This window comes from Brevibacillus choshinensis (assembly GCF_001420695.1).
Classification (GTDB): Bacteria; Bacillota; Bacilli; order Brevibacillales; family Brevibacillaceae; genus Brevibacillus; species Brevibacillus choshinensis.
Genome location: NZ_LJJB01000007.1, coordinates 1,051,406 through 1,108,799, shown reverse-complemented (window position 1 = coordinate 1,108,799; position 57,394 = coordinate 1,051,406). Strand labels below are relative to the sequence as shown.

61 protein-coding genes and 2 riboswitches (2 of these 63 cut by a window edge) are annotated in these 57,394 nt (G+C 49.0%); of the genes, 13 read left to right on the top strand and 48 right to left on the bottom strand.

What is annotated here, in order from left to right:
• Positions 1–805, bottom strand: partial view of a metallophosphoesterase gene (locus AN963_RS05325; RefSeq protein ID WP_055743490.1) — the 5' portion only. The gene continues 59 nt to the left of window position 1, outside the view; 805 of the gene's 864 nt are visible here — the first part of the coding sequence; it begins with the start codon at positions 803–805; its stop codon lies off the left edge, out of view.
• Positions 806–808: 3 nt separating this feature from the next.
• Positions 809–1,375: a beta-class carbonic anhydrase gene (locus AN963_RS05320; RefSeq protein ID WP_055743489.1), complete on the bottom strand. Its 567-nt coding sequence runs from the start codon at positions 1,373–1,375 to the stop codon at positions 809–811.
• Positions 1,376–1,817: 442 nt separating this feature from the next.
• Here AN963_RS05320 and AN963_RS05315 point away from each other — a divergent pair, with 442 nt between their 5' ends.
• Positions 1,818–2,459, top strand: a complete 642-nt coding sequence (locus AN963_RS05315; RefSeq protein WP_055743488.1) for a hypothetical protein — start codon at positions 1,818–1,820, stop codon at positions 2,457–2,459.
• Between the two features lie 315 nt (positions 2,460–2,774).
• Here AN963_RS05315 and spo0A read toward each other — a convergent pair whose 3' ends face one another.
• From spo0A to dxs, 7 genes are all read right to left on the bottom strand, one after another.
• The gene (gene spo0A / locus AN963_RS05310) at positions 2,775–3,563 is read right to left on the bottom strand and encodes a sporulation transcription factor Spo0A (protein WP_055743487.1); all 789 of its coding nucleotides are present in this window, start codon (positions 3,561–3,563) and stop codon (positions 2,775–2,777) included.
• A 269-nt stretch (positions 3,564–3,832) separates the two neighbouring features.
• Positions 3,833–5,173, bottom strand: coding sequence for a SpoIVB peptidase (gene spoIVB, locus AN963_RS05305; RefSeq protein ID WP_055743486.1), 1,341 nt, complete (start codon positions 5,171–5,173; stop codon positions 3,833–3,835).
• Positions 5,174–5,290: 117 nt separating this feature from the next.
• Positions 5,291–7,015, bottom strand: a complete 1,725-nt coding sequence (recN, locus tag AN963_RS05300; RefSeq protein ID WP_055743485.1) for a DNA repair protein RecN — start codon at positions 7,013–7,015, stop codon at positions 5,291–5,293.
• Between the two features lie 15 nt (positions 7,016–7,030).
• Positions 7,031–7,480 carry a transcriptional regulator AhrC/ArgR gene (gene ahrC / locus AN963_RS05295; RefSeq protein WP_055743484.1) on the bottom strand — a complete coding sequence of 150 codons (450 nt, stop codon included), beginning with the start codon at positions 7,478–7,480 and terminating at the stop codon, positions 7,031–7,033.
• 5 nt (positions 7,481–7,485) lie between these two features.
• On the bottom strand, positions 7,486–8,343 hold the full coding sequence (locus tag AN963_RS05290; protein ID WP_055743483.1) for an NAD(+)/NADH kinase: 858 nt from the start codon (positions 8,341–8,343) through the stop codon (positions 7,486–7,488).
• A gap of 112 nt (positions 8,344–8,455) precedes the next feature.
• Complete coding sequence (locus AN963_RS05285; RefSeq protein WP_055743482.1) at positions 8,456–9,274, bottom strand: TlyA family RNA methyltransferase; 819 nt, start codon at positions 9,272–9,274, stop codon at positions 8,456–8,458.
• Entirely contained in the window at positions 9,271–11,154 is a 1,884-nt protein-coding gene (gene dxs, locus AN963_RS05280; protein ID WP_055743481.1) for a 1-deoxy-D-xylulose-5-phosphate synthase, read from the bottom strand. The genes AN963_RS05285 and dxs overlap by 4 nt, the downstream gene beginning before the upstream one ends.
• A gap of 250 nt (positions 11,155–11,404) precedes the next feature.
• Here dxs and AN963_RS05275 point away from each other — a divergent pair, with 250 nt between their 5' ends.
• Complete coding sequence (locus AN963_RS05275) at positions 11,405–13,099, top strand: M3 family oligoendopeptidase (RefSeq protein ID WP_055743480.1); 1,695 nt, start codon at positions 11,405–11,407, stop codon at positions 13,097–13,099.
• Between the two features lie 204 nt (positions 13,100–13,303).
• The gene (locus tag AN963_RS05270; protein ID WP_055744457.1) at positions 13,304–14,896 is read left to right on the top strand and encodes a sensor domain-containing diguanylate cyclase; all 1,593 of its coding nucleotides are present in this window, start codon (positions 13,304–13,306) and stop codon (positions 14,894–14,896) included.
• A gap of 43 nt (positions 14,897–14,939) precedes the next feature.
• On the opposite strand, the gene AN963_RS05265 is transcribed toward AN963_RS05270, so the two are convergent.
• From AN963_RS05265 to AN963_RS05165, 21 genes are all read right to left on the bottom strand, one after another.
• A complete protein-coding gene (locus AN963_RS05265) occupies positions 14,940–15,839 on the bottom strand; it encodes a polyprenyl synthetase family protein (RefSeq protein WP_055743479.1) in 900 nt (299 codons plus the stop codon).
• Positions 15,839–16,090, bottom strand: coding sequence for an exodeoxyribonuclease VII small subunit (xseB, locus tag AN963_RS05260; protein ID WP_055743478.1), 252 nt, complete (start codon positions 16,088–16,090; stop codon positions 15,839–15,841). Before xseB ends, AN963_RS05265 begins: the two co-directional genes overlap by 1 nt.
• Positions 16,062–17,438: an exodeoxyribonuclease VII large subunit gene (gene xseA, locus AN963_RS05255; RefSeq protein WP_055743477.1), complete on the bottom strand. Its 1,377-nt coding sequence runs from the start codon at positions 17,436–17,438 to the stop codon at positions 16,062–16,064. Before xseA ends, xseB begins: the two co-directional genes overlap by 29 nt.
• A gap of 165 nt (positions 17,439–17,603) precedes the next feature.
• Positions 17,604–18,458, bottom strand: a complete 855-nt coding sequence (folD, locus tag AN963_RS05250; RefSeq protein ID WP_055743476.1) for a bifunctional methylenetetrahydrofolate dehydrogenase/methenyltetrahydrofolate cyclohydrolase FolD — start codon at positions 18,456–18,458, stop codon at positions 17,604–17,606.
• Between the two features lie 87 nt (positions 18,459–18,545).
• Positions 18,546–19,508, bottom strand: coding sequence for a tRNA (adenosine(37)-N6)-threonylcarbamoyltransferase complex transferase subunit TsaD (locus AN963_RS05245; protein WP_055743475.1), 963 nt, complete (start codon positions 19,506–19,508; stop codon positions 18,546–18,548).
• A 19-nt stretch (positions 19,509–19,527) separates the two neighbouring features.
• On the bottom strand, positions 19,528–19,932 hold the full coding sequence (gene nusB, locus AN963_RS05240) for a transcription antitermination factor NusB (RefSeq protein WP_055743474.1): 405 nt from the start codon (positions 19,930–19,932) through the stop codon (positions 19,528–19,530).
• 68 nt (positions 19,933–20,000) lie between these two features.
• A complete protein-coding gene (locus AN963_RS05235) occupies positions 20,001–20,213 on the bottom strand; it encodes a DUF2273 domain-containing protein (RefSeq protein WP_055743473.1) in 213 nt (70 codons plus the stop codon).
• 12 nt (positions 20,214–20,225) lie between these two features.
• A complete protein-coding gene (amaP, locus tag AN963_RS05230; protein WP_201783705.1) occupies positions 20,226–20,789 on the bottom strand; it encodes an alkaline shock response membrane anchor protein AmaP in 564 nt (187 codons plus the stop codon).
• A 122-nt stretch (positions 20,790–20,911) separates the two neighbouring features.
• On the bottom strand, positions 20,912–21,334 hold the full coding sequence (locus AN963_RS05225; protein WP_055743471.1) for an Asp23/Gls24 family envelope stress response protein: 423 nt from the start codon (positions 21,332–21,334) through the stop codon (positions 20,912–20,914).
• Positions 21,335–21,402: 68 nt separating this feature from the next.
• Positions 21,403–22,758 (bottom strand): acetyl-CoA carboxylase biotin carboxylase subunit, encoded by a 1,356-nt coding sequence (accC, locus tag AN963_RS05220; RefSeq protein WP_055743470.1) that lies wholly within the window; start codon positions 22,756–22,758, stop codon positions 21,403–21,405.
• Positions 22,759–22,774: 16 nt separating this feature from the next.
• Positions 22,775–23,269 carry an acetyl-CoA carboxylase biotin carboxyl carrier protein gene (gene accB / locus AN963_RS05215; protein WP_055743469.1) on the bottom strand — a complete coding sequence of 165 codons (495 nt, stop codon included), beginning with the start codon at positions 23,267–23,269 and terminating at the stop codon, positions 22,775–22,777.
• A gap of 214 nt (positions 23,270–23,483) precedes the next feature.
• Positions 23,484–24,161, bottom strand: coding sequence for a SpoIIIAH-like family protein (locus AN963_RS05210; protein WP_055743468.1), 678 nt, complete (start codon positions 24,159–24,161; stop codon positions 23,484–23,486).
• Positions 24,162–24,174: 13 nt separating this feature from the next.
• Entirely contained in the window at positions 24,175–24,849 is a 675-nt protein-coding gene (spoIIIAG, locus tag AN963_RS05205) for a stage III sporulation protein AG (protein WP_055743467.1), read from the bottom strand.
• Between the two features lie 31 nt (positions 24,850–24,880).
• Entirely contained in the window at positions 24,881–25,546 is a 666-nt protein-coding gene (spoIIIAF, locus tag AN963_RS05200; protein ID WP_055743466.1) for a stage III sporulation protein AF, read from the bottom strand.
• An 8-nt stretch (positions 25,547–25,554) separates the two neighbouring features.
• Positions 25,555–26,745 carry a stage III sporulation protein AE gene (gene spoIIIAE, locus AN963_RS05195; protein WP_407922529.1) on the bottom strand — a complete coding sequence of 397 codons (1,191 nt, stop codon included), beginning with the start codon at positions 26,743–26,745 and terminating at the stop codon, positions 25,555–25,557.
• 11 nt (positions 26,746–26,756) lie between these two features.
• Entirely contained in the window at positions 26,757–27,146 is a 390-nt protein-coding gene (gene spoIIIAD / locus AN963_RS05190; protein WP_005827266.1) for a stage III sporulation protein AD, read from the bottom strand.
• A gap of 13 nt (positions 27,147–27,159) precedes the next feature.
• Entirely contained in the window at positions 27,160–27,363 is a 204-nt protein-coding gene (gene spoIIIAC / locus AN963_RS05185) for a stage III sporulation protein AC (protein WP_055743465.1), read from the bottom strand.
• Between the two features lie 16 nt (positions 27,364–27,379).
• Positions 27,380–27,898, bottom strand: coding sequence for a stage III sporulation protein SpoIIIAB (gene spoIIIAB, locus AN963_RS05180; protein ID WP_055743464.1), 519 nt, complete (start codon positions 27,896–27,898; stop codon positions 27,380–27,382).
• On the bottom strand, positions 27,886–28,848 hold the full coding sequence (gene spoIIIAA, locus AN963_RS05175) for a stage III sporulation protein AA (protein WP_055743463.1): 963 nt from the start codon (positions 28,846–28,848) through the stop codon (positions 27,886–27,888). The genes spoIIIAB and spoIIIAA overlap by 13 nt, the downstream gene beginning before the upstream one ends.
• A gap of 199 nt (positions 28,849–29,047) precedes the next feature.
• The gene (locus tag AN963_RS05170) at positions 29,048–29,548 is read right to left on the bottom strand and encodes a CD1247 N-terminal domain-containing protein (protein ID WP_330218815.1); all 501 of its coding nucleotides are present in this window, start codon (positions 29,546–29,548) and stop codon (positions 29,048–29,050) included.
• 79 nt (positions 29,549–29,627) lie between these two features.
• Positions 29,628–29,891, bottom strand: a complete 264-nt coding sequence (locus tag AN963_RS05165; RefSeq protein ID WP_055743461.1) for a YqhV family protein — start codon at positions 29,889–29,891, stop codon at positions 29,628–29,630.
• Between the two features lie 152 nt (positions 29,892–30,043).
• On the opposite strand from AN963_RS05165, the gene comA reads away from it, so the two are divergent.
• From comA to AN963_RS05150, 3 genes are read left to right on the top strand one after another with little or no spacing between them, the layout of a single operon-like run.
• Positions 30,044–30,865, top strand: coding sequence for a phosphosulfolactate synthase (comA, locus tag AN963_RS05160; RefSeq protein WP_055743460.1), 822 nt, complete (start codon positions 30,044–30,046; stop codon positions 30,863–30,865).
• Positions 30,856–31,572, top strand: coding sequence for a 2-phosphosulfolactate phosphatase (locus tag AN963_RS05155; protein ID WP_055743459.1), 717 nt, complete (start codon positions 30,856–30,858; stop codon positions 31,570–31,572). Before comA ends, AN963_RS05155 begins: the two co-directional genes overlap by 10 nt.
• Before the next feature lie 39 nt (positions 31,573–31,611).
• Positions 31,612–32,073, top strand: a complete 462-nt coding sequence (locus AN963_RS05150; protein ID WP_055744455.1) for a DUF441 domain-containing protein — start codon at positions 31,612–31,614, stop codon at positions 32,071–32,073.
• Positions 32,074–32,139: 66 nt separating this feature from the next.
• Here the strand turns inward: AN963_RS05150 and efp are convergent, their stop codons facing one another.
• The 4 genes from efp to AN963_RS05130 all read right to left on the bottom strand — a co-directional run bounded on the left by efp (position 32,140) and on the right by AN963_RS05130 (position 34,955).
• On the bottom strand, positions 32,140–32,697 hold the full coding sequence (gene efp / locus AN963_RS05145; protein WP_055743458.1) for an elongation factor P: 558 nt from the start codon (positions 32,695–32,697) through the stop codon (positions 32,140–32,142).
• A 41-nt stretch (positions 32,698–32,738) separates the two neighbouring features.
• Positions 32,739–33,809: a M24 family metallopeptidase gene (locus tag AN963_RS05140; protein ID WP_055743457.1), complete on the bottom strand. Its 1,071-nt coding sequence runs from the start codon at positions 33,807–33,809 to the stop codon at positions 32,739–32,741.
• 37 nt (positions 33,810–33,846) lie between these two features.
• Entirely contained in the window at positions 33,847–34,287 is a 441-nt protein-coding gene (aroQ, locus tag AN963_RS05135; protein ID WP_055743456.1) for a type II 3-dehydroquinate dehydratase, read from the bottom strand.
• A gap of 176 nt (positions 34,288–34,463) precedes the next feature.
• Positions 34,464–34,955 (bottom strand): YqhR family membrane protein, encoded by a 492-nt coding sequence (locus AN963_RS05130; RefSeq protein WP_055743455.1) that lies wholly within the window; start codon positions 34,953–34,955, stop codon positions 34,464–34,466.
• Between the two features lie 139 nt (positions 34,956–35,094).
• On the opposite strand from AN963_RS05130, the gene AN963_RS05125 reads away from it, so the two are divergent.
• Together AN963_RS05125 and AN963_RS05120 are read left to right on the top strand one after the other, a co-directional pair.
• Complete coding sequence (locus AN963_RS05125; protein ID WP_055743454.1) at positions 35,095–36,030, top strand: DUF1385 domain-containing protein; 936 nt, start codon at positions 35,095–35,097, stop codon at positions 36,028–36,030.
• A 45-nt stretch (positions 36,031–36,075) separates the two neighbouring features.
• A complete protein-coding gene (locus AN963_RS05120; RefSeq protein ID WP_055743453.1) occupies positions 36,076–36,429 on the top strand; it encodes a hypothetical protein in 354 nt (117 codons plus the stop codon).
• A gap of 61 nt (positions 36,430–36,490) precedes the next feature.
• Here the strand turns inward: AN963_RS05120 and AN963_RS05115 are convergent, their stop codons facing one another.
• The 3 genes from AN963_RS05115 to AN963_RS05105 all read right to left on the bottom strand — a co-directional run bounded on the left by AN963_RS05115 (position 36,491) and on the right by AN963_RS05105 (position 38,723).
• Positions 36,491–37,420: a patatin-like phospholipase family protein gene (locus tag AN963_RS05115; RefSeq protein WP_055743452.1), complete on the bottom strand. Its 930-nt coding sequence runs from the start codon at positions 37,418–37,420 to the stop codon at positions 36,491–36,493.
• 118 nt (positions 37,421–37,538) lie between these two features.
• A complete protein-coding gene (gene mntR, locus AN963_RS05110; protein ID WP_055743451.1) occupies positions 37,539–37,967 on the bottom strand; it encodes a transcriptional regulator MntR in 429 nt (142 codons plus the stop codon).
• 192 nt (positions 37,968–38,159) lie between these two features.
• On the bottom strand, positions 38,160–38,723 hold the full coding sequence (locus AN963_RS05105) for an NADPH-dependent FMN reductase (protein WP_055743450.1): 564 nt from the start codon (positions 38,721–38,723) through the stop codon (positions 38,160–38,162).
• Positions 38,724–38,880: 157 nt separating this feature from the next.
• On the opposite strand from AN963_RS05105, the gene AN963_RS05100 reads away from it, so the two are divergent.
• Complete coding sequence (locus AN963_RS05100) at positions 38,881–39,894, top strand: V-type ATP synthase subunit I domain-containing protein (RefSeq protein ID WP_055743449.1); 1,014 nt, start codon at positions 38,881–38,883, stop codon at positions 39,892–39,894.
• 53 nt (positions 39,895–39,947) lie between these two features.
• Here the strand turns inward: AN963_RS05100 and AN963_RS05095 are convergent, their stop codons facing one another.
• Both AN963_RS05095 and AN963_RS05090 read right to left on the bottom strand, forming a co-directional pair.
• Complete coding sequence (locus AN963_RS05095) at positions 39,948–41,507, bottom strand: PAS domain-containing sensor histidine kinase (protein WP_055743448.1); 1,560 nt, start codon at positions 41,505–41,507, stop codon at positions 39,948–39,950.
• Positions 41,508–41,759: 252 nt separating this feature from the next.
• A complete protein-coding gene (locus tag AN963_RS05090; protein WP_055743447.1) occupies positions 41,760–43,109 on the bottom strand; it encodes a M28 family peptidase in 1,350 nt (449 codons plus the stop codon).
• A gap of 425 nt (positions 43,110–43,534) precedes the next feature.
• Between AN963_RS05090 and dat the strand changes: the two genes are divergently transcribed.
• The gene (dat, locus tag AN963_RS05085) at positions 43,535–44,386 is read left to right on the top strand and encodes a D-amino-acid transaminase (protein WP_055743446.1); all 852 of its coding nucleotides are present in this window, start codon (positions 43,535–43,537) and stop codon (positions 44,384–44,386) included.
• Between the two features lie 73 nt (positions 44,387–44,459).
• Here dat and AN963_RS05080 read toward each other — a convergent pair whose 3' ends face one another.
• From AN963_RS05080 to gcvT, 5 genes are all read right to left on the bottom strand, one after another.
• Complete coding sequence (locus AN963_RS05080; protein ID WP_055743445.1) at positions 44,460–45,290, bottom strand: lipoate--protein ligase family protein; 831 nt, start codon at positions 45,288–45,290, stop codon at positions 44,460–44,462.
• A gap of 80 nt (positions 45,291–45,370) precedes the next feature.
• Positions 45,371–46,438, bottom strand: a complete 1,068-nt coding sequence (locus tag AN963_RS05075; RefSeq protein ID WP_055743444.1) for an undecaprenyldiphospho-muramoylpentapeptide beta-N-acetylglucosaminyltransferase — start codon at positions 46,436–46,438, stop codon at positions 45,371–45,373.
• Positions 46,439–46,526: 88 nt separating this feature from the next.
• Entirely contained in the window at positions 46,527–47,996 is a 1,470-nt protein-coding gene (gene gcvPB / locus AN963_RS05070) for an aminomethyl-transferring glycine dehydrogenase subunit GcvPB (protein ID WP_083496789.1), read from the bottom strand.
• Entirely contained in the window at positions 47,989–49,341 is a 1,353-nt protein-coding gene (gcvPA, locus tag AN963_RS05065) for an aminomethyl-transferring glycine dehydrogenase subunit GcvPA (RefSeq protein WP_055743443.1), read from the bottom strand. Before gcvPA ends, gcvPB begins: the two co-directional genes overlap by 8 nt.
• A 40-nt stretch (positions 49,342–49,381) precedes the next feature.
• On the bottom strand, positions 49,382–50,485 hold the full coding sequence (gene gcvT, locus AN963_RS05060; protein WP_055743442.1) for a glycine cleavage system aminomethyltransferase GcvT: 1,104 nt from the start codon (positions 50,483–50,485) through the stop codon (positions 49,382–49,384).
• A gap of 141 nt (positions 50,486–50,626) precedes the next feature.
• Positions 50,627–50,741, bottom strand: a riboswitch (glycine riboswitch).
• Positions 50,742–50,836: riboswitch (glycine riboswitch) on the bottom strand. It abuts the riboswitch before it with no gap.
• A 219-nt stretch (positions 50,837–51,055) separates the two neighbouring features.
• On the opposite strand from gcvT, the gene AN963_RS05050 reads away from it, so the two are divergent.
• The 3 genes from AN963_RS05050 (at position 51,056) to AN963_RS05040 (ending at position 54,883) form a co-directional block, all read left to right on the top strand.
• Positions 51,056–52,771, top strand: coding sequence for a DEAD/DEAH box helicase (locus tag AN963_RS05050; RefSeq protein ID WP_055743440.1), 1,716 nt, complete (start codon positions 51,056–51,058; stop codon positions 52,769–52,771).
• A gap of 20 nt (positions 52,772–52,791) precedes the next feature.
• Positions 52,792–53,919, top strand: a complete 1,128-nt coding sequence (locus AN963_RS05045) for a YqhG family protein (RefSeq protein ID WP_055743439.1) — start codon at positions 52,792–52,794, stop codon at positions 53,917–53,919.
• A gap of 109 nt (positions 53,920–54,028) precedes the next feature.
• Positions 54,029–54,883, top strand: a complete 855-nt coding sequence (locus AN963_RS05040) for a hypothetical protein (protein ID WP_055743438.1) — start codon at positions 54,029–54,031, stop codon at positions 54,881–54,883.
• Between the two features lie 37 nt (positions 54,884–54,920).
• On the opposite strand, the gene AN963_RS05035 is transcribed toward AN963_RS05040, so the two are convergent.
• The 4 genes from AN963_RS05035 to AN963_RS05025 all read right to left on the bottom strand — a co-directional run.
• Entirely contained in the window at positions 54,921–55,175 is a 255-nt protein-coding gene (locus AN963_RS05035) for a YkuS family protein (RefSeq protein ID WP_055743437.1), read from the bottom strand.
• A 32-nt stretch (positions 55,176–55,207) separates the two neighbouring features.
• Positions 55,208–55,369, bottom strand: a complete 162-nt coding sequence (locus AN963_RS30100; RefSeq protein WP_083496788.1) for a YqzE family protein — start codon at positions 55,367–55,369, stop codon at positions 55,208–55,210.
• A gap of 63 nt (positions 55,370–55,432) precedes the next feature.
• A complete protein-coding gene (locus AN963_RS05030; protein ID WP_055743436.1) occupies positions 55,433–55,954 on the bottom strand; it encodes a shikimate kinase in 522 nt (173 codons plus the stop codon).
• Positions 55,955–55,957: 3 nt separating this feature from the next.
• Positions 55,958–57,394, bottom strand: partial view of a stalk domain-containing protein gene (locus AN963_RS05025; protein WP_055743435.1) — the 3' portion only. The gene runs 432 nt beyond the window's last position; the window shows 1,437 of its 1,869 coding nt (coding positions 433–1,869); the start codon falls outside the window, past its right edge; it ends in the stop codon at positions 55,958–55,960.

The window sequence follows — 57,394 nt, the reverse complement described above, 5'->3', positions numbered from 1 at the left end:
TCGTCCCAATTCCTCTCGTCGTATAAACCTGCAGTTGACTATTGTTCACTCCATACAACCCTTGCACGTACTTCTGTGACAGCTTGGGAGTCAAAACAGGGCCCATCAGAGGAATTCGGACTTGCCCTCCATGGCTGTGCCCGGACAATTGCAGATGAACAGGAAAGGCGGCTGCTTCATCTGCGAAATCCGGCTCGTGTGCCAGAAGAATCACAGTCTCACCTGCTGGAATCTCAGAGACAGCCCGTGACACGTCAGGTACACCGAACAAAGCATCATCGATTCCCGCTATGTACAACGAGCTCCCTTGTTTGTCCAGACGGAGGTGCCGGTTGTCCATGACCTCAAAACCACTACTGGTTAACTTGCTTCGCACAACATTTTGCTCCTGTAGGCGGTAGTCATGGTTTCCCAGCACCGCGAATTTACCGAGTGGAGCTTGCAATTGTTGAAGTATTGGGACGATGGCAGATAAGTAGCGGGTGCTCTCGTCCACTAGATCACCCGTAAAGCAGATCAGATCAGGCCGTTCCAGCATAATCAGATTAACGACATGCTGGACGTCCTTGGGCTCACAGTAATGCCCCAGATGCAGGTCACTGAAATGGACGAGTTTCGTTCCGCGAAAAGCTTCGGGCATGCCCGGCAGATTAATAGGGACACGCGTCACTTCTATCCACTGTCGTTCCCAACCATAGCTATACAAGCCGCCAACCACACCAAGACCGACCAGTCGGCCTGCTATTTTCAACATTTTATGAAGAAATGACTTGCGAGAGATCGTCGTAATTTTTGGATCTCCCATCGATTACCTATTTTCGTATCCGTTGACTACAACATCGAGTTTGCCCGTTACCGGATCGATCAACAAACCATGTACGGCTACACTTTCAGGCAGGAGAGGATGATTTTTGATCGTCTCCACGCTGTTCTTTACACTATCGTCTACGCAATCAAATCCACGCAGCCATTGGTTCAGATTGATTCCCGCATGCTGTAGCGTCGAGAACGTTTGTGCGGATACACCCTGCTCCATCATTTTCGTCATCGTACGGCTGCTATCCATGGCACTCATCCCACAGTCGTAGTGTCCGACGACCATGACTTCTGCCGCATTGAGCTCATAGATGGCCACCAAAATACTGCGCATGATACTACCAAATGGATGAGAAACAATGGCTCCTGCACTTTTCACGTGCTTGATGTCGCCATTTCTCATATTCATCGCTTTCGGAAGGAGCTCTTCTAAGCGCGTATCCATGCAAGAGAGTACAACCAAGCGTTTATCTGGAAATTTGGTTGTGTGGTATTTTTCGTATTCTTTATTGGCAACAAATTGACGGTTATAGGCGAGAATCTCATCAAGGTTATGCATCCATTACACACCTGCCTCACTTAGATTAGTTTCTCCTCTATTTTACATGGTTATCCGGATGGTTCAACTGTTTGAAAAACATTTAGCCAGAATCCCCTATCCCTTTTCATGCAATAACACCCGTTCTCTGCCAAGGAATCAACCGTGCACGATACATGATTAAACCTAGGTGAGTGCAGCTGGTTGCATAGATGATTGTCCAAAACAATGAGATCCAGATATATGGAATAACGGTAGATTTCTTAAAATTCCATATCGTCGTGAACAACCATCTGAGTAAAACACATTGACGATCAACAAGTAGAAAAACCAGCCAAAACGATTGAACAACCAGAAGAACAGAATCGGGATGAGCTCCAATATGCGTCCTAAACGTTTTATGTAACCACAAATGAACTGTCGCATAGACTGTTCACATCAAAATGTGAGGGAGTGCTTTCGTATGATAAATAGTATCCCACCAAGTTGTATGAATACGTGGGCAATAGCAACTACAACTTACAGAGTTCGACATAGTATTAAAATTACTGATGCGACACAGTTAAGCCAGAAAAGGTTATATGTATATATTAAAACTAGTGAAATAAATTCTACTGAATTTGTTAAAACTGGTGAAACTAGCTTAACTACTTGTGGACCTCAACTTTTCCCTACGCAGTGTTTAAATAAATGGGTCTCTGTTACTTTTAAAAGTGGTGGGGCCATCTGGTTTTGGCCAACAGGAATTCAGAATGATCCGGTAGTAGGAACAATTGCAGGAGGTTGGATTAACACGGAATATTATGATTATATTGACTATGTAGAATGTCCAAAGCCATTAACAGGTACGTGGAAGACAGATTTTGGCACAATGACCTTATCTCAGTCAGGGTACCTTGTTACAGGGACCTATACTTATCACAACGGCACACTCAAGGGCATTCTTAGTCATAACACATTGACTGGAAGATGGAATGATACTTCAGTTGAAGGTAAGTTCATATTTGAGTTTTCCCCTGATAGAAATTCTTTTACAGGAATGTACGGTAAAGGAGAAAGTGAACCAAGCAATAGCAATCCATGGAGAGGTACTCGAGTTAGTTAGTACAAACTTGCTGACGTTTTATCAATCCCCTATTAAGCCTCGTAATTGATCAAAATACTTCAAATTACATATTTTCTTAATTTTACTTTAATCTGGTTATTCTCCTGCAAATACTTCCCAAACAGCTTCAAGATCCAGTTGAAATTCAAAATCGGTCAAAAAATACCACTCCTTCATTGGTCTTGTGGAACCAATAAACAAGCGGTATTAGTTGGATTGCTATTCAAAAGTTTTTCAACATGAAAACGGTATTTTCGTATGATAATAGCCATAAATGTTTTGGCTCGTATCCGCTTCCACTTCCCGAAGCCCCATTTAACTAATCTTCGCCTCAATCCGCAGCTTGTCCGCCACCATGGCGATGAACTCGCTGTTGGTCGGCTTCGCCTTGGTATTCGAAATCGTATACCCAAACAAACTAGAGATGGAGTCCAGATTACCGCGGGACCAGGCTACCTCGATGGCATGGCGAATGGCACGTTCTACGCGGCTGGCTGTCGTATTGAACTTTTTCGCGATATCTGGGTACAGGACTTTTGTAATTGAGCCAAGCAGCTCCACGTCGTTGTACACCATCGTAATGGCCTCACGCAAATACAAATAACCCTTGATATGAGCTGGAACACCAATCTCATGAATGATGCTGGTAATGCTGGCATCCAGATTGCGTCCTCTCACTGCCAGAGGAGCTTGTTGCTTTACCGAAGTGACAAAATTAGAAGATGCTTTGGTCGTAATCATTTGGCGAATACGTTGTGCCAGCACTTCCATGTCAAACGGTTTGAGGATGTAGTAGGCAGCACCCAGTTCAACCGCTTTTTTTGTGATTTCTTCCTGTCCAAACGCAGTCAACATAATAATTTTGGGTTGTGGAGATAGACGCATTGCCTGAATCTGTTCCAATACAGCCAATCCATCTAAATGAGGCATAATAATATCCAAAATCAGAACATCGGGCACACGTTCTTGGAGCAGTCTGACTACCTCGTTACCGTTGTACGCCACGCCGATGACATTCATGTCATACTGGCTACTAATGTACTCTTCTAACAGGTTTACAAATTCGCGGTTATCATCTGCCAACAACACTTCAATCTTGCTCAAAGTCGTTCCTCCTAACAATGGACGGTCTTTTGGAAAGAAGGTGGCATCTTAGAGGTCTATAATCTAAAAGGATCAGTCCAAGCCATTCTTTTCACTTCTAAACTAATTCGACAAACCGAAATCCTTTCCTGCCTATGACGAAAGATTGAATGATATAACTGATATTTCGACAAAGAATACGCGCATTTGCCATAGTGTCGGTACCATCTCGACTCGAATAAAGAAAAAAGCCGTCTCGCTTCGTTGCGTGACGGCTCGTCTCTTTGTAATTAAGCTGCTTTGTCCGTAGGAGATTGCGTTTGCGATTCGGGAGCATTGCGGATATTCACCCCGGCATCCTGTAGCATCCATTCAATATAACAACCATAACCGGATGTTGGGTCGTTGACGAATACATGTGTGACGGCCCCAACGATCTTCCCTTTTTGAATGATGGGGCTACCGCTCATTCCCTGAACAATCCCTCCCGTTTTTTCCAGGAGACGTTTGTCCGTCACTTTAATAATCATGCCTTTTGTGGCAGGAAAGTGTTGCTTGATGACATTGGCGATCTCAATATCGAATTCCTCAACTTTTTGCCCATTCACCACAGTCAATATTTTGGCGGGTCCTTCTTCTACTTGTTCGGCCAGCGCTACTGGCAATGGCTCTTCATAAAAGCTACGCTTGGGCTCGTCCTTCATTTTGCCAAAAATGCCGAATGGCGTGTTTTTCGTGATGTTCCCCAGCACTTCGCTCTCGTTGTAAAAGCGAGCAAACTTTTCTCCCGGGTTTCCACTCTGGCCTTTCTCAATGGAAGTCACGCTGGCTTGTACGATCTGCCCATCTCCGACGACAATCGCCTGACCCGTATCGACGTCGGAAATCACGTGTCCCAATGCACCATATGCTTTGGAATGGGGATCATAAAAGGTGAGTGTGCCTACCCCTGCTGCAGAATCACGAATGTACAAACCCATTCGGTACTCGTTGTCTTTTTTGTCCTTTGCGGGTTGCAACGTGAGATTCAGCTTTTCTTTTCCGCGTACTACGAGGAGTTGAACCGGATGATTTTTCTTTCCGGCCTCATTAATCATGCGTTTTACATCATTCATGTCGTTAATGTACAGATCATTCATTTTGACAATCATGTCTCCCACGTGTACCCCAGATTGCTCGCCAGGCGAGAACTTGGTCTTACCATCGTCCACCAGATGATGACCGACAACGAGCACACCAGCTGTTTGCAGCTTGACGCCAATGGATTGACCACCTGGATATAGACGCAGGTCGGGCAAAACATTTACTTTGACAGCCGTCAGCGGGATGTTTCGCCATTTCACCTGCAGTTGGGCTTCACCTGCCCGTCGTGGCTCGACAGACATTGGCTTGCTCAAATCAACGGACACTTCACGCGCCTCTGTCCCATTGACGTGCAAAATGTCGGGGTTGCTGTTGACAAGAGTGCCCATTACTGGCACGGAGACGCGCAACTGTTCGAGGGACCCTTCCATCATGCGCAATTCATGGGGAAAGGATGACAGACCGCGGAACGGGGTGGAACTCACGACAAGGGCCGTGATGAGGAGAAGGAAACTTCCCATCCATTTTCTTTTGTTCTGTCGGATCACCAGCAATCACTCCTACCGTTCCCTACCTACACCTATGTGACACCTCCACCTTCTGTACCTTTAATGTTGCCTCCGAGGAAGCGGATTATGTCAGGAAAAAAAGACTGTCAACTTGGGTTAGTTGACAGTCTTTCTCTCGCGCCCGAGCAGGATCATTTCTCTGGCATGTTCTTCTGTTTTCGCTGTGACTTCTGCGCCACTCAGCATGCGAGCAAGCTCGATGACACGTTCATCATCCGATAGCCTGTTTACCAGTGTCATCGTCTCATGCTCGCTCATTTCTTTTTTGATGAGGAAATGAGCATCAGCCATCGACGCCACCTGAGGCAAATGGGTGATACACAAGACTTGCCGCTGTCCAGCTACACGAGCCAGCTTTTCCGCGATGGCTTGTGCCGCCCTGCCGCTCACTCCTGTATCCACTTCGTCAAAAATCAACGTCTCGACTTGATCGGTCCCCGCAAGAATCGTCTTGATGGCGAGCATCACACGGGAGAGCTCACCGCCGGACGCGATCTTCGCTAGTGGACGCAGTGGTTCACCAGGGTTGGGAGAGATGAGAAACTCGATCTGATCCATCCCGTTGGCATCTACCTGCCGCTTGATGCCTTCGATCTCGACACCGTCATCATCTGGCGTTTGTCGCACATCTATAGCAAAACGAGCCCGCTCCATATGTAGTTCTTTTAGCTGCTGTTCAATTTCCACCGCTAGCTTTTGCGCACATTCCTGACGGATCACAGACAGTTCGAGTGCTTCCACTGCCAAATCAGCCGCGAGCTCTGTCAAACGCTCCTGAACCTGCTGCAAACGGTCCTCGTAATGATGCATGTCATCCAGTTCATCCTGAATGGTCGCTGCATATTCAAGGATATCGTCTACGCTTTTCCCATATTTGCGCTTCAGAGACTGGATTTGATCCAGACGGCTCTCGACCTCCGTCAGCTGAGTTGGTTCAAAATCCATCTGATACGATAGCTGCCGCAGCTGATGAACGACATCCTCGATCTGGTAGTACGCGCTTTGCACCGTTTCTAAAATAGGCGTCAGCTGTTCCTCGTAGCCAGCCACACGCTCCAGTTCGCCCATGGCGTGACCCAGCCAGTCCATGCCTTTCTGATCACCGTACAACGAACGATATGCATCCTGGATCGATGAATAAACCTTCTCAATGTTCATCCACTTTTTGCGTTGCTGCTGCAGCTTTTCGTCTTCACCCGGAGCTAGACCCGCCGATTCAATCTCATTTAACTGATATTGTAATAGATCGATTCGCTGCACCAGCTCTCGCTCATTGCGCGCCATTCGTTCTAAATCCTGCTTGGTTTTACGAAAAGCCGTATATAGATTCGTGTACTCTGCCTTGGCTCCGCCGAGCGCTGATTCCCCGTATGCATCCAGCCAGTTGATATGCTTGTCCGACTGCATCAGCATATGGGTATCGTGCTGTCCATGTACCGTCACTAACCAAGGTCCCAGTTCACGCAGCATGGCCAGGGTAACCAACTGTCCGTTCAAGCGAATAATGCTTTTCCCCTGATTAGATATATCCCTTCGCACAACCAACATGCCATCCTGCTCGATTTGGACGCCGACGCTCTCACATACTGCCAACGCCGGATGACCCGCGGGCAGTTCGAACAGCCCTTCGACTTCGGCACGCGACTCTCCGTAACGGACAAAGTCAGCGGAGGCTCTACCTCCTAAGAGCAAGCCAAGTGCATCGATAATAATGGATTTACCTGCTCCTGTTTCACCCGTGAGGATATTCAATCCTTTTTGAAAGGAAACCGTAACAGATTTGATGATGGCAAAATTTCGAATGGAGAGTTCCACTAACATGGCAAGCGACCACCTTTACAGCATTTCCATTAAGCGCTTTGTCACTTCATCGGTATTTTCCTTGGAACGACAAATGATCAAGATCGTATTGTCACCGCTGATTGTGCCCATGATTTCTTCCCATGGCAGGTTATCAATCAATTCGGCTACGGCATTTGCATGTCCCGAAAGTGTTTTTAATACAATAAAGTGATCTGCCTGGTCGATGCTCATGAATGAATCGACGAGCATGCGTTTCAACTTTTGCAGAGGATTAAACTTTTGCTCGGTTGGAATAGAGTACTTGTACCGGCCATCTGGCAGCGGCACTTTTACGAGATGCAACTCCTTGATGTCACGGGACACCGTTGCTTGCGTCACATTAAATCCAGCCGCACGCAAACGTTCCACCAGCTCATCCTGGGTTTCCACCTCAACATTGCTGATGATGTCCCTGATCCGGATATGTCGTTGCCCTTTGTTCATATGATTTACTCCCATTCCCCTTGTAATTTCGTGCGGATTGCCTCGAAAAAGCCACCTGTTTTCCACTTAATCAGTGGTGTCACATACGGCGACTTTTTAATGTAAATTTGATCGCCTCCCTCAAGCCTGTAACCAAACTGGCCGTCGATCGACAAGCCCATTTCCTGATGGATCGCATCGACTTCGACACGGATCACCTCATTGCCAGAGAGCACCATCGGCCGCGCAGTGAGGGAATGCGGGGCAACCGGTGTCAGTAATAGCATGTCCACATTGGGCGCTACAATCGGGCCTCCTGCAGACAATGAGTAGGCCGTAGAGCCTGTTGGTGTCGATACAATGACGCCATCACCACTAAACGTGGCGACATAGGCATTGTCTAAATAAACGGCACATTGAATGATGCGGCAAAACGAACCTTTCGCAATTCCGATATCATTCATCGCCGTATAATTACCCAAGCTCACGCCTTTTCGAATAAGTGTGGCTTCGAGCATCGTACGTTCCTCAATATCATATTTACCCAAAAGGAGATTGTCGACCGCATGAGGCAAATCCTCTGGCTCTGCTTCAGACAAAAAGCCCAGCGTCCCCAGGTTGATCCCCAAAATAGGTAACGAGCGTCCCGCTAGCTGGCGGGCTATACCCAGGAGTGTGCCATCTCCTCCGAGGACACATACCAGATCCGCTTGTTTTCCGATATCTTCCACTGTCGCTCCGAGTTCGGCACGTCCCAAGTCAGATGCGATGTTTTCATCCAGAAAAACCTGAGCACCACGAGCCTCGATCAAATACAGCAGCTCCCGTGCAACGATGCGTGCTTCCGGTTTCCCTTTATTTGCTATGATCCCAATTTTCTTCACATGGTCCACCCCAAACTGGTTGGTTGGAAATCCTTATACAAGTATACAACTTCTCTTGCATAAATAAAAAGCCTCGATTCGGACAAAACTCCCGAGGCTTTGTTCACTTTCCTTATTTTAACACGGCATGGGCAGAAGCGACTACCTCTGTTACCAGTTTCAGCCACTCTTCTGAATCCAGACCCGTATCACTTTTTGTAGCGTGTAATACAAACTCGATGTTGCCTTCACCCCCGGTGATCGGCGAAAAGTCTAGTGCCTTGAGCGCAAAGCCAAGGCTGCGGGCAAATTCACCGATGTCCGTCAGCACAGCTTCATGAGTCTGGGGATCGCGCACAATACCGTTCTTCCCAACTTTTTCTTTGCCAGCCTCGAACTGGGGTTTGACTAGTGCGACCACATCTCCGCCTTCTTTGAGAAAACGGTACAGTACCGGCAAAATCAAACGTAAGGAAATGAAAGATACATCGATGGATGCGGCATCAGGCATTTCGTGATGAAATGCATCCGGATCTAGATGACGGAAATTGGTCCGTTCCATAACGACGACCCGCTCATCCTGACGTAGGCTCCATGCCAATTGGCCGTATCCCACATCAATCGCATACACGAGACGAGCGCCGTGCTGCAGAGCACAATCCGTAAAACCACCGGTAGATGCACCGATGTCCATCATCACGCGTCCAGTCATGTCGATCTCAAAAACCCGCAACGCTTTTTCCAGCTTCAGTCCACCACGACCTACATACGGATGGATTTCGCCTTTGACAGTGATGGCGACGTCTTCCGGGAATTTGGTACCCGGTTTATCACATCTCTCGCCTGCTACTTGCACGAGTCCAGCCATCACGGCCGCTTTAGCTTTTTCTCTCGTTTCGTACATGCCACGCTCCACGAGCAGGACATCTACGCGTTCTTTTCTTATACTCATGCTTCCACTACGCCCTTCGTAGGCATCAAAGCACGCACGCGGGACGCAATGTTCTCTGCCGTTAGTCCTACTTCTAGCCGTTGTTCTTTGACACTGCCATGCTCAACAAAATAGTCAGGTACCGCTACCATCTGCACATGCACATCATGATAACCGGCACGGTTGTAGCACTCCAGCACTGCGCTGCCGAAGCCACCGATTTCGGAGCCTTCTTCTACTGTAATAATGCGGTAGCCTTCCTTTGCCAAACGGAGCAACAGCTCTTCGTCCAATGGCTTGCAAAAGCGCGCGTTGACGAGCATAGGCTCGAGGCCTTCCGTCCGCAGCTGATTTACAGCCTGTTCGGCTACCTCGAATACATGGCCAAATGACACGATGGCGACGTGCTTGCCTGCCTGGACAATCTCCGCCTTCCCGATCGGGAGGACTTTCAGTTCTTCGTCCATCTGCACTCCCCGTACTGGCAAACGTGGATAACGATAAGAAATCGGTCCATCGTTGTATACAGCAGCGGTCTTCATCATATGGCGCAGCTCGTTCTCGTCTTTCGGTGCCATGATCACCATATTAGGAATGATCCGCATAAAGGCAGTATCGTACATCCCTTGGTGCGTTTCACCATCCGCACCCACGAGTCCGGCACGGTCTACTGCAAACACGACATTGAGCTTTTGACGGGCTACATCGTGAATCAGCTGGTCGTAAGCCCTTTGTAGGAACGTGGAGTAAATGGCCAGAACCGGCTTCAATCCTTGAGTTGCCAGACCAGCTGCAAAGGTACAAGCATGCTGCTCTGCAATCCCTACGTCAAATAGTCGATCCGGGAACTTCTGACCAAACGGAATCAGACCGGAACCAGCTGGCATAGCTGGCGTAACTGCCACGATCTTTTGATTCTCGCTCGCCAATGTCATCATAGTATCCGCAAAAATGGATGTATACGTTGGGGCCGACTTTGGTGTATCGCCGGACTCAATCTTGTAGGTGCCAATCCCATGCCACTTGACGGAATCCGCTTCAGCTGGGGCATACCCTTTTCCTTTTTTCGTAATCGCGTGGATCAGGACAGGTCCCTTGGTTTGCTTCGCTGTCTTCATCGTATCCAGCAAAAGCCCCATGTCATGACCGTCGATCGGACCAATGTACGTAAACCCTAGCTCCTCGAATAGAACACCGGAAACCAGCAAATACTTCATGCTGTCCTTGAATCTCTCAGCCATATTTGCCAATTTCCCGCCAACTGCGGGGATCGATTTGAGGAGGCCTTCCACTTCATCCTTGGCCCATTGGTAATTCTCTGTGGAACGCAATTTGCCCAAATAGTTGTGCAAAGCTCCTACGTTTGGAGCAATCGACATTTCGTTGTCGTTGAGTACCACGATCACGTTTTTACGCTCGTGCCCGATGTGATTGAGCGCCTCCAGCGCCATCCCACCAGTCAGGGCGCCATCACCAATCACGGCAACCACGTGGTTCTTTTCCTTTTTCAGATCGCGCGCTGTCGCCATCCCCATCGCCGCAGACAACGAAGTGCTGCTATGTCCGGTTTCCCAGACGTCATGAGGACTTTCGATCATTTTCGGGAATCCGCACAATCCTTTGTATTGACGCAGGGTAGGAAACATTTCTCTACGACCCGTCAACATTTTATGTACATAGGCTTGATGGCCCACATCCCAGATCAACTTGTCCCGAGGGCTATCGAAGACATAGTGCAAAGCCAGCGTCAGCTCGACTACACCGAGATTTGGAGCCAGATGGCCACCGGTTTTAGACAGATTCTCTACGAGAAACTGCCGGATTTCTGATGCCAACGTATATAGCTGCGGCTGTGTGCACTTTTTCAAGTCTTGAGGATCATTTATGGTAGTAAGCAGCATGGGTATTCCTCACTTTCCACTGTTCGTTCTCCGGCGATTGTGCGTGCTGCAATCCAATCCAACCCATGGAAAACTTGGCTCCCCCTTTGGGCAGAGCCTACATATTACGCTTCTTTTACGCTTGCTTCATTATAACGGTTTCTATACAAAAACACCACTTTTCATCAACATCAGCTAATGACGTCACGATATGGCCTAACTTCTGTTAAAATAAAATGGATCGAAAATTCGAGAGTGAGGTGTGGCCTCCATGAAATTTTCTCAAATTACATATCAGCGCATTGATATGGGGCAGACAGAGCAGCGGTTTGACGAGCTGTTACAAGCATTTCAAGATGCAACAAGCTTTGATGCCCAAGACAAAGTGATGGGACAACTCATCGAACTACGTCAAGAAGTCGAATCCTCAAGGGAAGTCGCACAAATTCGTCATACCATTAATACCGAGGATTCCACCTACAAAGAAGAACAGGACTATTGGGATGAAGTAGATCCATTGTACCAAGGACTCATTTCCCGTTACTACGCAGCGATCGTTCACTCCCGGTTTCGTCCCGAGCTTGAGAAAAAATGGGGGGCTCAGCTGTTTCGGATTGCGGAAACGACGCTCCGTACCTTTTCTCCTGACGTCGTAGGTGACCTCCAGGAAGAGAACAAACTGGTCAGCCGCTATGTCGCCCTAATCGCTTCGGCAAAGATTCCGTTTGAGGGGGAAGAACGGACGATACCTCAGTTGACTCCCTACCAGAGCTCTACGAACAGGGATACTCGCAAGCGTTCAAACGAGGCCAAGTACACATTTTTCCAAGAGCACTCTGAAGAATTAGACCGCATTTATGATGATTTGGTCAAAGTACGCTCCCGCATTGCGGAAAAGCTCGGGTTTTCAAGCTTTGTTGAACTGGCGTACGCCCGGCTAAATCGGACAGATTATAACGCTGAACAAGTAGCTAATTTCCGTAAGCAGGTATACGAGTACATCGTTCCCGTTGCCACCAAGCTGGCAGAGCGGCAGCGCGAACGAATAGGTGTAGATGTTATGAAGTACTACGATTTAGCTTTTGATTTCGCTACAGGAAATCCAACTCCAAAAGGATCACCCGAGTGGATCGTCGAGAACGGTAAAAAGATGTATGCCGAGTTGTCGCCGCAAACCGATGAATTTTTCACATTCATGCTCGAAAACGATTGCTTGGACCTGCTCAGTAAAAAAGGGAAAGCGAACGGCGGTTACTGCACGTACATCAGTCAATACGAACTCCCTTACATATTTGCGAACTTCAATGGTACTTCCGGGGACATTGATGTTTTGACTCACGAAGCAGGGCACGCGTTTCAGGTATATGTAAGCCGCAGCTTTGAAGTACCCGAATACCATTTTCCGACCTATGAGGCTTGCGAAATTCATTCGATGAGTATGGAATTTTTGACTTGGCCTTGGATGGAGCTGTTCTTTGAGGAGGACACGGAGAAGTACAAATTCTCACACCTGGAAAGCGGGCTTACCTTTATTCCTTACGGGGTCGCCGTGGACGAATTCCAGCATGCTATTTATGAAAATCCGGAAATGACTCCTGCCGAGCGGAAACGCACATGGCGTCAGATCGAACGAAAATACCTCCCGCATCGCAATTACGACGAAAATGAATTCCTCGAGGAAGGCGGCTTCTGGCAGCAGCAAAGCCACATCTACCGCAATCCTTTCTATTACATCGACTACACGCTTGCACAAATTTGTGCCTTCCAGTTCTGGAAGCGCGCTCAGGAAAATCGGGAACAGGCTTGGGACGATTACCTGACCTTGTGCAAAGAAGGCGGCAGCAAATCATTTACTGAATTGGTGCAAGTAGCGAAGCTGTATTCCCCGTTTGAGGATGGCTGCGTCAAGTCGGTGATTGATGACATCGACAGCTGGCTCGACACCGTAAACGACAAAGCGTTATAAACTCTCTGCAAACAAAAATCATTCCTAGAGCAACCAGTGTGCTACGGTATTCATCCGTCGTACACTGGTTTTTTTCATTAATCTCATGAAAATTACGGCATTTTCATATAGCCCATATGGAATGAATGGATTAAAATGATAGAATTATGCAAGTCTGATCCGATTTTGTAAACATTGCATTTTGGAACTCAAGGGGGTCACTCGATACCTGTGCTACCAAGAAGGAAAGCTGAGCAATGGCAAAAAATAAGCTTGACCACCCTTTTAACAGGACTGGTCTCCCTATCCGTTTTACTTACATTAACCATTCTTCTTTTTGCATCGTACCAATCGAAAAAAAAATCACTGATCGACACTACACTCACCTTGAATTATTCAAGCGCTGTTAAAATGAGTCAGACCATCGACTCTTTGTTTATATCCATGCAAAACAGCTTGCATTATTCCGCAATCATCCTATCTAACATGAACTCCATGAATCCAGACGAGGTTTATCCTCACTTAGAACTACTGCGTCATAGCAGCAATTACTTCAATTCCATTGCTGTGGTAGATGAAACAGGACTGATACGAAGCACGTCTCCAAAATCACTCGGGACAGTTGGAAAGTACATTATTACGGAAGAAGCGAAGGCAGCAATGGCATCGAAAAAGCCTTACGTCTCCAAACCTTACATTTCTGCAACATCAAAACGTCTGATCGTATTTATGAGCGAGCCGATATACGATAAGAACGGTATTTATCGTGGATATATAGGAGGTTCTCTTTACCTTCAGGAAAAAAACATATTGAACATGATCTTTGCAAACAACCCTTCGGATAAGTTAGGGTCCTATTTTTACATAGTGGGATCAAACGGGCATGTGTTGTTCCACCGCGACAAGAGTCGTATAGGCGAGGATATTAGCGCGAATCAAGTAGTCCAAAAGCTTATGCTAAATCAAAATGGTCGTGAAGAGATGGTCAACTTAAGAGGGGAAGCTTTGCTCGCTGGATACGTAAAAGTGCCTACAAATGGCTGGGGAGTAGTAGTGGTATCGCCAATCAGTGTCGTTTCGGAACAATTGAATGCTCAGCTTAAAGCTATTTTGTTGTATACGCTGCCTCCATTTGTGTTAGTAATGTTGGTCGTCATCATGCTTGCTCGCCGATTAGCGAGACCTTTTGTTTCACTGGCTAACCTTGTTGGAAAAATGGGCAGTGAGAAAGTAGAAATTCCTGATGGGAAGCGACACTGGAATAGAGAGGCGGATTTGTTAACAGAAGCCATTCGATATGCGGTTGGGGAAATTACAAAACAGACTGAGCAATTGACACAGGAAGCGATGACAGATCCATTAACCGGCTTAACAAACAGAAGAACACTCGAAGCAATCATACATAGATGGCTTGAGGAGAAAACCCCCTTTTCCATTGTGATTATGGATATTGATAAGTTTAAAACGATAAATGACACATACGGTCATCAGGCAGGGGACGAAGTGTTGAAGCATTTTGCGAAAATTATCGCATCATCTACCAGGCCAGATGACGTGTGCTGTCGTTTTGGTGGTGAAGAATTCATTGCCCTTCTTCCACATGCAAATTCTGCGGTAGCTTATCATGTAGCCGAACGAATACGTAGTACCCTTGAAAAAAGTGCGACTCCTGTAGGTGAAACCATTACTGTCTCTCAAGGGATCTCACACTATCCTTCACACTCCAATTCGGCCGAAGAGTTGATTCATTTGGCAGATCAAGCCTTGTATAAGGCTAAGGAATCAGGAAGAAACCGGACAATGATAACTGAACTGTAGAAAAAAGGCCCATTTGATTAATGGGCCTCTTCTTCGTATAACGTTATTTCTTGCGGTTGCTTACATAATCTGCCAGCGGTGTCAACGCAGAGTGCTCCAATCCCGCTTCTGCCAAAGCTGCTTTTGCTGAAGCGATCAGGGCAGCCACACGCACTTTTGATTCTTCCAGCCCTAGGAGGGAAGGATACGTCGCCTTTTGTCGCTCTGCATCACTACCGACTGCTTTGCCGAGCTCTGCGGCGTCGCCCTCTACATTTAAAATATCGTCCTGAATCTGGAAGGCGAGTCCGATGCAATATCCGTAACGAGTCAGCTTCTCCATTTGCTTCTCGCTGGCTTCAGCCAAGTAGCCTCCCCCACGCAAGGCAGCAATCAACAGGTCTCCTGTCTTGTGTTCGTGGATAAACTCCAGCTCGTTTAGCTCCAGCCGTTTGCTCTCCCCTTCGATGTCAGCCATTTGACCACCGACCATCCCCGTTGCACCTGCTCGCTTGCCTAGCTCGGCGATCAGATTGACCGTGGTTAGAGCCGATACGTCTGTACGTTCCCGATACGACTCCGCGATAAAAGAAAAAGCACGAGTCAGAAGGGCATCCCCTGCGAGTATGGCCGTTGCTTCTCCGTATACTTTATGATTCGTCGGCTTGCCTCTGCGCAAATCATCATCATCCATGGCTGGCAAATCATCATGAATGAGGGAATAGGTATGTATCATTTCCAGAGCGACTGCGAAAGGGACCCCTCGCTCAATAGGCTTGTCCAACGCTTCAAGTACAGCAAGTACCAGCATTGGCCGCAACCGTTTGCCACCTGCCATTAACGAATAGTTCATGGATTCATAAAGAGCGGTAGGGACTCCCACCTGTTCGAGAGCAGGGGTTAATTTATCCTCAATATAGGCTGTCTTCTCTGCCAAATAGGTATCAAATGTGTCCACAGCCATTATGATTCCCCTTCCATGCGAAAAGCTTTTTGCTTCAGCATGCCGTCTTCTTCGACCAGTTGGGTGATTTTCGCTTCGATTGCATCGAGCTTTTGTCCACAAATCCGGGAAAGAGTGACACCTTCCTGATACAGCGTGATTGCCTCTTCCAGCGGAATTTCCCCTTCTTCCAGTCGCATCACGACCTCTTCCAGCCGTTTCATCGCTTCTTCAAACTGCATATCATTCTCTTCCGTTTTCTTTCGAGCCATTGTGCTTCTCCTCCCGATCAATCTGTTCCACGCGTGCAGTCGCGCTCCCATCACTTAATCGTACCACGAGCTCATCACCACTCGCAAATTGCTCTACTGATTTTACGATTTGCCCTTCAGCGTACACAAGAGAGAACCCGCGCTGCATCACTTTGAGCGGACTGAGCGCATCCAATTGGGCCACACGTGCAGAAAAAGTCATTTGCTGTTCAGTCAGTCGTCTGCGCATCCGGTCATCTAATCGCGCACGAACCGTCAGTACTTGTTTGCGTCGCTCCCCGATCTGGTCCGCCAATCGATAGCGTTTGATTTGTTGAGCGAGTCGCTCATATCGCTCTCGTCGCAATGTGAGAAGATGCTTCATGGACTGCTTCATGCGTAATTGAGCTCGGTCAAGCCGTTCGGCAGCTTCTTCCAATCGTCGCTGAGGCTGTCGCATTGCATATGAATTACTCAACTGATTCAATCGTTTTCGTTGATCAGCTATTCGGTTATGTACAGCTCGTTGAATACGAACGTCAAACTGCTTGACCCTCTCCACCCATTCCAAATAGTGTGGAACAGCTAACTCAGCTGCGGCTGTTGGTGTCGCAGCACGTACGTCCGCTACAAAATCCGCGATGGTCACGTCTGTCTCATGCCCTACTGCAGAGATGACAGGTATGATCGAGGCTGCGATTGCCCTCGCTACTTTCTCGTCATTAAATGCCCACAGCTCCTCAATGGAACCTCCCCCACGCCCCACGATGAGGACATCAATATCCGTTTGTTGATTGATGATACGGATCGCGGAAATGATCGAAGCCGGTGCTTCTACACCTTGTACGACAGCAGGAGCAAGCACGATCTCCGCCTGCGGGTACCTACGACGAATGGTCGTGCAAATGTCTCGAATCGCGGCACCTGTCGGCGAAGTCACCACCCCTACGCGCTTCGGAAAGCGAGGCAGTGGTCGCTTTCTTTCTGCTGCGAATAAGCCTTCGAGTGCCAGCTTTTCTTTTAGTTGCTCAAACGCCAAATAAAGAGATCCCAGTCCATCCGGCTGCATCTCTTTCGCGTAAAGCTGATAGGCTCCATCCCGTTCAAAGGCAGAAATGGAACCACGCACAATTGCTTTGGTCCCATCTTTGGGGAGGAAACGTAAAAAACGATTATAGCTGCCAAACATGACGACCTTGATCCGCGATTGCTTATCCTTGAGGGTAAAGTACATATGTCCGCTCGAATGGTGCGTAAAGTTGGAAATCTCTCCACGTACCCACACATCCTGCAGTCGAGAATCCTTTTCGAGTACCATCTTGATATAGCGATTGAGATCACTGACAGATAAGATATCTTGTATAGCCATATGCCCCTCCTCATTAAAACACTCGGCATAGCCAAGCTTTTCGGTGAAGCCGTCTTAGTCTCTCAGATGCTACCTACTAAAAAGGAAATGGATAAAGGTGTACGCTTTACCCATTTCCATGTTAGCAGCGTTTACCTGCCAGCAGCGTTTACCTGCCAGCAGCGTTTACCTGCCAGCCTGCTTGCGCGCAGCCACTACGGTGTTTTTCAAAAGCATCGTGATCGTCATCGGACCCACTCCGCCTGGTACTGGTGTCAGGAAGCTTGCGACATCCTTCACTTCGTCGAACTTGACATCGCCTACGAGCTTGCCCGTTTCAATCCGGTTCACACCTACGTCAATAACAACCGCGCCTGGTTTCACGTGTTCCGCTCCGACCATATGCGCTCGACCAGTCGCTACCACCAGAATGTCAGCCTTGCGTGTAAATTCCTCAAGGTTTTGTGTACGGGAATGGCACATAGTCACTGTTGCATTTTCTTGCTGCAGCAAGAGCGAGACCGGTTTGCCCACAATGTTGCTACGACCGATTACTACAGCGTGTTTCCCAGCAATTTCGGTTCCTGTCCGTTTAATCAATTCAATGATTCCGTGCGGTGTGCATGGCAGGAACGTTTCATTCCCAAGCACCATGTTTCCTACACTTATCGGGTGAAAGCCGTCTACGTCTTTATCCGGGTGAATGGCCTCAATGACCGCACTTTCGGAAATATGTTTCGGCAGAGGGAGTTGAACCAAGATCCCATTAACGTTCGGATTTTCGTTCAATTGCTGAATAATCGCTAGCAGTTCTTCCTCTGTCGTGGAAGCATCCTTCAAGATCAACTCAGAGGCGATCCCTACTTCCTCGCAGCCTTTTGATTTCCCTCGAACATACGATTGTGAAGCGGGATCATCCCCGACCAATACAACGGTCAACCCTGGTGTAATGCCTTGTTCCTTCAGTTCAGCCACTTCGTTTGCTAATTCGGCACGAATGTTTTGCGCAACTTCTTTTCCTTGAACAATGATAGCAGCCATGGAGAAAAAGCCTCCTTCATAACGTCGATACCACTAGTGTACCGATTTCACGGCAACCTGTAAAGCCGAATCATAAAAAGTTCATCATTATTTAATGTTCGTCTTTTGCTTCATCCACCCTAGCATAGCAACCCCGTAGGCATTGTCTCCGGAGTAAACCGGATCGCAAAAGTACAGTTTTGCTTTTACAGCTGGATGCTCCAATCGTTTGATTAGCCGTTCACGCATGTACTGGTTCGCTGCGACTCCACCCACAATCAGTATATCCTTAGGCAAGCCTTGTTCTACTGCATGGCGCAACGATTTTTCCAATGTATTCGCGATACATTGCTCAGTAGCACGCGCGATTTCAGCAGGGCTGATTTGCCCTTCTTGAATCGTACGTAGCAAAGACGCCTCCGGACCAGAAAAACTAAAGGAAAGGCCTTCTACCGCGGAAGAAATGCGAAACTCTCCTGTTGCCTCTTTGGCCAGCTCTTCTAGCTGCGGACCCGCAGGAAAGGATAGACCTAGTGCGACGCCAATGCGATCAACCAGCTGTCCAGCGTGCAGATCGATGGTTCCTCCGACTTTTTCAATCGAATACCCCGCTTCATGACGGTCACACAAAAGCAGTTCGCTCGTCCCACCGGAAAGATGCACGGCGAGAAACCGATCTTGGCTAGGTTTCACCTCTGCTGTGTATTCCCCTGCCGCGATATGTCCCTCTTGGTGAGTGGTCAAGTGCAAGGGAACACGCAAATAGGTCGCCAACGATTTTCCCAAACCCTCTCCTACCTTAAACACCGGCATGTAGGATTGATCGACAGGACGAGGTTTTTCACTGACGCATATCGCCTCGATCTCATATTCGGTCCACTTCATCTGCTCGCTTAATTCCGGCAAGTTCATCACATGTTGAAAGACGGCTTCGGATTGTTGCAGTCCGCGCTTGCCCTCCTTCACTTTCAAAAGGCGTTTTGCTTCTGCTACAATCCGGCCGTCTTCCTGAGCCAAGCACAGTGATGTCCGGTAATTGCTCGTATCAATGCCTAACATTACCTTACTCATGCTTGCTTCCCCTGCCCGTTTACGCCTGTGCGGTCTCACGAGCTTGAAGGAAGCTGGACAAGACGCCGTTGATGTAACGATGGGATTGCTCATCACTAAAGAGCTTTGCAATTTCAATCGCTTCGTTCATGACAACTTTGTCAGGGGTCTCTGCTTCAAACATGATCTCGTAGAAGGCCAGACGGAGTATCGCGCGGTCTACGTTGGCAATCCGTTCGAGCTGCCAGCCACGCAAGTATTGTTTGATCTCGGCGTCAATCGCAGTTTGGTGGGTCATGACACCATCGACCAGATAACGCAGGAACTGGGAATTCTCTTCAGATTCCTCCATGACCAGTGCGACCGCTTCTTTCACTGGAACTTCCGCCATATCGATCTGGAAAAGACATTGGACTGCTTTTTCTCGTGCTGTTCTTCGTTTCATTCCATTCACCTACAATTAAAATTGAGTTCGGGAGCGGATCGATTCATAGGGATATCCCGAAACCTCCGTTACCGAAACTTGCCTGGCAATATCCGATCTAGAATTTCCCGCAAATCTTCTTTATGATCCAGTTTTCGACCGATGTAATATCCGGTACCGATAAAGACAACAAACACCAGTGTATCCCAAAAGCCCACGAGAAGGTAGATGATCCCGAAAATAAATCCGGCCAATATCCCCAATAGCTTCCCCTTGTGCTCCCATAATAACTCCCATATCATGGCTCTCACCTTCTATTCCACACGTTTACGTGCCGCGTAGTTCTCTTGCTGAGCCACTTCCGTCACGACAACCTGCACTTCGGAAATCACGACGCCTGCGATTCCTTCTACCTGATCTTTTACGTCCTGCTGCAGCTTTTGCGTCAGTTCAGGCAACGGGGTCTCACCATCTACAGAGACTCGCAACGAAATGATGTTTCCGCTCTCCAATGCCTTGACATTGGTTTTCATATCACGTACCCCTTTTACTCGTCGCGCGGCACGCTCTGCTATCGTTTGGATCGTCTGAATGGTGATATTGACCTCCCCCAAATCGCTTCGCTGACGAATGCCACGATCCACTTTGGGTTTACTTCTGCGGAAGGAGCTAAAAAAGAAGCGAAGGCTGACAACGAGGAAAATGATCGCGACGATGAGATAGGCAAGATTGGTTCCTGAGAGCATCTGCTCCATGTAAGGACGGAATACGTCCGAGGAAATCAAGCCGCTGGTAGCTGCAATCGCGATGCAGGAAAGAATGATCAGCGCAAAACTGTAGATCGTCAAAATAAACCGGTCGAACAAGTTCACATGCATCTCTCCTTCAACTATGCTTGGCCTAGCTGTCAAACATAGCACGTTCGGGGTGGCAGACCTATGTAGAGGTTGATGAGGAAAATGCCCCCTGTTAAGTAGGGGGCATCCATCCGTTGCCTTTGTTAGCGCACGCGCTGGTAATCTTCCACCACTGCAGTTGCAGCTGCAGGCGCTTTTTCTTCCGCTTTCAGCTCTACATCTACGATATGTACATTTACTTCAATCACCGAAAGCCCTGTCATGCTTTCGATTGCATTGCGCACACTATCTTGAATATTTCGAGCGACATCCGGGATGCGGTGTCCGTATTTTACAATAATCGATACATCGACAGCTGCTTCGCGAGAGCCAACTTCTACACGAACTCCCCGAGCAATATTTTTACGGCCTAATCGTTCCGCTATTTCTCCTACGAAACCGCCGCTCATTTGCGCCACGCCTTCGACTTCGGACGCAGCCATGCCGGCGATCACTTCCAAGACTTCGGGAGCGATCTGGACCTTTCCAAGTTCTGTTCTATCTAAGTCTGGAGAAAATTCTTCCACGCTTCGCACCTCCCTTTGGATTTGTATTCCATTATACCAAGCGCTCTGTTTTTTTACAAATAAGCGCCTTACTCCTCATCGAGGTTGAGCTCATACATTTCAAGGAACTTCGTATCGAAGTGACCGCTCACGAACACCTCATGCTCTAGCACCTTCAGATGGAAAGGAATCGTCGTCGTAATTCCTTCTACGACAAACTCTCCAAGGGCACGCTTCATCCGCTCGATAGCCTCGTTACGATCCTTGCCCCAAACGATCAGCTTTGCAATCATCGAATCGTAATATGGTGGAATGGAATAGCCAGAGTAGGCTGCACTATCCACACGCACGCCAAAGCCTCCCGGAGCCAAGTACTCTGTGATTCGGCCTGGAGATGGCATGAAGTTTTTCGCTGGGTTCTCCGCATTGATCCGACATTCGATCGCCCAACCGTCCAGCACAATGTCCTCTTGCGTAAAGGACAGAGGCTGCCCAGCTGCTACTGTCAGTTGTTCCTTGATGAGGTCATAGCCGGTCACCAGCTCGGTTACAGGATGCTCAACTTGGATGCGGGTGTTCATTTCCATGAAGTAAAACTTGCCGTGTTTATCCAACAGGAACTCAACCGTACCTGCACCGTGATAGGCTACCGCCTTGGCAGCAGCTACAGCAGCTTCACCCATTTCTTTGCGGAGTTCCTCACTCAATGCTGGCGATGGAGCTTCTTCAATCAGTTTTTGGTGACGACGCTGGATCGAGCAATCACGCTCACCCAAATAGACCGCATTGCCATGCTTGTCTGCCATCACTTGAATTTCCACGTGACGTGGTCCTTCTACGAACTTTTCCAGATAGACACCCGGGTTGCCGAACGCTGTCTTTGCTTCGTTCTGAGCCTGACGAATCGCTTTTTCCAAATCTTCGTCGTCGACAGCCACACGCATCCCGCGTCCGCCTCCACCAGCAGTTGCCTTAACCATCACGGGGTAACCAATTTCATTTGCCGTCTTGATAGCATCTTCTACGTCTTCGATCAGGCCTTCTGTACCCGGAACAGTCGGTACACCTGCCGTTTTCATTGTATCTTTCGCTGTAGATTTATCACCCATATTTACGATCGCATCAGGATCTGGTCCAATGAACGTAATATTGCATGCGGCGCAAATCTCAGCAAAGTCAGCGTTTTCCGCCAGAAATCCATAACCAGGATGGATGGCATCTGCTCCCACTTTGGTCGCAACGCTCATGATGTTGGCTATATTCAAATAGCTGTCTTTGGATGCTTTTGGACCAATACAGTAGGCTTCGTCGGCCATTTTTACATGAAGCGCTTCACGATCCGCTTCGGAGTAGACAGCGACCGTACGAATGCCCAGCTCGCGGCACGCACGGATGACCCGCACTGCAATTTCCCCGCGATTGGCAATCAATACTTTTTGAAACATTCCGCTCTCCCCCACCTTATTCTGGCTTCACCAAAAACAATGGCTGACCGTATTCAACCAGTTGACCGTCCTCGACCAGAACTTTTACGATCTCGCCGTTGACCTCTGCTTCGATTTCGTTGAATAGCTTCATCGCTTCTACGATGCAAACCACTTTGCTCGCATTTACTTTATCGCCTGCTTGTACGTAAGCTGGCTTGCCCGGTTCTGGTGAACTGTAGAAGGTACCTACCATCGGAGATACGATCTTGTGCAGATTGGCATCTTCTGCAACCGCAACTGCTGGGGCTGCTTTCGGTGCTTCTGCTACTACTGGCGCAGTGGCGACTGGTGCTGCTGCGACTGGTGCTGCAACAGGTGCCTGTACAACAGGTTGGGATACAACAACCGTTTCTGTACCAGAAGACTTTCTCAGCGTTACTTTAGCGCCTTCTGTCTCCAGCTTGAATTCATTAATGGAAGATTGATCAATCAGCTTAATAATTTCTCGGATTTCATGAATTTTCAACACGAATGAGCACTCCTTCGTTTCTTTAGATGTTCCCGGGTGGCTATATATGTATCAAGAGCGAAGCATAAATCCATGGTAGCCTGTTGCCCATATCACGTCAAGAAAGGATTTCCCCGCTTCCTTCCACGAGGAAGTGAGGAAATCCTTACCATCATACCCGTTTCTTCCTATCCTTATAACGGTAATCTTAACCACCAAGACACTGAAACGTGACTTACGTGGTCTTGTATTGGACAGTCACATTCGTCGCGGGAACGTTCAGTTGTTGCTTCACTTGTGCAATGATATCCACCGCTTCATTGGCGCTCAGTTTGTCCTTTTGGACGATCACGGTCACCTTGTCATTTTGCACGAAGACGACTGCATCTTGGTAACCATTTGCCTTTAGCATTTCTTCGATATTCGTCGTTGCATTTTCCTGTGTGGAGAGTTGCTCGTATTTGGTACGTGCATCTGCTACAGCCTGAGCCGAGGAATCCGAGCTGCTGATAATCGAGAGCTGCTCATCTTTTTGTTGCTGGAGTTGCGCTTCACGCTTCATTTTGTAGCCTTGGAAGATTTCGCTTGATGTCTCCGCTACAGGGACAACAGCGTTCCCGACGGTTTTTTGTGGCTCTGGATTGGACTGGGTAGCTGGCGCTTTTGTATCTGTTGGCTGAACCGCTGCTACCTGGTTATCATTTTTGCCGTTGACAGGTGTTGCTTGTGGCGGTTGTTCCACTTGCTTGGATTCAACGACGACCCCCGTGATTTGCTCCTGTTTTTGCACGGCCTGCTGTTGACCGGAAGTGGGCATCTGGTCTTGCGGACCTTTCACCAAGTAATACCCGGACAGCACCACCATCACTGCCAGCATCGTCAACAACCATACTGTTTGCTTGCGCAGAATCATTCGTCATTACCTCCTACCCTTTTTTGGGCAAAATGGATATTTTGTAGGCGGGAACATCCAAAACCTTTTGGACGGCTTCGGTAATCCACGCCTTGACCTGGATGTTATCGGCGCCCTTCGCGACAACTAGGACACCTCTGACACGGGGTTTCATCGTCTTTATAATGACGGGCTGATCTTGCTTGCCCCCCTGTACGATGACGACTTCTGAGTCTTTCGTCTGGTCGTTTTGATTGCGCGTCGCCCTGTCTTTGTCCGTTTCCTGATTGGTGGAGGATCGATTATTGCGGTTTTCAGCCATGATCAACTCCGGTGTTGACTCCAGATTGACCATGACCTCGACCTCTCCGACACCCACGACGTTTGCGAGAATATCTCGTAGCTGCGTCGAGTAGTTGTTCTCGTACTCAGCGATGATGTCCGGTGCGGGTGAGCCGCCCATCGCAGGGGCTGTAGAATCGCCTTCCGTTCCGCTACCAAACCAACCTCCACTACTGCTTTGTGCAGGAGGAGCTCCCCCGCCGCCGCCACTGGCCAAACCGAGTGGCTGATCTTTCTCTACACGGAGAAAATCGGTCAAGATCATCGCCGCAATCCCGATCCCCAAAACGACGATCAGGTAGTGGAGTGGTTTTAGTTTTTTGTTACCGCCGTTGCCTTCCCACAGCTTCTTCAGCTTTTCCAGCATCTCTCTCACCTCGCTTTCCCAGACACATCCGTTACTGTTTTACTCTTTCTCGAGACTCGTCCCTCACGACCACTTGATCGCTCGCGAGCCCCCACTGTTTTGCTATATCGTCAGCAATCTTCGCGTACGTAGGATTCTCTGGACGCGTAACTGCTTCGATGTCTCTTCGGGAATCGGTCACATTCGTCGTCTCTCCAATTTGTATAGACACTGGCTGAATGGGTTGAATCGGAGTGACAGCAGGCTTTATTTCTTGCACGGTGTCCCCTATGCTCAGTTCGATTTTTTCGATGGAAGGCTGTTGGGGATCTTTGTTGTTCACCTTGATCTGAACACGCTGTACCTCCATGCCGTATTCCTCTTTCACCTTCGCCTTTACTGCAGACTCGATCTGTGACTGTACGTAGGCTGTCACCTGTTCGTCCTTTTGGCCTAGCAGTTTGTCAGTGACGCGCTTCCATTCCACAGCTCCTGGCTTGTTCAGCTCTTGCTGATAGCGGTCGAGCCGCAGTGCTAGGTCATCCTGCGACAGACTGAACAAGGAAAAAACAGGGGAGATGATGGTTAGCAGCAGGATGAGTCCCATGACCATCTTGACGTAACGCTGCAAGGTCGTATTCGGCAGGATCAGATCGAGAAAAGCGGCCAAAAGCACGAGCAAGATGATTTTTTTCAGCCAAAGCGTTAACCAGGTCATTTCATCACCTACCGAACCATCATGGAGATATTGCCCGCTGCAATAATGATGGTAATCGCCAGAAAGAACATGAGTCCCACCGTTGCCAGCGCGGCGAAGACGAACAAGAGACTTTTGCCGATCGTTCCGAGCGCGCTGATGATAGGACTGTTCCCTAATGGCTGCAGCACGGCGGACGAAAGATTGTAGATCAGAGCCAGTACAAGGATCTTCAAGGCTGGAAAGGCGCACAGGATGATCAAGATGACGACTCCAGCCAAACCAACGGCGTTTTTGACTAACAAAGAGGCGGAAAGAACGGTATCAGCAGCATCCGAGAACACCCTCCCGACAATGGGGATAAAATTCCCTGTGATGTACTTCGCCGTTCGCAATGTGACTCCGTCCGTAACGGCCGAGGTCGCTCCCTGGATGGAGATGACCGCCAGGAAAATGGTGAGAAACGATCCGAGTACGCCCATCGCGATATTGCGCAAGAGTGTCGCCAGCTGAGTTACTTTGTATCTTTCCGAAAACAGGCTGACAATCGACAGCATTGCCGAGAGAAAGAGCATCGGGAACACCACGTAAGAGATCATCATGCCGCTTATATTAATCATGAAGATAATGAGCGGATGAAACATAGTCGCGGTAGCCAGATTGCCCATGGATGCCAGGAGAGCGATTACGAGTGGAATCATCGCCAGCATGAAATCGGACATGTCGGTGATCGCTTCCTTGGCGTAAGAAATGGCGAGGTGAAAGCTGTTGATTGCGAGCACCATCAGCACCAGATACGCGATGGAATAAGCGACCGTCGAAACTGCGTTTCTTTCAAAGGCATTCTGCATCGTTTCCAAAATCATGGCGAAAACCGTAATGATAATGATGGAGCTGAGCAGCTTGCCATTCATCAGAATTTCGTGAAAGACGAACTTGCCCATCCCTTTCAGCACGCCAGAAAAACTGAAATCCCCTTGTTGCATCAGCAGTTGAATAAAGCCCGGCGATTTGAGGTCTGGTAGGTAGCCCTTGTACTCGCGCTGGAGCTGTTGCCAGTACTGCTCCACACGCTCCAGCTGCAAATGGTCTACCTGTTGTTGGACCAGCTGATTAATCGGTCCGGAAGTTGGTGTCTGCGCAGCAGATACGGCTCCTATCGGCAAAAACAGAAACAGCAGCATCAAAATGATTATTTTGCTGGAACGACCCACGGACACCCAACCTCCCTTCACGCAGGCAACAAGTCGATCACGGTTTCGATGATGATCTGGATGATCGGTACTGCCATGACCAAAATGAGGACTTTACCTGCCAGCTCAATCTTCGAGGCGATTGCTCCTTGTCCAGCATCCCGGGTCATTTGAGCACCGAATTCAGCGATATAGGCAATTCCAATTATTTTGAGTATCGTCTCCAGAAATACGAGGTTCAAATCCGCCTGAACAGCTAACCGTTCGAGGATTCGAATCACTTCGGCAATTTTTCCTACTAGAAAGTAAAAGATGATGACGCCGCTCGCGATCGCCAGCAAGAAAGCGAACATCGGCTTTTGCTCTTTGATGACCAGCGCGAGAATCGTCGCCACCAGCCCGAGCCCGACGATTTGTACGATTTCCATTTGCCTTCCCTCCTCAGTTGAACAGGAAGACGCGTTTCACCTCGGTAAACAAGTCGCCGATGTAGTGGGACACCATGTACAAAACGATGACAAACCCTACCAGCGTAGCCCAATGCGCGATTTCTTCCTTGCCTGCCTGCTTGAGGATGGCATGCAGGATCGCTGTTATGAATCCTACCGCTCCGATCTGGAAAACAGGTGTCAAATCAAAACCCACTGTGAACACCTCGCCTTTAGAACATCAGGATGACGACCAGCAGTCCACCCAAAAACCCAAGACTTTTGTACATTTTTTCGTATTTCACCTGCTCGACACGCGCTTCTTCCTCCAGTCCCCGCAAATGGGTGACCGCCAGCCGCAAATGCTTTTGCTGATCCTCCCTATCGGATGAACCGAGGACCTGCCCCAGACTTGCCAGGACGTCTCCCTCTTGCTTGCGCAGCGCTGTGTGTGACCAGTGTTGGCTCATCGCCTGGCGCAGCGACTCTTCTGCGGATTGTGCCTTCTCCGTCACAAGCAGTTCTGCTGCCATGAGAAACATTTTGCCGACATCTTCGGTCACTCGGTTTCCTACCTTGACAAAGGCACGATGCAGTGGTGTCAAGCCGTAAACAATTTCTGTCTCCAGCATCTGCAGAGCGACGAGCAAGGCCCTCAGTTGGATCGGCCGATACGCGTAATACCTTCCGATCTGCCAGCCGACCATAGAAGCGGAAAACAGGATGAGCACTGCTCCAATCAGCTTGACCATGCCACCTTCTCCTTTTCCACCAGATTCAGTTGTTGGTCGTAGATGGCCTGGATGGTACCAACGCCTTTGGCACGGCTGAGTACGATATAACGCGAGAAGGCGCCATGCTTGATCAGCTTGCCTAACATGGGCCTTTGTGCCACCTCGGACACATCCGCTCCATGTGCAGAGCAGATCACCGCGACACCTGCGTGGATTGCTTCCCAGACGGCGTCCCCATCCTCCGAGCGCCCCACCTCGTCCACGATCAGCACATCAGGAGACATCGAACGGATGAGCATCATCATACCCGCTGCTTTCGGACAAGCATCCAGCACATCTGTGCGAGGTCCGACATCGCGTTGTGGCACGCCCTGCAGGCAACCTGCCAGCTCAGAACGCTCGTCCACAATCCCCACCTTGCGACTCGAGGACCACTCACTGCCGTAGCTAATGGATCGAGCCATGTCACGCAGCAGCGTCGTTTTCCCGCACTGTGGCGGAGAGATGATCAGGGTATTGAGCAGCTTTCCAGCCTCAAACAAGTACGGCATGACCTTGAGAGCAGCGCCCTTTTTTTCGCGAGCGATGCGGATGTTGAAGCTGGTCACATCCCGTATCCCCTTTACTTCTCCTCCATCCAATACGACTTTTCCCGCAATGCCAATCCGGTGACCACCGACCACAGTGATGTACCCTCGCTTCAGCTCTTCCTCTAGGGCGTAGAGCGAATGCTGGCTTACCTGATTAAGTAGCTTGACCGCATTTTCTTCGGTAAACACCCAGCCTTGCCTGGCGATGGAGGTGAGCTGCCCGCTCGGTGTCACGTAACTGGACTGCTGGCCGTAGCGAATTTCTAGTGGCTGATTTTGCCGTAGCCGTATTTCCTCCAGATGCTCTCTGACCGCGGAGGGAAGGGCGCTCAGAATGCTTCGTACGGAAGCCGGCAAGATCGCCATAATCTCTCTCACAGCTAATACCCTCCTTTTGTGGCCAGATGTTCATCCAGCCTTTGTCCACATTGACTTACCTCCATCCTATGCAGTGTCGGACGAGATTTATGCTAAAAAGTAGAACCGAGCCTCCCAGATCATCCTGACAGAAAAAAACCTGCCCTTTGCTTCGTACACAAGGGGCAGGCTCGTGATCAGTCAACCATCCACGACTTGTTCAAGTAGGATTGATCGCCTGAATCTCTGATTCGTTCTGGTAGGGCTCGATAATAAAGTGATAGTATCCGTCCTCATCGACACCTTCGTGTAAGAATATCATTTCATGGCACGATGGACATGCGAATTCGTAGCTCGTCTCCAAATGTTCATCGTCCATAGTCTCGTACACATTGGCATCTTCGTCATCATCCAGATCATAGTACGTCGCATATTCGGTATCATCGCTGTCATCACAATCCGTGACCGTTGCGTACAGCTCCTCCTCATTCTCTAACAAGAACAGCTCGACATCCTCCAGATCTTCGTCGATCGCCTCAAGGTAATCCTCTGTTTCCTCGATACGCGTATGTAGCTCGCGGAACTCCACTTGCATTTCATCGAGAATTCCCACGATCTCTGCGAGCAATTTGCCTTCTGCGCTTTTCTCAGTCACATCCAGTCCGTCAGCCAGACCACGCAGATACGAAATCCGCTCTGTCAACGTTTCCAGCAAGGCCATCCCCTCCTCTAGTACACTCTCCTCTATCGTTCCCAGAGATGTGCGATTCTACCAGTGGAAGGAACTGGATTTTCCGATGTTATTTACGAACTCCAATTAAAATGCAAGAAATTCCGACCAAGATCCAGGCAATTTTGGCATAGCTGATACGGTCTGACATCCCGAGCAGCCCGATTGTTGTGGTCGTGATCAATACAATGGGTCCTACAATCGCCAGTCCAGAATTGATCACCAAGGCCTTTTCCACTTCATTCACTTTCAAGATCAACAGAGCAGCTAAGATTTCGATACTGCCTGATAATATTCTTAGCGCCGCCATTCCCACTATCGCTTTTTCCCACATGCTCCTCGTCCCCCCTCTTTCCACTCTATGCTTGTACCTGCTTCATTCAGCACTTAAAGACTGGGCGATCGCCTATGGGCACTAGGCTCACTCCTGCTCCATTTGAGGCATACACTGAACCATACCGCCTAGAAGAAATGAGGAAACAGCCTATGCTAGACTCCGACCATCCCTTGCTGCTCGCCAATTGGGCAAATCCATCCGGGTACAAGCGAGAAAAACCGCGCGACAAGGGATTAACGATGGTCATTGACAAAGGCGTTGGACTGACCGCCTATCGTGATTTACTGGAAATGGCCGCCCCCTATTTCGACATATACAAATTAGGCTTTGGAACGTCTGCCCTCTACACCCCTTCGATCCTGAAACAAAAATTGAGTCTGGCCGTCCAGTACGGGTTGCATATCATGCCGGGTGGCACCTTCTTTGAGGTTGCACTGCGACAATCACCTGTCTTGGATTATTTGAACCACATTGTGTCCTCAGGATTTAACGCCGTGGAAATATCCGACGGGACCTTCCCGCTCAGCCATAAGCAGCGTCGGGATGCCATCATTGCCGGAGTAGAAGCCGGGTTGGTGGTCTATACCGAGGTCGGTAAAAAGGCTTCGGATTATCGTGCAGAACGCGAAGAACTGTTGGAGACCTTACATGCCGATCTCGACGCAGGTGCGAGTCACGTGATTGTAGAAGCGCGTGAAAGTGGGACGGTCGGCATTTTTGACAAAGATGGTCGTGCCGATGACCAGTTTGTCCTCGATATTGTTAGAACCGCTGGTGACAAAGCCAGTAAATTGATCTGGGAAGCCCCTCAAAAGGAACAACAAGTCAGTCTAATCTGTGCGTTGGGCAATGACGTCAATCTCGGAAATGTCTGCTATCAGGATGTCTTGTCCGTGGAAACATTGCGGCGGGGCTTGCGAGGCGATACCGCTGCCATCATGGAGGCAGGGAGGTCAGCCCCTTGCGAATAGAAGTCGTATCGACCGTGGAGGAAATCCGGTTTGATCAAATCAGCAACCACGTCGTTATCGTGATTGATGTGCTGCGTGCGTCCAGTACCATCGTGACGGCTCTGGGCAATGGTTTTTCTACCGTTATTCCCGTCGAGACCATCGGCCAGGCCAATTCCTTTCGTACTGCCGATTGCATCCTGGCTGGCGAGCGACACTGTCGGAAGATACCCGACTTTGATTACAATAATTCTCCCACCGAAATTGCAGCCTGTGAAAAGACAGGGAACCAGTTGATCCTGACGACTACCAACGGAACCCGTGCCATTCAAAAAGCAGAACGCGCTACGTCTCTACTTATCGGCTGCTTTCTCAACGCTACAGCTTGCATGACCTACGCCCTTACCTTTCATTTGGACATCACGCTCTACTGTGCCGGAACCCGTTCTGAATTTGCCCTAGAAGATGGCTTGGCAGCCGGACTCATGATCGTCCAGGCGCAAAAAATGTCTTCGCATTTTCAAGTCTGTGACCTTGGCGAAGCATTAAAAGCGAGCTACCTCTACTTTGCCGACAAAATCGGAGAGCTGTTGCCGCAGACGACCACAGGAAAGCGGTTGATCCAGCACCATTTCACCAATGATGTTCAGTACTGCGCAAAGATCGATCAGTATCGGATTGTCCCGTACATCAAGGAGAAACGAATACTCCCACACCTTGTCTCATAAAGTGAAAGGAGAACAGGGACAGGGGTTTTGATGATGCCAATGATGTCTGGAGAAGTGATGCTCGTCATCCTGATCGTCATAGGGTTAATTGGCCGTTCACCGATCATTGCGACTGCCGCGAGCATCCTTTTGGTATTGAAGCTTACGGCGCTGGAACGCTTTTTCCCAACGGTTGAAAGGCGAGGACTTGAGTTGGGATTGCTCTTTTTGACCATCTCGGTGCTCGTTCCATTCGCCAGTGAAAAAATATCGTGGAAAGACGTGGCGCCCCTCTTTACCACAGTCATCGGTTTAACGGCGCTCGCTGGTGGTGCCATCGCAACGTGGATGAACGGGAAAGGTCTCGACTTACTACGCACCGAGCCTCATATGATCGTGGGATTAGTCATCGGTTCGATTATCGGCATCGTCTTTTTGCGAGGCATTCCCGTTGGGCCACTCATGGCTGCCGGCATTACGGCGTTCGTCCTAAAGCTGTGGGAATGGCTGGGAGGTCGTTAAGGTTCTCTACAATAAAAAAAGGCAGCACCCGTTTGTGGGTACTGCCTTTTTTCTTACCCGCAGCTATTAAGCGCGAGATACGTAAGCTTCGGAACGAGTATCGATGATGAGACGCTCGCCTTCTTCTACGAAGAGTGGCACGTTCACGACAAAACCTGTTTCCAGAGTAGCTTTTTTCGTTACGTTGGAAGCGGTATCGCCTTTTACGCCTGGCTCACACTCGGTTACCACGAGCTCAACTGTATTTGGCAGTTGAATTCCAATGGTTTCGCCGTTGTACTGCATGATTTGTACGTTCATGTTTTCTTTTAGGAAACGCAGTTCACGCTCAATTTGTTTGTGAGTGAACGTCATTTGCTCATACGTTTCGGTATTCATGAAAGTGTACTCATCGCCACTTGCATACAAGTATTGCATGGTGTTGGATTCAATCCGCGCAGGATTTACTTTTTCGCCGCCACGGAAGGTCATTTCAGTGGTATTACCACTACGCAGGTTACGCAGTTTGGAGCGAACGAACGCAGCACCTTTACCCGGTTTCACGTGTTGAAACTCAAGAACCGTAAAGATATTGCCGTCCACTTCGATCGTCAAACCTGTCCGAAAATCATTCACAGAGATCATGGTAGTCCTCCCAAATCAATCGATAACAGAATAAGTATAAATTACACCGGCAAAATGATCAACTCTTTCGTAGACTTGTTCAGAACCTCGTGTCCACCAGCTGTGATCAGGACGTCATCCTCGATCCGAACGCCTCCCAACCCACTCACATAAATCCCTGGCTCCATCGTTACCAGCATGCCCGGCTCCAAAACAAAAGTGCTCACGGTAGAGAGTCCTGGCAGCTCATGCACTTCTATTCCGAGACCGTGACCTGCGCTGTGACCATAGCAATCCCCGTAGCCCGCTGCAGTAATGATGTCACGTGTCGCAGCATCTGCCGCTTTCGCAGTCACACCTGGCTTCAACGCCTCCACCCCTGCGATTTGAGCACGCAGAACGATGTCGTAGATTTCTTTCATTTTCGGGCTTGGTTCCCCTACAGATAAGGTGCGAGTAATGTCTGAGTTGTAGCCTTTGTAAGCCGCCCCAAAGTCAAGGGTAACCATTTCGCCAGCTTGAATGACTTTTTCACTCGCTCGACCGTGTGGCAAAGCACCGCGTGGCCCAGAGGCTACGATCATGTCAAAAGCAGAGCCGGACGCGCCTTGCTTGCGCATGAAGAACTCCAATTCCAACGCTACATCTTCTTCCCGCACGCCCGGCTTGATATAGCTTTGAATATGCTCAAAACCGGCTTCTGCGATACGAACGGCTTCTCGGATGATAACCATTTCGGATTCATCCTTAAACATTCGAATTTTCTCGAGCAGACCGTTCGTCGCGACGAGCTCCACGCCTTCAAAAGCTTTACTCCATTCCAGGTGAGTATTAAAAGAAACAGAGCTTTCAAATGCCAGTCGTTTTACTCCTTTTTCATTCAACAGCTTCGCAATAGCTTCGGTTGCCTTGCGCTCGTTATTGACAATCGTGAAATGAGGAGCCTGCTCCCCTGCTTGCTCAACATAACGGAAATCTGTTACCAGGAATGCTTCTTTTTCAGTGACGACCACCCAACCCGTAGAGCCAGTGAACCCACTAAAATAAAAGCGGTTCTCCGCTTTCTCCGTGATCAGTGCATCTGCACCCAGATTCGCCAAAGCCTCACGTAATTTGTCCAGACGTTGTTGCATGACAACATCCTCCCCTTCCTATAACAACCTGATTGGTTTATTTTTTCTCGATTTTACGCACGAGGGCGCGCAATGCCCACTCGTACCCATCCATACCCAAACCGACTACTTGCCCGATGACTACCGGTGCAATGACAGAATGATGGCGGAACTCTTCTCTTGCATGAATATTTGAGATATGTACTTCGACGGTAGGCAGCGCAATGCTCGCGAAAGCGTCACGAAGCGCGTAGCTGTAGTGAGTAAATGCGCCTGGATTGATCAAGATTCCATCATGTACGCCTTTTGCCCGATGAATCGCGTCGATCAGCACACCTTCGTGGTTGGACTGAAGATGCTCTAGACTGCCGCCCAGCTCTTCCATCACCTTATTCAGGTTTGTGACCAAGTCTTCGAGCGTTTCACTTCCATATACTCCGGGTTCCCGCGTCCCCAATAAATTGAGATTGGGTCCATTTAGCAACAGAACGGAAGCCATCGTTCATCCCTCCCAGGTAGGTTTCTTCATAAAAAGTTTTTTTACTAATGAAACATTTTACCACAAGACATGCTGACTTCCTATAAAAGATCCACGCTTTCTGCCAAGATTCCCAACATTCGCACTTACCCGTTCGAGAATGGGCGTTGCCACCCAAACGCTCTCGCTAAACCGTTTTATTCCTCGTCTGACTCCTCAAGCATCAACGTCATCCCGATAAACAGACCGTATGACAGATACCAGGCTGCTTCCGTGCTTAACGTGTCCACCTCCCAATTCCCGATCCGAAAGAAAAATCCTGCTACGCCCAGCATCACGACACCTAAAACCAACCCACTCCACCACACGCGAGCCTTTCCAAACAGAATGGAAAATAACGTAGTCACAATCAACGTTTCTATAAACAGAAACCCAGCACCCAGTCCGATGGCAGCTGCCGTGTTTTCCTCGATGCCGGACAGAATCGGACGCGCGAAGGAACCCAGTCCATACGGCGTGAGATTCAGGAAATGAATCATTAAGCGAACAATTCCCCAAAAGACCATCCCCCAAAAAGCGACTTCCAAAATCTTTTTTGAGGGATTTCTGCTCGATTGCTGTTGCTGCTGATTTTCCTGATGCCTAGGTCGCAACCCCCTGAAACCTTTCCGTGCTTTCGTCGCTTCCACTAGTGATCACCTCACCACTAGTATGTGCTTTGCGGCTGATTTTCACTAATTGTTGACATTTGCCCGACTCGGCCATGAACTGCTTGTAGCTTCAAGGCTCTATTTCCGTTAATATAGGGAATAAGGATGGTGATTCAAGTTGTCGCAACAAATCGTACCTAACTACGGTGGTCAGGCGGTCATCGAAGGCGTCATGTTCGGTGGCAAAAGCATAACCGTTACGGCTGTTCGGAAAAAAAATCAAGAAATTGAGTATTTTGAAGCCCCCCGTACGGAATATAAATGGATTACTCCCTTGAAAAAGATTCCGTTCGTGCGTGGGGTCGTTGGACTGATTGAAGCTAGCGCGAATGGGGCCAAACATCTCAACTTCGCCTCTGAACGCTACAACTCTGAATCTGGAGAAGAAGTGTCGGAAGGTCCTTCCAAACTACAGATGATTCTAGGTGTCGCTCTCGTCGGCGTCTTGTCTTTTTTGTTTGGTAAATTCGTCTTTACGCTCGTTCCTGTATTCCTGGCAGAATTCCTTTTGGGAAAATGGGTGCCGGACGGTGTTCCACAAACACTTGCTGAGGGTGGCATCAAGATCATCCTGCTCCTGAGCTACATTACGGCGATCGCAAAGGCACCGATTATTAAAAGGCTATTTCAATACCACGGAGCGGAGCATAAAGTGATTAACGCCTTCGAGTCCGGGGTAGAATTAACAGTAGCAAATGTGCAAAAATTTTCCACACTGCACTATCGTTGCGGTAGCAGTTTTCTCATATTCACGGTGTTCGTAGGCGTAGTCATTTACTCCCTGTTTCCGTATGACTCACTCACGGAACGGGTAGTACAACGCATCGTTCTCTTGCCACTTGTCATGGGTGTTTCCTATGAAGTATTGCAATGGACGAACAAGCTCCGTGACACACCTGTGCTTCGCTTCCTCGGCTATCCTGGTCTGTGGTTGCAAAAAATCACAACTCGTGAGCCAGAGGACCATCAGGTGGAAGTCGCAATCGCTTCTTTCCAAAAAATGCGTGAGCTTGACCAGAAGCAAGCACAAGAGAGAATGGTAACGACAGGATAACGTGATAACGTGAGGCATTTTTGAATCCCATTGAGGTGAGGCCCTATGTTACGCCGCATTCCACCAGTGATTTTGATTGTGATGTTGCTAGCGATTTACGGTTTTCTGTTGACGTTTATCGAAGACCCTGTGAATACGTTGATCATTCTGGGGCTGTCCGTCGTTCTTTTTTTGGTGGTGCGGAATTACTTGCGAATGGGAGCCTTTTTCCCACGTAGCAACAACGGGCCTCGCAAGCCGAAGCCGCCGAAGCCCAAACCGCCAACGTTGCGGCAAGCGGCCAAGAAACAAACGCAATCCCCTAGAAAAGATCATCCGTTTCGAGTCATCGATGGCAAAAAAGGAAAGTCCAAGCAAAAGCAAAACGACCAAAATTCACACAACAACATCTCTCATTGAGGCTAAAACAAAGAAACAGGTTGCCCGTGCTGGCTGCCTGTTTTTTTGTGCACCTCCTTTTTTACACGAGGTATTTCGGAGAAGTAGTCCGGAATACTTTTACGTAATCTTCAAAATTCCATGTTTTCAGAAAACGATGTGCTGAATCCTCCCCGGAAGTGAACAATTGCTGTCGGAGCTCGAGAGGCATCTGAAACTGCGTGGCCCGCACCCCTAGTGTATTGATAAAAATGGTTCGTACGGCGTTTGACTTTTCTACATAGAGTCTGTCGTGCGCATCCAGCATAGTCACCAGCAAGCCACGTGTAAAGGAGAAGAGACCTGTGATGGAAGCCTCCTCTGAAGCGACTTTATTGTCATGCAGCCGAAAGCCTATCGTCGGCCACTGCGGGACACCCGGTACGTCAAAGAGCCATACAGGGTAGTTGCTGAGAAGAGCCCCGTCTACGATATAATGCGGTTTACTCTCGCTTTGCAAAATGGCAGGCTGAAAAAAGTAAGGAATCGAGGATGACATGCGAACCGCTCTAGCAATTGGAAAGCTCTCAGGAGCGACGTCGTACCGGGGCAAGTCATCGGGTAGCACCAGCATTTTACCTGCCGTGACATCGGAGGCTACGATTCGCAGTTTTTCTCGGGGCAAATCACCGAACGTGCGAACTCCTTTCCGCTGTAGAAGGTCCTCGATGAACAATTCGAGCCGATCCCCACGAAAAATACCTTCGTGCACCATTAGTTCAAACACTGGGCCAACAACCGGAAGACGCCCAAATCCTTTTCGCTGCAAAAAGCACAAGTAATCCATCTCTTCAAAAATCGGCTTCAGCTCTCGACTACTATAACCAGCACTCAATAACGCCGCTACAATGGAGCCAGCCGACGTCCCCGCGACCTTTTCCCAGGTGTATCCATGATCCTCCATGACTTGCAAGGCTCCGATAAAAGCGATCCCCTTTACTCCGCCACCTTCAAAGACCGCGTCCGCTTTCATCCTGATCGCCTCCTGTGACTGTAGATTCTGCCTCCTTATCAAATATAGGGCGATAGCTAATCCCTTACGCCGAAAAAAAACGCAAGCCTGTTTGGCTTGCGCTTTGATCTGTTGCCCTCTATTCTTCTTTTTGCTCGTCTTCCTGACGGATTCTCCGCAGTTCTTCCATCCGGTTTGGATCTGACTGGAAGTATTGGACCAAGTATTCCAAGCAAGTGATCGACTCCCAGCTCAAATGGTGTTCGATCCCTTCGACGTCCTGATAAATATGTTCCTCATCCACGCCTATCACCCGCATGAATTCCTCCAGCAGGCTATGACGATCCACGAGACGTTTCCCGATCTTTTTCCCTTTTGTTGTCAAAACCAGACCACGATATTTTTCATAGACAAGATACTTGTCTTTGTCCAGCTTTTGTACCATCTTCGTAACCGAAGAGGGATGTACTTCCAACGCTTCAGCAATATCGGAGACACGAGCATAGCCCTTTTCTTCAATTAAGCTGTAAATGCGTTCCAAATAGTCTTCCATACTCGGCGTCGGCATGTGAACCCCTCATTTCCCAAACCGTATTTCTGACGTCCTTAGAAAAACTTGGCTTATCGCCAAATCCAATAGCGAAAGCCTTCGTTTTTCTTATACTATCGTCTCTAAAATGTTTTTACTTTGTGATAGTACAAAAAAGCACGTAGAAATATAATACCGTGTAATGAAAACCATTTGCAAGTGGAACCTGAACTAGTGGACTTGTTTTTCCGTTTTTGGGTTCATGGAATGGACGTATTGAACAAGTTGTTTCCCCAATAACTCCATACGGGCTTGCAGACGCTCGTCCTTCAATTTACCTTCTGGCGTAAACGCATTGTACGCGTTTGGGATACTTGGACTGGCTGGTAGTGACCATGCGTGCAAGTTGCGCATGATAACTTGCAGTGTATTCACCGTATTGGTAGCACCCATGCTTCCACCAGCAACCCCGATAATCGCCACCTGCTTATCTCGCAAATGCCGCCCCTCCAAAAAGTCCAAGCTGTTTTTTAGAGCGCCTGTGAGTGTACCGTGATACTCTGGTGAACCGATGACCAGACCGTCTGCTTCAGAGATTGTCTTTATAAAGCGATGCACGATTTCCGGATAGGTCGAGGTATCCTCTCGATCGTCATAAAGAGGCATTTTCCATTCTGCGAGATGGATCAACTCGATGTCAGCACCAGCTGACTTCGCAGCCTCCAATACAATGCGCACTGCCTGTTTCGTCGTTGAATCTGTATTCATACTCCCCGATATCCCTACAATTTTCATTAATGCTCACCTCTTCTTCGTCCTTTACTTACTGGTATTCCCATTATATCCAATTTTATATAATTAGTAAACTAAAATGTTTGTTTAGTATCCCCAGTTCTGAACAAGCCCTATTCCCTCATACACTTGTACCAAGTTGGAAATAAGGATGATGCCTATGGACAAAGGCGCTTGGCAGATCGCCGTTCTTTTTGCAGGGGCTGCACTCGGAGGGACGTACCTGGGCGGATATGAGTGGCTACGCTTTTTCGCCTATTTTGGTTCGTGGGGGACAATCGGAGCCGTGCTCACCAGTATCGCACTCGGATGGTTTGGCTATTCCGTGCTGAACGATTGCCACCGTGTCGGGATCCGTTCCTTGCACGAGCTTTTTTTGTACTGGTTTGGCGAAGCCTTCGGACCCAGCCTCTCCGTGCTCACCCATTTTTTTATCTTGGCTTATGTAGGCGTGATTACTGGACAACATGCCATGCAAATGGCCGATGGCTCTTACTCCATCCTCTTTGTTCTACTCCCTCTCCTCGTCGCCATCGTCTGGATGAAAAACGGTTGGGGCTGGATCTTTTCAGGAGCTGCGATTTCGTTGGCAATCGGCTTTTTGATGTTTGGATTGATTTTTATCGAACAGCAGCATGTCCCCATACCCAATCTCGGATATCAAATGAATCTGAATTGGATCCTCCATGCCTTGCTGTATATAGGGCTGCACTTTTTACTCTGCCTTGTCGTGACCATTCCGCTCGTAAACAACTTGCCCAGCGCCCTATCAATCCGCATCGGTATAGGAGCTGGCTCCCTGTTATTCTTTATCGTACTGATCATCGGGCAGGCCATTCTGTTAGCCTACTGGCATGATATTCACGCATCGGAGACACCTATCCAGCTCATCCTGCAGCAGCTATTCCCTCTCGGCGGCTGGTTACTTGCGATACTCTCTCTCCTGCATAGTGGCATCATGATCGCTGCGATTATTTACGCACTCGCCTTGCCTGTCGTAGATCGCCATGATTTGCACCTAGTTCCGCTCATTCTGGTCATGATGGTTTTACTCTCCTTGTTTGCCTTGCTCCCATTTGCAGTATCCTGGAGTGTTCCCGTCATCGCCAGTGGAGCGACGTATTGCGGGTTATGTTTGTTGATTCGCTTTGTTTGGAAACGCCAGCTCCCTTGAATCACCAACCCCTGGACGAGATGTCTCCAGGGGATTTCATTGATTTCTTTGCCTTACCGAACCGGCAATGTAATATGTACAGTCGTTCCCTTATCTCGCTCACTTTCAATGGAAAAGCTTCCCCCGTGGTCTTCCAATATACGATAACTGACCATCAAGCCGAGCCCTGTTCCATTTTCTTTAGTTGTGTAGAAGGGTTCGCCCAAGCGAGGCAAACGGTTAGGCTCGATCCCACAGCCTGTATCGCGAATGCTGATCTGAATGCGGGAGTCCATCAACGTTTTTCCCTCTACGAAGACTTCTCCTCCTTCTGGCAAAGCCTCGATCGCATTCTTGCAAATATTAATGAAGACCTGCTTCAATTGATTTTCATCACACGATATCATGGGAAGCTGCGAGTCCATGTTCACATGGAAGATGACATTGTTCATGTTCGCCTGACTCTCAAGTAAAGAGACCACATTTTGAACGATCTGCCCCGGATTTTTTTTCAAAAATTTCATTCCCTGCGGTTTAGCCAGCACAAGGAGCTCTGTAACGATAAAATTGATCCGATCCAATTCGGAGAGCATGATCTCACAATAGCGCTGATCTGCCATCGATGCTTGGAGCAGCTGAACAAATCCTCGCAAGGAAGTAAGCGGATTGCGGATCTCATGTGCGATACCTGCCGCAAGCTGGCCAATCGCGGACAGCTTGTCTGACTGACGAAGCAATTCTTTTGTTTCCATAATCTCAGACACATCGCGAGAGACGATCATGACGCTATCGACATGGCCTTCCTCATCTCTGATCGGTTTGTAGCGCGACTCTACACTGACCCAATGACCATCGCGGTGTCGGAGTCGATACACTACCGTCGTCTCGTTTTCGTCTGTCCAATCTCTGCCAAACAAGCTGGTGACCAACTCCATGTCATCTGGATGAATCAAGCTCGCCTGTTCAAGACCGCTCATTCCCAAAAATTCATGAATGGGATAACCAAGTTGCTTGGTATGTGAAGCAGAGACGTATAGTACTGGGCCATCTTTTTTATACACGAATATCATGTCACTCATGTTTTCCGTGATTAAACGATAATTCGCATGGGTCGCCTTTAACTCTTTTTCGATCATTCTGTGCTCCGTCATATCACGGGAACAGCTAATAATGCGAACAACCTGACCTTCAGCATTTAAGACAGGTGTCAAAGACAAGGTAATAGGGACTGTCGATCCATCGTGATGAATACGTCTCGTCTCGCATCCATGGAATGATCTGCCGTTCACCACTTGCGCAAAGGTGTTACAAATCTCTTCTTTCTCCTCGTCTGGGATATGTGGCAGAGTCTTGCCCATTAGCATCTCTTCTGTGTAGCCAAACAGCTTGACTGCTGCCTGATTCATCCGCTCGACTTTCCCTTTTGTGTCTGTAATCGTCACTGCATCCGAGGATTGTTGTAGCAGAGCGTCCAGCAGTTCTTTCGTCTCTAGTAATTCTGCAGCGATCTGCTTCTTTTCAAGGGATGCTCGTCGTCTCCAATAAAACAAACAGATGATTGACAAAGCGAAGGGTATCCAGCCTGTCAGAAATAGAGTGAGGATGGAAAGTGCCTGATTACCGATGGGATTCATTACAACCTCCACAAATCTTTGGTGTTCGCACATTCATACAGGTAAGTGAAGTCTTGCATGGATGGATCGTATATTTCAAATTTTCAATCATTCTTAATCGATAAAGGTTTGAAACATTTTTTAGGATTCCTAAAAATTATACGACTTTTCCTAAATTGTGACCATTCCTAGTTATTCGACACAATCCGACAACAATTCCTCTTTTGCTCTAAAGAAAAAAGCGATCCTGTAGCCAGGAACGCTCTCTCCACTCTATTGCACTACTTCTGTTGGTTGCTTACCACTCGGTTTGTTTGCTGTGTTAGGCGAATAGGCCGGAGACGCTGGATCCGAGATCTGTGTTACGGCAGAGTAAACGACTTCAACAGCTTCCAGCAACCGCTCCTTGCTGATCTTTTCGATCGTATCTTCTGGCTGGTCCCTCCACGTATCAGCCGGAGCTCTCGTCAAAAGTCCAGCAGGGATCCCCGCGGCAGCGAGCGGACTATGATCTGCGCTCGCATCTACGCGATCATTCCAAACGGTGGAAAAGACTGCACCACTGGCTTCTGCCAGGCTCACCGGCAAGTTTTTTGTACCTGACTCACTCGTTACCGTGAGGGCTCCCGCATCTTGACTACCCACCGCATCCAAACAGAATGCCGCAATCATATTCTTTCGATCTGCATCCGAGAGTTCTTCCACAAACGCAGCCGGTCCTTTTTCCCCGGACGACGTAGCTCCAAAGCTAACTAGTCTGATCTCGGTATCGCTTTTTTTGTCTGAGAGCATTCTCGCAACCTCTAGTAAAACTGCTACCCCGGAAGCTCCGTTATTTGCGCCGGCTGATTTGGCTGCGGTGTCGTGATGAGCTGTTACCAAAACGATCTGACCTGTGCTGGGTGAATCCGTTTTTTTTGTTGCGATGATATTGTAGGAGGTTTGTCGAGTCGTCAAGCCTCCGTCCACTTTGATCGTTGCCTTCACTACCCCTTTTTTGACTTGTTCATGCAGTCGATCCCCTTGCTCCTTGGAAAGCGAGATGACCGGAACAGACATATCTAGAGGCTCGCCTAGGGTCGCTTTGCTCGTATCGTCTCGATCGTTCCATACAATGACTGCCACTGCGCCCGCAGCTGTTGCTTGCCGTACTTTTTCAGCAAATGTCGTAGAACCTCTCTTGACCAATGCGATTTTCCCCCGAGCTTTCCCGTCTTGAAAATCTGCCGCTGTACCGAGCCCACTCTCCACAATTTCCCCTGTTCCTATTCCATTCGGTCCGTATGTAAAGCCGCGCACGTTCCACGCTGATCCCCTCCAGCCTTCGACAGAGAGGGCGAGCGTAGATGGTTGACGATAGGTGTAATAGTAAAACGGTTGCAATGCTGTCTGGTAGCCGTATGCGCGTAGCTGGTTTTCCACATAGACTGCAGCGGCAAACTCGGTCTCAGTAGCAGGAGGTCGCGGTGTGCGTGCCAATTTCTCAACGTGTTGGTATAACGTATCTTGATCGATCCATTCCTGCGTCGTCTGGGCATTTGCCTCCGCAAAGAAGGGCAACGGCAGTAGCAACATCCCACATGCTAGTAATGCAGGTAGCGAGTAATGACGTAACAGTCGCATGGGCTTTCCCTCCTTACGTCCTCTTTGCCTTATTATTATGGGCCTCGCTAGCGAACAGCGTCTAGTCAGAATAGTTAGTCAAATACTTTCATCCCACGCCAGCGGACGACAGCTTTAGTTGTCCTTCTGCCCCATCTCCCTTTTGTCTTCTGTCGAAACAGAAATACCGTCGATTGGTGGGTTTTTGGGAAATCTATTTCAGGATTCGATTTCTTTATAGAAGCAGCCAGGATCTGTTAAATAATTGATAGCCTTTTTGCTACTTTCAAATTGACCCTTTTCTGACGATTTGCTAAGGTTGATTCAGAAACCGTTGGAACTAGCGGATATTTCAGACAATGGTACGGAAGTAGGGCAATTGCAGATTGTTCGAGCAAACGATACCTGTCATCATTATTCTTGGAATGAATGAAGGAGGACTCACCATGCTGTATGTTGGTGGAAAATGGGTAGAAGAAGGGGAAGCTGCCGTACATCCTGAAGATCGCGGATACAACTTTGGTGACGGGATCTATGAGGTCGTACGCATTTACAAAGGCAAGATGTATCAATGGGATGCCCATCTCACCCGCTTGTACAGAAGTGCCCGCGAAATCAAAATGGAACTGCCGTGGAGCGCTGAGGAGCTGAGCACTTTGGCACACCAATTGATGGAGAAAAACAACATCACTGAGAACGATGACGCGACTCTTTATCTGCAAGTTTCACGCGGTGTCTCTCCTCGCGTTCACGATATCCCAGCTGAGAGCAAGCCTGTCATCATGGGCTTTGCACGACACAAAGCTCGCCCCTTAGCTGACATGAAAAAGGGGCAATCCGCTCAACTAATCGAAGACATCCGCTGGCTTCGTTGCGACATCAAAACGCTCAACCTGCTTGGAGCGGTACTGGTGAAACAGTATGCAAAAGACAAAGGTGCACAGGATTCGATTCTGCACCGCGACGGTATTGTTACAGAGTGTAGTTCTGCCAACCTTTTCGCAGTGAAAAACGGTGCGCTCTACACACACCCGGCTGATCATTTGATCCTGAACGGCATTACGCGTAAGGTCGTCATCGATCTGGCCAAAGAAAATGGGATCACGGTAAACGAGGAAGCTTTTACGACTGACTTCCTGAAGCAAGCGGATGAAGTGTTCTTGACTAGTACAACCGCAGAGATCATGCCTCTGGTTTCCGTCGATGGTCAACCTGTCGGAGAGGGAACAGTCGGACCTGTTTCATTAAAACTGCAAGAGCTGTTTGAACAACATATCAACGCCAGTGTACTCGTATAACCATAAATCAAAAGCTCCCATGGTCACTACTAATGACCTCGGGAGCTTTTCTATATAATTGCTATTTCATGTTCTAGCGCCGCAAATTCCATTCTTCTGTGGAATATCGCGTGCGGACAAGTTCTTCTGCCAACGTCCGTTCTTCCTCCGTGAGTTCAGAAGGAACCAACTCGACTTCCAGACCGGATGCGAAGCCTCGCCCAAATGCATCGATCGCTTCCTGCAGACCGATTGGACGAGAACTGACTTCATTAATCGTAACTGCTTTTTGGCGGAAGCTATCGATCATCCGTTGTTTGACACGCTCGGACGGGAAATTCAATAGGGAGAACAACATCTCCACATCCATGTCCAGCAGGATGGAGCCGTGTTGGAGAATTACGCCCTTTTGTCTAGTTTGTGCACTACCAGCTACCTTTTTCCCTTCGACAACCAGCTCATACCATGACGGCGAATCAAAGCAAGCAGACGACCCAGGAGAGCTGTACTTTTCCTTCTCCTCTTCACTCGCCAAAGACACCATTTCTGCCTTCAGTCCCAGGTTTTGAAAACCGTGTAGTAGCCCCAGACTAATGGTCTTGTATGCCTCTGTCACGCTGGATGGCATATTAGGGTGCTCTTCTGACACGATGACGCTATAGGTGAGTTCTTTGTCGTGAAGAACGGCGCGCCCACCTGTTGCTCGGCGGACAAAACCTAAGCCGCTTTCTCTCAACGCATCCATATTGATTTCCTTAATCGCCTTTTGAAAATATCCGATTGACAGTGTGGCCGGATTCCAAGTGTAAAAACGGACAGTCGGCGGTACCTTGCCTTCGCTGTGCAATTGCAAGATAGCCTCATCCACTGCCATATTCATCGCGGGAGACATTGCTTCCGTCACAATATAACGCCACTGTTCCATCCTATGTACCTCCTCTTTCACAACGCATTCATTGTAGCCTTCCCGTGCGAGGATCGGCAAGACCCGGATGGGTTAATTGTTCAGCTCGCCGTATTCTTGAGGAGGGATATGACCTGAGTCAGCGCATCTGCCTGTGTATCCTCTTTCATACAACGCAACAGATCGGATCGATTTTCTCGTAGTTTTTTCAGAGCTTGCAAAAATGTCGTATCCGATAAATCCTCCTCCAATAGCACCTCGCAAAAGCCTCTCTTTTCAAAGGAACGTGCATTCAATATCTGATCACCACGACTCGCTGTTTTAGATAACGGAATCAGCAGCATGGGTTTGCGTAGTGCGAGGCATTCAAAGATCGCATTGGAGCCAGCACGAGACACGACCAGGTCCGCCATCGCCAGCAAATCGGGCATTTCGTCTGTGACATACTCATACTGCCGATAACCGGCTTGCTGAAGTGATTCGTCCCGTTGACCTTTCCCGCAGATGTGAACGACCTGATAATCAGTGAGCAAAGCCTGCAGCTGGCTTCGTACCACTTCATTGATCCGACGAGCTCCCAGACTGCCACCCATGACGAGCAGAACGGGCTTTCGTGGCGTAAATCCGCACTGGGAGATTCCACTCTCCCGCGATCCATTCAGCAGCTCAGAACGGATCACAGCCCCTACATAGACGCCTTTTGATGCCGGTAGACGATGGACGGTTTCCGGAAAGGTGACACAAACTTTACTGGCAAATGGAACTGATAAGCGATTGGCCAATCCCGGAGTCAGGTCGGATTCATGTATCACGACTGGCAGACGATTCATCCAGCCTCCCAGTACGACTGGAACGGAGACAAACCCGCCCTTGGAAAAAATGATATCCGGTTTCCATGCGCGTAAAAAGCGAAAAGCCTCCCAGATTCCTTTCGTGACGCGGAACGGGTCCGTGACGTTTTTCCAGTCGAAATAACGGCGAAGCTTGCCAGATGAGATTCCTACATATCGAACGCTAGCCAGTACCCCGACCAGCTCCTTTTCAATTCCGTTCGTCGAGCCGATATAGGCGACTTCCCAACCTGCCTCCAGAAAATGAGGAATCAAGGCGAGATTAACCGTCACATGTCCTGCCGATCCACCGCCAGTAAAGACAATTCGCTTTTTCATCCCGACACCCCCTGCTTCCCTCCATCATATCATCAACGGGAAAGAAAAACCGCCCTTGAGATCAGGCGGTTCTTCGATCGTTATACGATTAGGCTTGCGGCTGGTAACGTAGGATTGGTTTGCGTGCAGCAGTCGCCTCGTCCAGGCGTTTTACCACAGTAGTATGCGGTGCTTCCTGTACGATTTCCGGAGTCTCTTCACACTCGCGGGCAATTTGCAGCATCGCCTCGATGAATTCATCGAGCGTCTCTTTTGTCTCTGTTTCGGTCGGCTCGATCATCAAGCACTCATCTACAATCAGCGGGAAGTAGATGGTCGGCGGATGGTAGCCGAAGTCCAACAGACGTTTCGCGATATCGAGTGTACGAACACCCTGTTTCTTTTGCAAAACGCCGGACAGAACGAATTCATGCTTGCACACTTGATCAAATGGCAGATGGTATGCCGTTGCCAGGCGACGCATCATGTAGTTGGCGTTCAACACAGCATTTTGCGATACCTGCAGCAAACCTTTTGGACCCATCGTACGAATGTAGCTATAAGCGCGCACGAGAATACCAAAGTTTCCGTTGTAGCCTTTTACACGACCGATCGATTGTGGGCGATTGCTATCCCAGTAGAACGTACCGTCTTCTTTTTTCGCAACGATAGGGGTTGGAAGGAATGGCTCAAGTACTTTCTTGACCCCAACCGGACCTGCACCTGGTCCACCGCCGCCATGAGGACCTGTAAACGTTTTGTGCAAGTTCAGATGCACGACGTCAAAGCCCATGTCGCCCGGACGAGCGATACCCAAGATTGCGTTGGCATTGGCTCCATCATAATACAGAAGTCCGCCTGCTTCGTGGACAATCTGCGCCATTTCTACGATATCTTCTTCAAACAGACCGAGTGTGTTTGGATTGGTCAGCATCAGAGCTGCTGTATCCGAACCAACTGCTTCACGTAATGCCTGAATGTCTACCAAGCCACGGTCATTGGACGGGATGGTAACCGTGTCGAGACCAGCTACAGCTGCGGACGCCGGGTTGGTACCATGCGCAGAGTTTGGCACGATGACTTTCGTACGATGACCTTCGCCGCGACTCTCGTGGTATGCACGAATCATCATCAGACCGGTCCATTCACCTGCTGCACCTGCTGCAGGCTGCAGCGTGACCTGATCCATACCCGTGATTTCTGCCAGTTCTTCTTGCAGATTGTAGAGCAGCTCCAAACCACCTTGTACGGTTTCTTCCGGCTGGTACGGGTGTGTTTGGGCAAAACCAGCGTAACGAGCGATATCTTCGTTGATTTTTGGATTGTATTTCATGGTGCAAGAGCCGAGCGGATAGAACCCATTGTCTACGCCGTGATTACGACGGGATAGCTCGGTGTAGTGACGTACCAGTTGAAGCTCGGATACTTCCGGCAACTCGGCTGGCGTCTCGCGAATGAGGTGCTTCGGCAGCAGGCTGGCTACTTCTACCTCAGGTACATCCAATGCCGGCAGATTGTAGCCCACACGGCCTGGTTTACTCATTTCAAAAATCAATGCTTTCTCCTGGTCTTTATGCACGAGTGATCGCCTCCAATTCCTGCGCCAGTTGGTCAATTTCTTCTTTCGTTCTCAGTTCAGTCACGGCCAGGAGCATATGTCCTGCAAACTCTGGATAATCCAGACCCAGGTCATAACCACCGATGATTCCTGCGCCCAGCAGCTTTTTGTTTACGTCGGCTACCGGTTGGGACAGCTTCACAGCAAATTCGTTAAAGAATGGTGAGGTGAACACTACTTCCAGCCCTTTTGCTTGCAGCACTTGTTTTGCGTAGTGTGCTTTTTGCAGGTTCATCATCGCCATTTCCTGTACGCCTTGCTTGCCCAGTGCGGTCATGGTAATCGCTGCGGCCAGCGCGAGCAGAGCTTGGTTGGAGCAAATATTTGAAGTCGCTTTTTCACGACGAATGTGCTGTTCACGAGCTTGCAGCGTCAAAACGAAGCCGCGCTTGCCATTCTCGTCCTTTGTCTGACCGACGATCCGACCTGGCATTTTGCGCATCAGCTTGGTTGTTGTAGCGAAATAACCGCAGTGTGGTCCGCCAAACGAAGCAGGAATCCCGAATGGCTGCATGTCACCTACCACGATGTCAGCACCTAGCTTGCCTGGTGCTTCCAGTACGCCTAGTGCGAGCGGATTGGAGGATGTGATCAAAAGAGCTCCATTTCCGTGTGCGATAGATTCAACAACCGACAAGTCCTCTACGTTACCAAAGAAGTTCGGGTATTGTACGATAACGGCCGCTGTGTTGTCATTGATCAAAGCTTCGAGCGCTTGTGTATCGGTGACACCCTCACTGTTGATGCCTACTTCGACCAATTCCACGTTTTGTCCGTATGCATATGTTTTCAACACGCCACGTGCTTCTGGATGCACAGCACGGGAGACGATCACGCGCTTTTTCCCTGTGTGTCCTGCTGCCATCATCGCTGCTTCTGCCAAGGAAGTCGCGCCATCGTACATAGAAGAGTTGGCTACTTCCATCCCAGTCAGCTCGCATACCATTGTTTGGAATTCAAAAATGGCTTGCAGCTCGCCTTGGCTGATTTCTGGCTGGTAAGGTGTGTAAGCCGTAAAAAACTCACCACGCAACAGCATGTGGTTGACTGTACTCGGCGTGTAATGCTGATAAACACCAGCACCCAAGAAGTTTACATGTGTGCTGAAATTAACGTTTTTATTAGCCAAGCCGGTAAAGTATTTAACCAGTTCTGGCTCAGAGAGAGCCTCTGGAATTTGGATAGCACCTTTGAAGCGTACTTCTTCTGGGATATCGGCAAACAGTTCTTCGACACTGGAAATGCCGAGAGTAGCCAGCATTTCGCGCTTGTCCTGATCGGTTTGGGGCAGGTAGCGGTATTTCACGAAGGTAGTCCTCCTTTAGTAGGTTGGATGAGTCTTGCCATCAATTTTTTGGACGTTTATAGAAAGGAGCGGCAACCACTTCTGCTTTGAGTCGTTTTCCGCGAATTTCAACTTCGAGTGTGGTTCCCAGCGCGGCATGCTCACTCTTGATCAGCGCGAGACCAACGTTTTTTTTCAAGGTAGGAGACTGGGTCCCTGTCGTGACTTCTCCGATCAGCTCTTCGCCCACATATACCGGGTAGTGCGTGCGAGGAATACCTCGATCGATCATTTCAATTCCGACCAGCTTGCGAGGTGCACCGTTTTCTTTTTGTGCCTTGAGCACTTCTTGACCAATAAACGGCACTTCCTTGTCAACTTTTACGGCAAAGCCAATGCCCGCTTCGATCGGCGTAATCGTCTGACTCAGCTCTTGGCCATAGAGTGGGAGCTTGGATTCAAAGCGCAGAGTATCACGCGCACCCAAACCACACGGCACCAAGCCTTCTTCTGCACCTGCTGCAAGCAAGGTATCCCAGAGCTTTGCCGCCTGGTCTGCAGCCAGGTAAATTTCAAAGCCGTCTTCACCAGTGTAGCCAGTACGGGAGACTAGTGCAGGAACTCCATCTACCAGAACATCGGATTGAAAGCGGAAAACGCCAATTTGAGACAAGTCAGTAGTCGTCACTTTTTGCAAAATACGTTCTGCGACCGGACCTTGAATCGCGAGCTGAGCCGTCTGCGGCGAGATATTTTCGATTGTGACGCCTTCCATCAGGTGCTCTTGCAGCCAAGCGTAGTCCTTGTCAATATTGCCTGCATTAATGACCAGCAAGTAGTGGTCATCAGCGTATTTATACACCAACAGATCGTCGACGGTGCCGCCATCCGGATAGCAGAGGACACTGTATTGTGCCTGACCGACAGCCAGTTTGGACACGTCATTGGTCGTGACGCGCTGGAGATAAGCGAGTGCATTTTCTCCTTTTACATCCACTTCTCCCATGTGGGAAACGTCAAACAGTCCAGCTTTGGTCCGTACTGCTTCATGCTCTTGACCGATACCAGAAAACTGAACGGGCAGTTCCCAGCCACCGAAGTCAATGGTTTTCCCACCGTACTTCGCATAAGAATCAAACAGCGGTGTTCTTTTCAATGTGGACATAAGGCACCTCCTGAAAGCCAACCTGGTTGGCGTTTTTCCCCAAGTGAAACGTATTTGGCTTATCGCCATTCCAACAGCCACAGACTCACGAAAGCACAAAAAAGAGGCCGAAAAATGGGTACACCAAGTAATGGTGCCCATTTCTCCTCCTCTGTCCTTGGTACCTGAGAGTTACCTTGCGCATCAAGTGAGGCGGGGATCACCTCACTCACAAGTTTCCCCTTTGGTGGCTCATTCGGAGCTCTCTCCAGAGTTGCGTCCAGTAGAGGTACTTTTGCCTGAGAGATTCACCGTCACCGGTTTGCTCCTTCGGCGCTGCCGTGTCAGGCAGTCTCTCCCTGCTACTATCATTCGCGTTGGATACGTGGTCATACATAAGTTTTTGATATGATTCCATACTAACAAGTGAACTTCCTCTATATCCTACCATGAGAGTACGAACTTGAAAATATGCAAATTCACAGTCATCTCAAGAAATACTTAACAAAATGATCAACAGTAACAAAAATGTTAAGATTTATTGGTTTCGTCATGAAAGATATGGCACAGACACACGAAGGAGTTACACATATGCCGAATATTCCTGTTACCTTTGACACCAGCTGGCTTGATCCGCTGACGGAACGTATGCAAGAAGACGGACCGTGGGACAAATGGGAACTGTTCAAACTTGCACTCGAAGCTGAGGAAGCCATGGCCGTTCGAGAATTTGATCAACTGCAGTCTTTAAAGTACCTGCCTCTCTTGTCTCCATTCCCTCATCAGCTGCAAACGGCTGAACGCGTCTTGCTCGATATGCGTGGCCGCGCGATCCTCGCCGATGAAGTAGGTTTGGGGAAAACGATAGAAGCTGGACTGATCATGAAAGAATACATGGTTCGTGGACTGGCAAAAAAGATACTTGTACTCGTCCCTGCTTCTCTCGTCATCCAATGGACGAAGGAATTGCATCAAAAATTCGGGATCACGGCTGTCGCTCAGAAAAAAGAGTACATGTGGCGCCAGCACGATGTGGTAGTCGCCTCTATAGATACAGCCAAACGCGACCCGCATCGGCGGCACGTTCTCGACATTGATTACGATATGCTCATCATCGATGAAGCACATAAGCTCAAAAACAAGCGGACTCGCAACTACCAATTCGTCAAAGAAATCCGCAAGAAATACTGTCTGCTGCTGACGGCCACACCGATTCAGAATGAAATGGACGAGCTGTATAACCTGATCAATCTCTTAAAACCAGGCCATCTGGGACATACCGCTACCTTTTCTTCAAATTATGTGGAAGGCAAGCGGCAGTCCAAAAACAGCGAGAAGCTGCGAGAAGAAGTCGAGAAGGTCATGATCCGCAACAAGCGAAGCGATGGTGGTATTCAATTCACTAGTCGACGTGTCCAATCCGTACCGATCGAGCTTTCCACTGAAGAAATGGCTCTCTACGACGGCGTCACACGCTTTGTACGGGAACAGTATCATACAGGAATCTCAGGTGCAGGCGGTTTTAATTCCCTTTCTCTCATCACCCTGCAGCGAGAGGTTTGTTCGAGTAAAGAAGCCGCCTTTATGACCCTTTACAATATGCATCAACGCATGGCAGAGAACTCCCCCATGAGGGAACAGATCGTAGAACTTGTGGAGATGATTAAGCGGATCGAGAATCACTCCAAAGCCGCCAAAACCGTGGAATTGATTCAAAATATCAATGACAAGGTAATCATCTTTACGGAATACCGCGCTACCCAAAACTATTTGCAAAAGTACTTGCACGATCACGGCATCACTTCCGTACCTTTTCGCGGCGGGTTTAAACGCAGTAAAAAAGACTGGATGACGGACCTGTTCCAAAATCGCGCCCAAGTGCTGATTGCTACAGAAGCCGGCGGTGAAGGGATCAACTTGCAATTTTGCAATCAGGTGATCAACTACGACATGCCATGGAATCCTATGCGTGTCGAGCAGCGAATCGGGCGTGTCCATCGCCTCGGTCAGAAACGGGACGTCTATATCCACAACCTTTCTACCGTGGGAACAATCGAGGAACACATCTTGAACCTGCTCTACGAAAAAATCGATCTGTTTGAAATGGTGATCGGGGAATTGGACGACATCGTCGAGCGACTCAATCTCAATCACTCTCTCGAAGAAAATCTCATCCAGATCATCATGGACTCACGATCCTCCAAGGAAATGGCTCTCAAGCTAGACAACATGGGACATGCCATCCGAGCCATTCGCCAGTCGCAGCCTCGGACTGATTCTACGTTATCCGAAGCCGCAGACCAATAAACACGAAAAGAGGTTCTCCTATGCAGCAGGAACAGGTCCGGCAATTTGTGGAGCGCTATCTCGCCTCCTTTTCTGCCCATATCGTCGAATCCCATCCCGACTACTTGACCGTCAAGCTTCCCGTCGACGTCGACAAGGACATCGGCAATCGTCCGTTTTATTGGAGCTGGGTAGAAAAAATGAATATCGCGTATCAGCCGTTGGTGCTGACGTTTGCCTTTCATCCTGATCGGATCCCGGACGGACTGCGTGCAGAATATGTCCACTTGGGAGCAGCACGGATGCAACAAATCTTTGAATCCACCAAAAAGCATGGTCGCTTTCTCTGTATGTACGAACAAAAAACAGGAGTGCCAAGCGCATCAAGACGATCTACCCCACTCGTTCCTTGGCTTGGGCTCAATCTGAAAGTATCGCTCCTCTGTGACAAGAAGCGAGACATTCTACTCTACTTGGGGATCAACTTGCACAACCCGCGAGTTGTCCACGACTTCACTTCTTTTTTATTTCGACTGCCGCTCAGCCCTACCATCCCAGACTACTTCTACACAACAGACCGGCGTATTACGGTTCCACAGGCGCTGGCCATGGCCGAGCAGGAAGTGACCAACGTGTTGAAGCTGGAGGATCAGACGTGGGCAGAAGAGGCTCGGAGTCGCTTGCAGGAAGAACTCGATATCCTTGCTGCCTACTATGAAGAGCTCGCTCGCCGCGAACCAGAATCGGCTGAAAAAGACACAGAGGACGGAGCTAAGGAAGAAGAAAGCATCGAGGATGATCCCTTGGGGGAACAATCTACAACCGTATTAGATCCAGCCGTTCAGCCAACAGCCTCAGCCGATGCTGTCGAACAGCCGCAGTCGTTTGACGAATATCGGGCGACAGGTGGAAGAATCCTCGACTTTTTACGTGCCAATGGGATTCAAGTGACACCAAAGGAAGAGATCAATCAGAAGGAATGGCGAAAAAGCACACCAGACGAGGAACGCCAACGTCGTATGGACGAACTGATATGGCAGCACGAACCGCGGATTGACGTGCAGTTTATTAATGGAGGGCTGTTTTACTTGTCGTCTATTCCTCCGCTCGTATCGACTTCTCAGCAAAAAAATACATCCAAATCCCCCGTATCTGGACGAATTCTGTAAAAGAACTGCGAGAAAAGGTGCGAGGGAAAAGACAAGTTGCAACAAATCTTTTTGGCATACCTGGTTACAATAGGATCAGGAAAGCCTCTGCAAAAGGTGGTGCATGCATGTGACCAGACGCTTCGTTCCGTTCTTTTCCATACTCCTCTCCCTTCTGATCTTTTTGAGTCCTGCATATGCAGAAGAAGAGAAGAACTGGACCAAACAATTTCAGACGCAAATCCATTCGTGGATTGACACGCTCGCGCTCCGTGACGCCGAGTTCAAGCAATGGCAGAACGCAAAAACGGATGTACAGACACTGGGAGCCAATCAGCATCAATGGCTCGTCAGTATTACCCAATCTGGAAAGCAAGTCGGTTATTTGGTAGTCGGCGAATTGCCTTCTCCCAAAGGGGCAGAGAAATTCGTCCTACTAGAGTACGGAGTCGGTGAGTACATTCTGTTCGATGATGCTTTCGCTCCGCGAGAAATCGCTGCCGAGCCGGTCTACGACGGTTTCGCTTCTCATTGGTTACTCACTCAAAACCCTGCCTCGCAAATGGTCAATGCCAAAACAGGGGAGTCATACCCCGCCGATTTTACTGCCAATGATCCCGTCATGAACACTCTTTCAGCCGATGAGCTGGTCCATGATGGGGAAAGGCTCACTCAGACTCGGGTCATTAAACAAAATGAGGGTAGCCCCTTTGATCAAATCAGTTGGGTTCACGACTTGTACGATGCAACTGATGTGACATGGTCACAGCTTTGGCAACAAAAAGGGTCGGACCCGATCACCCTGACAGTCCCGATGCATCACTCACAAGTACTGGCACCTTTTGTCGTCGGCTCTCTGCATCTGTGGAATGATCAGTACGCCTACGTCGGAGTCTGGGATGAAGGGTTGCGTTTCGTCCCCTACTCGTATGCTCATAAGGTTGGACATTTTCACGTAAACGAAACAAGCTCTCCTTCCGAATAATCGGTGGAGAGCTTGTCTGTTTTTTGGTGAGGATCTCCTATCGGTGATCCGTCGGGGACAACCGAACGTGTACCTCATGGAAAACTTCGTTCGCTGTCATCCCTTCCGCATTGATAATAGGGGCACCTGTAATGGTCTTGTTTTGATCGCCCAGTACATTGATATCCTGCCCCGTGATCACAATTGCGTCCACCACTTGCTGCCAGTTCCCTAAATCGACGACATCATACCCGTTATCCCGTAGCATCTTGCTGATTTGTGATAGAGATTGTTCTACTGCGACTCTCGCCATATGCACCCTCCGTCCACATTCCAGGTATAAGGTTATTTACGCCATAACAGCCGAATTGACATGGGAATCGCCCCAAACCAGCGTGACGACCAAGACTCTCGAGGCATCTTTCGCTGACGCCGTTCATCTTTCGGGGTCTCCATGTACTGGACAAACAATCTGGTCAGATACTTTAAATACTCCTGAAAAGACATCGCACGTGCCTCCTTCATACTTGCGGATTCACGCCGTCTTCCCTGCGGCGGAGCGCTTCCTCCCTAGTGTTCCCCGAATTCCTCGGTCTCAGTCAGGTGGTTCGTGATTTCCGCCACGATTGCTTCTAGGCTTTTTCCTGTCGTATCAATCTGAATGGGAGCAAAATCGTACGCGCCCGCACGTTGTTGCAGCAGTGTGCGTACGCGTTCTGCCACTCCTCCAGCCAGCAAGGGACGTCCGGTGTCGTTTTCCAGTCGCTTGATCAATTCCTCTTCGGAAGTGGACAGAGCCACTACGATCCCTTTTTGCAGCATACTTTCTACATTTTGCTGGCGTAAAACAACGCCGCCACCGGTCGTAAGAATCTGAGAGCCTTCATCGAGCAATTCGTCCAGGTATTTGCTCTCCACATCGCGAAAGTACGCTTCTCCGCGCTCTGCGAACAAAGTAGGAATGCTGCATCCTTCCTTGGCGACAATGACCTCGTCCAGATCTTTTTGCACTATGCCCAATGCTTCGGACAGTGCCGCTCCCACCGTTGTCTTGCCCGTCCCCATAAAACCAACTAACACCACGTTTTTCATGGCTTATTCTTCCGCCTTTCCTGTCGCTTTGCGCGTAACGATTTTCACTGTTCTTTCCTGCGCGTCATACTCCGTATCAAAGCCTACCGCTTGTCGGAAAAAGGCCATTGGAACCATAGTGCGTTCTTTTACAGATAGGACCGGTTTGCCGAGATCCAGTTTTTTTCCGTCAACGACAGCTAAGGGATCCCCTTCTTTGAGGTACACTTCACGTCCATTACCTTTTACTTTGATCATTTGTTTTTCTTTAGACCATTCCACAGTGAGCCCCATCCGTTCGCCAATTTCTCGAAGCGGGATATACGCAGTCTGATTGGTCACTCGTGCTGGGATCGCCGAGTAATAGCTCATACCATTAATAATCGTCGTTACATACGGTTCGAACTGCACCGGCCCAAAGGCAGTGGTGTTGAGTGTCTGTGTATACGTGCGGAAGTAGACCGCTTCGCCCCTCAGCGTCTGTCCCAACGCCTGATCGAGATGCTCAGCTCCGATCACACTTCCGTGATAATTTTGTTGGACTCTGTGCAGAAAACGCTTATAGGCATCATCGCCGATCTGACGGCGCAAATTGTCAAACAGCAGGGCTCCCCGCGAGTACCAGGTCCAATGAAATTCTTCTTCTGTGGCGAAATGCTGAAGGGGCTTCTCCAGCTTTCCTGCGGGATAGCGCTCACGCAAGTGCTGACCGTCTCGTGCATATTCATCGAGCAGAGCAGATGCGGACTGGTTCCCGTAACGATTTTGCAAATAAAGGGAGACACTACTTTCTACCAAGCCTTCGTCCAGCCAACCATGAGATGACTCTAGTGTAGCCACACTGTTGTACCACCACAGATGGGCGATCTCGTGTGGAAGCCAGTGGTCAATCAGATTCCTCTGATGCATGTCTCTCTTGAATATCGCGAGGTTGGCATACTCCATCGCATAGGTCGTCCCTGTGCTTGTCTCCGCAATGGAGACGTGTGGGTAAGGCAGCTCCCCATACCAGTCAGAATACGTAGGAAACACAGATTGGGCGATGGTCTTGATCCGTTCAATATTCCCTTTATCTACAGAAGCGATATCCACTGAAAGATTGGGACCGAGCTTGACTGTCTCCACATGGTACAGTGGACTTCCCACCAAGGCAAAATTAAGCAGCTTATTCCCCTGATAACGGACCTGCTGTCTACTCCCGTCAAGCGGCGAACTGACTCCTCGCCCCCAGGAGCTGACCCAATTGTAGCCTTGCGGGGAAATAAACGACACATCGTAGTCCGCGTAGTGATAAACGAACGGATCCCCATAATCAACGCGTAACGGCGGGTCATACCATTTCCCCTGCTGATTTTGCGCTCCCAACATGGGATACCACGTCGTCAAGGTCCAAATATCGTCTTTAACCCCATAGCGTGTCCCTCGTCGCGGAACCGGATTTTCAAATTCAATCGAGATCGC

Bases quoted from the DNA above. Each gene is read 5' to 3' on its own strand.
- AN963_RS05320 (WP_055743489.1), bottom strand. From the start codon at position 1,375: ATGCATAACCTTGATGAGATTCTCGCCTATAACCGTCAATTTGTTGCC.
- AN963_RS05315 (WP_055743488.1), top strand. From the start codon at position 1,818: ATGATAAATAGTATCCCACCAAGTTGTATGAATACGTGGGCAATAGCA.
- recN (WP_055743485.1), bottom strand. From the start codon at position 7,015: ATGTTAGTGGAACTCTCCATTCGAAATTTTGCCATCATCAAATCTGTT.
- ahrC (WP_055743484.1), bottom strand. From the start codon at position 7,480: ATGAACAAAGGGCAACGACATATCCGGATCAGGGACATCATCAGCAAT.
- AN963_RS05285 (WP_055743482.1), bottom strand. From the start codon at position 9,274: ATGAGTATAAGAAAAGAACGCGTAGATGTCCTGCTCGTGGAGCGTGGC.
- dxs (WP_055743481.1), bottom strand. From the start codon at position 11,154: ATGCTGCTTACTACCATAAATGATCCTCAAGACTTGAAAAAGTGCACA.
- AN963_RS05275 (WP_055743480.1), top strand. From the start codon at position 11,405: ATGAAATTTTCTCAAATTACATATCAGCGCATTGATATGGGGCAGACA.
- AN963_RS05265 (WP_055743479.1), bottom strand. From the start codon at position 15,839: ATGGCTGTGGACACATTTGATACCTATTTGGCAGAGAAGACAGCCTAT.
- xseB (WP_055743478.1), bottom strand. From the start codon at position 16,090: ATGGCTCGAAAGAAAACGGAAGAGAATGATATGCAGTTTGAAGAAGCG.
- xseA (WP_055743477.1), bottom strand. From the start codon at position 17,438: ATGGCTATACAAGATATCTTATCTGTCAGTGATCTCAATCGCTATATC.
- folD (WP_055743476.1), bottom strand. From the start codon at position 18,458: ATGGCTGCTATCATTGTTCAAGGAAAAGAAGTTGCGCAAAACATTCGT.
- AN963_RS05245 (WP_055743475.1), bottom strand. From the start codon at position 19,508: ATGAGTAAGGTAATGTTAGGCATTGATACGAGCAATTACCGGACATCA.
- nusB (WP_055743474.1), bottom strand. From the start codon at position 19,932: ATGAAACGAAGAACAGCACGAGAAAAAGCAGTCCAATGTCTTTTCCAG.
- AN963_RS05235 (WP_055743473.1), bottom strand. From the start codon at position 20,213: ATGATATGGGAGTTATTATGGGAGCACAAGGGGAAGCTATTGGGGATA.
- amaP (WP_201783705.1), bottom strand. From the start codon at position 20,789: ATGCATGTGAACTTGTTCGACCGGTTTATTTTGACGATCTACAGTTTT.
- accC (WP_055743470.1), bottom strand. From the start codon at position 22,758: ATGTTTCAAAAAGTATTGATTGCCAATCGCGGGGAAATTGCAGTGCGG.
- AN963_RS05210 (WP_055743468.1), bottom strand. From the start codon at position 24,161: ATGATTCTGCGCAAGCAAACAGTATGGTTGTTGACGATGCTGGCAGTG.
- spoIIIAG (WP_055743467.1), bottom strand. From the start codon at position 24,849: ATGCTGGAAAAGCTGAAGAAGCTGTGGGAAGGCAACGGCGGTAACAAA.
- spoIIIAF (WP_055743466.1), bottom strand. From the start codon at position 25,546: ATGACCTGGTTAACGCTTTGGCTGAAAAAAATCATCTTGCTCGTGCTT.
- spoIIIAD (WP_005827266.1), bottom strand. From the start codon at position 27,146: ATGGAAATCGTACAAATCGTCGGGCTCGGGCTGGTGGCGACGATTCTC.
- spoIIIAB (WP_055743464.1), bottom strand. From the start codon at position 27,898: ATGGTCAAGCTGATTGGAGCAGTGCTCATCCTGTTTTCCGCTTCTATG.
- AN963_RS05170 (WP_330218815.1), bottom strand. From the start codon at position 29,548: ATGGCCTTGCTGGAAACGTTGACAGAGCGGATTTCGTATCTGCGTGGT.
- AN963_RS05165 (WP_055743461.1), bottom strand. From the start codon at position 29,891: ATGTGGGAAAAAGCGATAGTGGGAATGGCGGCGCTAAGAATATTATCA.
- comA (WP_055743460.1), top strand. From the start codon at position 30,044: ATGCTAGACTCCGACCATCCCTTGCTGCTCGCCAATTGGGCAAATCCA.
- AN963_RS05150 (WP_055744455.1), top strand. From the start codon at position 31,612: ATGATGTCTGGAGAAGTGATGCTCGTCATCCTGATCGTCATAGGGTTA.
- efp (WP_055743458.1), bottom strand. From the start codon at position 32,697: ATGATCTCTGTGAATGATTTTCGGACAGGTTTGACGATCGAAGTGGAC.
- AN963_RS05140 (WP_055743457.1), bottom strand. From the start codon at position 33,809: ATGCAACAACGTCTGGACAAATTACGTGAGGCTTTGGCGAATCTGGGT.
- aroQ (WP_055743456.1), bottom strand. From the start codon at position 34,287: ATGGCTTCCGTTCTGTTGCTAAATGGACCCAATCTCAATTTATTGGGG.
- AN963_RS05120 (WP_055743453.1), top strand. From the start codon at position 36,076: ATGTTACGCCGCATTCCACCAGTGATTTTGATTGTGATGTTGCTAGCG.
- AN963_RS05115 (WP_055743452.1), bottom strand. From the start codon at position 37,420: ATGAAAGCGGACGCGGTCTTTGAAGGTGGCGGAGTAAAGGGGATCGCT.
- mntR (WP_055743451.1), bottom strand. From the start codon at position 37,967: ATGCCGACGCCGAGTATGGAAGACTATTTGGAACGCATTTACAGCTTA.
- AN963_RS05105 (WP_055743450.1), bottom strand. From the start codon at position 38,723: ATGAAAATTGTAGGGATATCGGGGAGTATGAATACAGATTCAACGACG.
- AN963_RS05100 (WP_055743449.1), top strand. From the start codon at position 38,881: ATGGACAAAGGCGCTTGGCAGATCGCCGTTCTTTTTGCAGGGGCTGCA.
- AN963_RS05095 (WP_055743448.1), bottom strand. From the start codon at position 41,507: ATGAATCCCATCGGTAATCAGGCACTTTCCATCCTCACTCTATTTCTG.
- AN963_RS05090 (WP_055743447.1), bottom strand. From the start codon at position 43,109: ATGCGACTGTTACGTCATTACTCGCTACCTGCATTACTAGCATGTGGG.
- dat (WP_055743446.1), top strand. From the start codon at position 43,535: ATGCTGTATGTTGGTGGAAAATGGGTAGAAGAAGGGGAAGCTGCCGTA.
- AN963_RS05080 (WP_055743445.1), bottom strand. From the start codon at position 45,290: ATGGAACAGTGGCGTTATATTGTGACGGAAGCAATGTCTCCCGCGATG.
- AN963_RS05075 (WP_055743444.1), bottom strand. From the start codon at position 46,438: ATGAAAAAGCGAATTGTCTTTACTGGCGGTGGATCGGCAGGACATGTG.
- gcvT (WP_055743442.1), bottom strand. From the start codon at position 50,485: ATGTCCACATTGAAAAGAACACCGCTGTTTGATTCTTATGCGAAGTAC.
- AN963_RS05050 (WP_055743440.1), top strand. From the start codon at position 51,056: ATGCCGAATATTCCTGTTACCTTTGACACCAGCTGGCTTGATCCGCTG.
- AN963_RS05045 (WP_055743439.1), top strand. From the start codon at position 52,792: ATGCAGCAGGAACAGGTCCGGCAATTTGTGGAGCGCTATCTCGCCTCC.
- AN963_RS05035 (WP_055743437.1), bottom strand. From the start codon at position 55,175: ATGGCGAGAGTCGCAGTAGAACAATCTCTATCACAAATCAGCAAGATG.
- AN963_RS30100 (WP_083496788.1), bottom strand. From the start codon at position 55,369: ATGTCTTTTCAGGAGTATTTAAAGTATCTGACCAGATTGTTTGTCCAG.
- AN963_RS05030 (WP_055743436.1), bottom strand. From the start codon at position 55,954: ATGAAAAACGTGGTGTTAGTTGGTTTTATGGGGACGGGCAAGACAACG.